The 55,511-nt window shown below is 73.4% G+C and carries 59 protein-coding genes, 1 pseudogene and 1 riboswitch (2 of these 61 running past the window's edge); of the genes and pseudogenes, 25 read left to right on the top strand and 35 right to left on the bottom strand.

Annotated elements, in window-relative coordinates; genetic code table 11:
* A protein-coding gene (locus ACQP12_RS02810; RefSeq protein WP_433284778.1) for a hypothetical protein crosses the window boundary here: on the bottom strand, positions 1-663 show its 5' portion. Its footprint begins 318 nt before the window's first position; only the first 663 of its 981 coding nucleotides appear in the window; the start codon lies at positions 661-663; its stop codon lies beyond the left edge, outside the window.
* A 34-nt stretch (positions 664-697) separates the two neighbouring features.
* Positions 698-907: a heavy-metal-associated domain-containing protein gene (locus ACQP12_RS02805; protein ID WP_433284776.1), complete on the bottom strand. Its 210-nt coding sequence runs from the start codon at positions 905-907 to the stop codon at positions 698-700.
* 104 nt (positions 908-1,011) lie between these two features.
* Between ACQP12_RS02805 and ACQP12_RS02800 the strand changes: the two genes are divergently transcribed.
* Together ACQP12_RS02800 and ACQP12_RS02795 are read left to right on the top strand one after the other, a co-directional pair.
* The gene (locus tag ACQP12_RS02800) at positions 1,012-1,311 is read left to right on the top strand and encodes a metal-sensitive transcriptional regulator (protein ID WP_046568942.1); all 300 of its coding nucleotides are present in this window, start codon (positions 1,012-1,014) and stop codon (positions 1,309-1,311) included.
* Positions 1,312-1,715: 404 nt separating this feature from the next.
* Positions 1,716-1,846, top strand: a riboswitch (cyclic di-AMP (ydaO/yuaA leader).
* Positions 1,847-1,850: 4 nt separating this feature from the next.
* Positions 1,851-2,870, top strand: a complete 1,020-nt coding sequence (locus tag ACQP12_RS02795) for a coiled-coil domain-containing protein (protein WP_357940478.1) — start codon at positions 1,851-1,853, stop codon at positions 2,868-2,870.
* A gap of 68 nt (positions 2,871-2,938) precedes the next feature.
* Here the strand turns inward: ACQP12_RS02795 and ACQP12_RS02790 are convergent, their stop codons facing one another.
* Positions 2,939-3,598 carry a carbonic anhydrase gene (locus ACQP12_RS02790; protein WP_433284773.1) on the bottom strand — a complete coding sequence of 220 codons (660 nt, stop codon included), beginning with the start codon at positions 3,596-3,598 and terminating at the stop codon, positions 2,939-2,941.
* A gap of 194 nt (positions 3,599-3,792) precedes the next feature.
* Between ACQP12_RS02790 and ACQP12_RS02785 the strand changes: the two genes are divergently transcribed.
* Together ACQP12_RS02785 and mycP are read left to right on the top strand one after the other, a co-directional pair.
* A complete protein-coding gene (locus ACQP12_RS02785; RefSeq protein WP_357940474.1) occupies positions 3,793-4,134 on the top strand; it encodes a helix-turn-helix transcriptional regulator in 342 nt (113 codons plus the stop codon).
* 58 nt (positions 4,135-4,192) lie between these two features.
* Positions 4,193-5,431, top strand: coding sequence for a type VII secretion-associated serine protease mycosin (gene mycP, locus ACQP12_RS02780; protein WP_357940472.1), 1,239 nt, complete (start codon positions 4,193-4,195; stop codon positions 5,429-5,431).
* Between the two features lie 150 nt (positions 5,432-5,581).
* Here mycP and ACQP12_RS02775 read toward each other — a convergent pair whose 3' ends face one another.
* From ACQP12_RS02775 to eccCa, 7 genes are all read right to left on the bottom strand, one after another.
* Positions 5,582-5,860 carry a WXG100 family type VII secretion target gene (locus tag ACQP12_RS02775; protein WP_355057391.1) on the bottom strand — a complete coding sequence of 93 codons (279 nt, stop codon included), beginning with the start codon at positions 5,858-5,860 and terminating at the stop codon, positions 5,582-5,584.
* Between the two features lie 28 nt (positions 5,861-5,888).
* Positions 5,889-6,197, bottom strand: coding sequence for a WXG100 family type VII secretion target (locus ACQP12_RS02770; RefSeq protein ID WP_151462501.1), 309 nt, complete (start codon positions 6,195-6,197; stop codon positions 5,889-5,891).
* 203 nt (positions 6,198-6,400) lie between these two features.
* Complete coding sequence (locus tag ACQP12_RS02765; protein ID WP_433284770.1) at positions 6,401-6,661, bottom strand: hypothetical protein; 261 nt, start codon at positions 6,659-6,661, stop codon at positions 6,401-6,403.
* A 19-nt stretch (positions 6,662-6,680) separates the two neighbouring features.
* A complete protein-coding gene (locus tag ACQP12_RS02760; RefSeq protein WP_204341671.1) occupies positions 6,681-7,406 on the bottom strand; it encodes a hypothetical protein in 726 nt (241 codons plus the stop codon).
* Positions 7,407-7,434: 28 nt separating this feature from the next.
* On the bottom strand, positions 7,435-7,728 hold the full coding sequence (locus tag ACQP12_RS02755; RefSeq protein WP_357940467.1) for a hypothetical protein: 294 nt from the start codon (positions 7,726-7,728) through the stop codon (positions 7,435-7,437).
* A gap of 16 nt (positions 7,729-7,744) precedes the next feature.
* Complete coding sequence (locus ACQP12_RS02750) at positions 7,745-8,164, bottom strand: YbaB/EbfC family nucleoid-associated protein (RefSeq protein ID WP_433284767.1); 420 nt, start codon at positions 8,162-8,164, stop codon at positions 7,745-7,747.
* Between the two features lie 69 nt (positions 8,165-8,233).
* On the bottom strand, positions 8,234-12,199 hold the full coding sequence (gene eccCa / locus ACQP12_RS02745; RefSeq protein ID WP_433284765.1) for a type VII secretion protein EccCa: 3,966 nt from the start codon (positions 12,197-12,199) through the stop codon (positions 8,234-8,236).
* A 171-nt stretch (positions 12,200-12,370) separates the two neighbouring features.
* On the opposite strand from eccCa, the gene eccD reads away from it, so the two are divergent.
* Positions 12,371-13,768, top strand: a complete 1,398-nt coding sequence (gene eccD, locus ACQP12_RS02740; protein WP_357940461.1) for a type VII secretion integral membrane protein EccD — start codon at positions 12,371-12,373, stop codon at positions 13,766-13,768.
* Here eccD and ACQP12_RS02735 read toward each other — a convergent pair.
* Entirely contained in the window at positions 13,752-14,924 is a 1,173-nt protein-coding gene (locus ACQP12_RS02735; RefSeq protein ID WP_357940459.1) for a type VII secretion protein EccE, read from the bottom strand. The genes eccD and ACQP12_RS02735 overlap by 17 nt on opposite strands.
* A gap of 162 nt (positions 14,925-15,086) precedes the next feature.
* Here ACQP12_RS02735 and eccB point away from each other — a divergent pair, with 162 nt between their 5' ends.
* The 9 genes from eccB to ACQP12_RS02690 all read left to right on the top strand — a co-directional run bounded on the left by eccB (position 15,087) and on the right by ACQP12_RS02690 (position 22,511).
* On the top strand, positions 15,087-16,553 hold the full coding sequence (gene eccB, locus ACQP12_RS02730; RefSeq protein ID WP_433284762.1) for a type VII secretion protein EccB: 1,467 nt from the start codon (positions 15,087-15,089) through the stop codon (positions 16,551-16,553).
* Positions 16,554-16,670: 117 nt separating this feature from the next.
* The gene (locus tag ACQP12_RS02725; protein WP_357940455.1) at positions 16,671-17,042 is read left to right on the top strand and encodes a hypothetical protein; all 372 of its coding nucleotides are present in this window, start codon (positions 16,671-16,673) and stop codon (positions 17,040-17,042) included.
* Positions 17,035-18,303: a WXG100 family type VII secretion target gene (locus tag ACQP12_RS02720; protein ID WP_433284760.1), complete on the top strand. Its 1,269-nt coding sequence runs from the start codon at positions 17,035-17,037 to the stop codon at positions 18,301-18,303. The genes ACQP12_RS02725 and ACQP12_RS02720 overlap by 8 nt, the downstream gene beginning before the upstream one ends.
* 207 nt (positions 18,304-18,510) lie before the next feature.
* Positions 18,511-18,987 carry a hypothetical protein gene (locus ACQP12_RS02715; RefSeq protein ID WP_433284758.1) on the top strand — a complete coding sequence of 159 codons (477 nt, stop codon included), beginning with the start codon at positions 18,511-18,513 and terminating at the stop codon, positions 18,985-18,987.
* A gap of 138 nt (positions 18,988-19,125) precedes the next feature.
* Positions 19,126-19,962, top strand: coding sequence for a hypothetical protein (locus ACQP12_RS02710; RefSeq protein WP_433284756.1), 837 nt, complete (start codon positions 19,126-19,128; stop codon positions 19,960-19,962).
* A gap of 83 nt (positions 19,963-20,045) precedes the next feature.
* On the top strand, positions 20,046-20,387 hold the full coding sequence (locus ACQP12_RS02705; protein ID WP_357940447.1) for a YkvA family protein: 342 nt from the start codon (positions 20,046-20,048) through the stop codon (positions 20,385-20,387).
* A 49-nt stretch (positions 20,388-20,436) separates the two neighbouring features.
* Positions 20,437-20,859 (top strand): pyridoxamine 5'-phosphate oxidase family protein, encoded by a 423-nt coding sequence (locus ACQP12_RS02700; RefSeq protein WP_433284754.1) that lies wholly within the window; start codon positions 20,437-20,439, stop codon positions 20,857-20,859.
* Between the two features lie 269 nt (positions 20,860-21,128).
* Positions 21,129-21,749 carry a C39 family peptidase gene (locus tag ACQP12_RS02695; protein ID WP_357940443.1) on the top strand — a complete coding sequence of 207 codons (621 nt, stop codon included), beginning with the start codon at positions 21,129-21,131 and terminating at the stop codon, positions 21,747-21,749.
* A gap of 87 nt (positions 21,750-21,836) precedes the next feature.
* Entirely contained in the window at positions 21,837-22,511 is a 675-nt protein-coding gene (locus tag ACQP12_RS02690; protein WP_433284752.1) for an HAD family hydrolase, read from the top strand.
* 51 nt (positions 22,512-22,562) lie between these two features.
* On the opposite strand, the gene ACQP12_RS02685 is transcribed toward ACQP12_RS02690, so the two are convergent.
* Positions 22,563-23,825, bottom strand: coding sequence for an alkaline phosphatase (locus ACQP12_RS02685; protein WP_433284750.1), 1,263 nt, complete (start codon positions 23,823-23,825; stop codon positions 22,563-22,565).
* A 206-nt stretch (positions 23,826-24,031) separates the two neighbouring features.
* Here ACQP12_RS02685 and ACQP12_RS02680 point away from each other — a divergent pair, with 206 nt between their 5' ends.
* Complete coding sequence (locus ACQP12_RS02680) at positions 24,032-24,625, top strand: hemerythrin domain-containing protein (RefSeq protein ID WP_433284748.1); 594 nt, start codon at positions 24,032-24,034, stop codon at positions 24,623-24,625.
* A 55-nt stretch (positions 24,626-24,680) separates the two neighbouring features.
* On the opposite strand, the gene ACQP12_RS02675 is transcribed toward ACQP12_RS02680, so the two are convergent.
* Positions 24,681-25,136, bottom strand: a complete 456-nt coding sequence (locus ACQP12_RS02675; protein ID WP_433284746.1) for an Lrp/AsnC family transcriptional regulator — start codon at positions 25,134-25,136, stop codon at positions 24,681-24,683.
* Positions 25,137-25,232: 96 nt separating this feature from the next.
* Between ACQP12_RS02675 and ACQP12_RS02670 the strand changes: the two genes are divergently transcribed.
* Positions 25,233-26,135, top strand: a complete 903-nt coding sequence (locus ACQP12_RS02670) for an SMP-30/gluconolactonase/LRE family protein (RefSeq protein WP_433284744.1) — start codon at positions 25,233-25,235, stop codon at positions 26,133-26,135.
* 4 nt (positions 26,136-26,139) lie between these two features.
* Here ACQP12_RS02670 and ACQP12_RS02665 read toward each other — a convergent pair whose 3' ends face one another.
* From ACQP12_RS02665 to ACQP12_RS02655, 3 genes are all read right to left on the bottom strand, one after another.
* Positions 26,140-26,373 carry a ferredoxin gene (locus ACQP12_RS02665; RefSeq protein WP_357940431.1) on the bottom strand — a complete coding sequence of 78 codons (234 nt, stop codon included), beginning with the start codon at positions 26,371-26,373 and terminating at the stop codon, positions 26,140-26,142.
* A 25-nt stretch (positions 26,374-26,398) separates the two neighbouring features.
* Positions 26,399-27,604: a cytochrome P450 gene (locus ACQP12_RS02660; protein ID WP_357940429.1), complete on the bottom strand. Its 1,206-nt coding sequence runs from the start codon at positions 27,602-27,604 to the stop codon at positions 26,399-26,401.
* 184 nt (positions 27,605-27,788) lie between these two features.
* Positions 27,789-27,971, bottom strand: coding sequence for an antitoxin (locus tag ACQP12_RS02655; protein WP_357940427.1), 183 nt, complete (start codon positions 27,969-27,971; stop codon positions 27,789-27,791).
* A 129-nt stretch (positions 27,972-28,100) separates the two neighbouring features.
* Between ACQP12_RS02655 and ACQP12_RS02650 the strand changes: the two genes are divergently transcribed.
* Entirely contained in the window at positions 28,101-29,204 is a 1,104-nt protein-coding gene (locus tag ACQP12_RS02650; RefSeq protein WP_433284740.1) for an AI-2E family transporter, read from the top strand.
* Between the two features lie 61 nt (positions 29,205-29,265).
* On the opposite strand, the gene ACQP12_RS02645 is transcribed toward ACQP12_RS02650, so the two are convergent.
* Entirely contained in the window at positions 29,266-29,928 is a 663-nt protein-coding gene (locus ACQP12_RS02645; RefSeq protein WP_357940423.1) for a dienelactone hydrolase family protein, read from the bottom strand.
* Between the two features lie 198 nt (positions 29,929-30,126).
* Here ACQP12_RS02645 and ACQP12_RS02640 point away from each other — a divergent pair, with 198 nt between their 5' ends.
* The 3 genes from ACQP12_RS02640 (at position 30,127) to ACQP12_RS02630 (ending at position 31,077) form a co-directional block, all read left to right on the top strand.
* Positions 30,127-30,519, top strand: a complete 393-nt coding sequence (locus tag ACQP12_RS02640) for a MerR family transcriptional regulator (RefSeq protein WP_357940421.1) — start codon at positions 30,127-30,129, stop codon at positions 30,517-30,519.
* A complete protein-coding gene (trxA, locus tag ACQP12_RS02635) occupies positions 30,489-30,836 on the top strand; it encodes a thioredoxin (protein ID WP_433284737.1) in 348 nt (115 codons plus the stop codon). The genes ACQP12_RS02640 and trxA overlap by 31 nt, the downstream gene beginning before the upstream one ends.
* Before the next feature lie 61 nt (positions 30,837-30,897).
* A complete protein-coding gene (locus ACQP12_RS02630) occupies positions 30,898-31,077 on the top strand; it encodes a hypothetical protein (protein ID WP_357940417.1) in 180 nt (59 codons plus the stop codon).
* Between the two features lie 49 nt (positions 31,078-31,126).
* Here ACQP12_RS02630 and ACQP12_RS02625 read toward each other — a convergent pair whose 3' ends face one another.
* From ACQP12_RS02625 to ACQP12_RS02605, 5 genes are read right to left on the bottom strand one after another with little or no spacing between them, the layout of a single operon-like run.
* Positions 31,127-33,499: a glycoside hydrolase family 65 protein gene (locus tag ACQP12_RS02625; protein WP_433284735.1), complete on the bottom strand. Its 2,373-nt coding sequence runs from the start codon at positions 33,497-33,499 to the stop codon at positions 31,127-31,129.
* Entirely contained in the window at positions 33,496-34,245 is a 750-nt protein-coding gene (locus ACQP12_RS02620) for a beta-phosphoglucomutase family hydrolase (RefSeq protein WP_433284733.1), read from the bottom strand. The genes ACQP12_RS02625 and ACQP12_RS02620 overlap by 4 nt, the downstream gene beginning before the upstream one ends.
* Positions 34,246-34,292: 47 nt before the next feature.
* Positions 34,293-34,760 carry a DUF4442 domain-containing protein gene (locus tag ACQP12_RS02615; protein WP_433284731.1) on the bottom strand — a complete coding sequence of 156 codons (468 nt, stop codon included), beginning with the start codon at positions 34,758-34,760 and terminating at the stop codon, positions 34,293-34,295.
* A gap of 9 nt (positions 34,761-34,769) precedes the next feature.
* Positions 34,770-34,985, bottom strand: coding sequence for a DUF397 domain-containing protein (locus tag ACQP12_RS02610; protein ID WP_357940409.1), 216 nt, complete (start codon positions 34,983-34,985; stop codon positions 34,770-34,772).
* Complete coding sequence (locus ACQP12_RS02605; RefSeq protein ID WP_433284729.1) at positions 34,976-35,776, bottom strand: helix-turn-helix domain-containing protein; 801 nt, start codon at positions 35,774-35,776, stop codon at positions 34,976-34,978. The genes ACQP12_RS02610 and ACQP12_RS02605 overlap by 10 nt, the downstream gene beginning before the upstream one ends.
* A gap of 194 nt (positions 35,777-35,970) precedes the next feature.
* Between ACQP12_RS02605 and ACQP12_RS02600 the strand changes: the two genes are divergently transcribed.
* On the top strand, positions 35,971-36,339 hold the full coding sequence (locus ACQP12_RS02600) for a hypothetical protein (protein WP_357940405.1): 369 nt from the start codon (positions 35,971-35,973) through the stop codon (positions 36,337-36,339).
* A gap of 497 nt (positions 36,340-36,836) precedes the next feature.
* Here the strand turns inward: ACQP12_RS02600 and ACQP12_RS02595 are convergent, their stop codons facing one another.
* The 6 genes and pseudogenes from ACQP12_RS02595 to ACQP12_RS02570 all read right to left on the bottom strand — a co-directional run bounded on the left by ACQP12_RS02595 (position 36,837) and on the right by ACQP12_RS02570 (position 45,475).
* A complete protein-coding gene (locus tag ACQP12_RS02595) occupies positions 36,837-38,147 on the bottom strand; it encodes an ABC transporter ATP-binding protein (RefSeq protein ID WP_357940403.1) in 1,311 nt (436 codons plus the stop codon).
* 157 nt (positions 38,148-38,304) lie between these two features.
* Complete coding sequence (locus tag ACQP12_RS02590) at positions 38,305-40,497, bottom strand: bifunctional glycosyltransferase/CDP-glycerol:glycerophosphate glycerophosphotransferase (RefSeq protein ID WP_433284726.1); 2,193 nt, start codon at positions 40,495-40,497, stop codon at positions 38,305-38,307.
* A 16-nt stretch (positions 40,498-40,513) separates the two neighbouring features.
* Positions 40,514-42,469 carry a DUF5941 domain-containing protein gene (locus tag ACQP12_RS02585; protein ID WP_433284724.1) on the bottom strand — a complete coding sequence of 652 codons (1,956 nt, stop codon included), beginning with the start codon at positions 42,467-42,469 and terminating at the stop codon, positions 40,514-40,516.
* Positions 42,466-43,071 (bottom strand): annotated as a pseudogene (locus ACQP12_RS02580) (ABC transporter ATP-binding protein); the annotation flags it as partial. The gene ACQP12_RS02585 and the pseudogene ACQP12_RS02580, both read right to left, overlap by 4 nt.
* Positions 43,072-43,209: 138 nt before the next feature.
* A complete protein-coding gene (locus ACQP12_RS02575) occupies positions 43,210-44,037 on the bottom strand; it encodes an ABC transporter permease (protein ID WP_433284722.1) in 828 nt (275 codons plus the stop codon).
* Positions 44,038-44,104: 67 nt separating this feature from the next.
* Entirely contained in the window at positions 44,105-45,475 is a 1,371-nt protein-coding gene (locus ACQP12_RS02570; protein ID WP_433284720.1) for an L-serine ammonia-lyase, read from the bottom strand.
* A 302-nt stretch (positions 45,476-45,777) separates the two neighbouring features.
* Between ACQP12_RS02570 and ACQP12_RS02565 the strand changes: the two genes are divergently transcribed.
* Positions 45,778-45,987 (top strand): PspC domain-containing protein, encoded by a 210-nt coding sequence (locus ACQP12_RS02565; RefSeq protein ID WP_355639028.1) that lies wholly within the window; start codon positions 45,778-45,780, stop codon positions 45,985-45,987.
* 46 nt (positions 45,988-46,033) lie between these two features.
* Here the strand turns inward: ACQP12_RS02565 and ACQP12_RS02560 are convergent, their stop codons facing one another.
* The 7 genes from ACQP12_RS02560 to pdxH all read right to left on the bottom strand — a co-directional run bounded on the left by ACQP12_RS02560 (position 46,034) and on the right by pdxH (position 52,119).
* Positions 46,034-46,798, bottom strand: a complete 765-nt coding sequence (locus ACQP12_RS02560) for a DUF4230 domain-containing protein (protein WP_433284718.1) — start codon at positions 46,796-46,798, stop codon at positions 46,034-46,036.
* 100 nt (positions 46,799-46,898) lie between these two features.
* Positions 46,899-48,059: an acyl-CoA dehydrogenase family protein gene (locus ACQP12_RS02555; protein ID WP_433284716.1), complete on the bottom strand. Its 1,161-nt coding sequence runs from the start codon at positions 48,057-48,059 to the stop codon at positions 46,899-46,901.
* 31 nt (positions 48,060-48,090) lie between these two features.
* On the bottom strand, positions 48,091-48,396 hold the full coding sequence (locus ACQP12_RS02550) for a type II toxin-antitoxin system VapB family antitoxin (RefSeq protein ID WP_073839113.1): 306 nt from the start codon (positions 48,394-48,396) through the stop codon (positions 48,091-48,093).
* A gap of 131 nt (positions 48,397-48,527) precedes the next feature.
* Positions 48,528-49,130 (bottom strand): nitroreductase family protein, encoded by a 603-nt coding sequence (locus ACQP12_RS02545; protein ID WP_433289100.1) that lies wholly within the window; start codon positions 49,128-49,130, stop codon positions 48,528-48,530.
* 2 nt (positions 49,131-49,132) lie between these two features.
* Positions 49,133-50,062 (bottom strand): aldose 1-epimerase family protein, encoded by a 930-nt coding sequence (locus ACQP12_RS02540; RefSeq protein ID WP_433284713.1) that lies wholly within the window; start codon positions 50,060-50,062, stop codon positions 49,133-49,135.
* A 126-nt stretch (positions 50,063-50,188) separates the two neighbouring features.
* On the bottom strand, positions 50,189-51,493 hold the full coding sequence (locus tag ACQP12_RS02535) for an MFS transporter (RefSeq protein ID WP_433284711.1): 1,305 nt from the start codon (positions 51,491-51,493) through the stop codon (positions 50,189-50,191).
* Positions 51,490-52,119: a pyridoxamine 5'-phosphate oxidase gene (pdxH, locus tag ACQP12_RS02530; protein ID WP_433284709.1), complete on the bottom strand. Its 630-nt coding sequence runs from the start codon at positions 52,117-52,119 to the stop codon at positions 51,490-51,492. The genes ACQP12_RS02535 and pdxH overlap by 4 nt, the downstream gene beginning before the upstream one ends.
* A 274-nt stretch (positions 52,120-52,393) precedes the next feature.
* On the opposite strand from pdxH, the gene ACQP12_RS02525 reads away from it, so the two are divergent.
* The 3 genes from ACQP12_RS02525 to sepH all read left to right on the top strand — a co-directional run.
* Positions 52,394-53,500, top strand: a complete 1,107-nt coding sequence (locus ACQP12_RS02525; RefSeq protein WP_357940379.1) for a citrate synthase 2 — start codon at positions 52,394-52,396, stop codon at positions 53,498-53,500.
* A gap of 248 nt (positions 53,501-53,748) precedes the next feature.
* Entirely contained in the window at positions 53,749-54,876 is a 1,128-nt protein-coding gene (gene serC, locus ACQP12_RS02520; protein ID WP_433284707.1) for a phosphoserine transaminase, read from the top strand.
* Between the two features lie 189 nt (positions 54,877-55,065).
* Positions 55,066-55,511 carry the 5' portion of a septation protein SepH gene (gene sepH, locus ACQP12_RS02515; RefSeq protein WP_357940375.1) on the top strand. 643 nt of this gene lie beyond the right edge of the window, so the window shows 446 of its 1,089 coding nt (coding positions 1-446); its start codon is at positions 55,066-55,068; the stop codon falls past the right edge of the window.

Here is a 55,511-nt window from a genome sequence, read left to right as displayed (position 1 = left end):
GTCGGTGACGGGCCGGCCGTCCCTGCTGACGGCCAGGGTGAGCCGGCTGGTCCGGCCGGGCTGCGGGGCGCCGGTGAGGGTGACCGTGTAGCCGTCGACCGTGGTGCTGGTCACCGGCGCCGGGAGCGGCCGGTGTTCCAGCGCGCCGGGGACGGTGACGTCGACCCCGAGGGTGAGCGGCTCCCCACCGGTCGGGGTGAAGTCGGCGAACGCCCGCCAGACGCCGGGCCCGGCGAGCGGCGAGGCGACCCGCCAGGTGCCGTCGGCGGCCAGTTCCGGGTGGACGTGCCGGAAGCCGGAGAGGTCGCGGCGGGCGACGATCAGGTGCATGCGCTTGTCGTGCGCCACGTCGTAGCGGGTGACGGGCCGGCCGTCGGGGCCGGTGATCCGGAAGGCGAACTCGCCCGTGGGGGCGGTCACGGGCTGGAGCGTGTAGCCGCGGTCGGAGACGAGCAGCCCGCCGGGCAGGTGGGCGGTGGCGGTGGCGGCGTGGCCCCCGTCACCGTGGTCGGTTCCGCCGGAGTCGTGGCCGGCGTCGGTGGCGTCGTGGCGGGTCTCGGCGGCCGGGGTGACGGGGCCGGCCAGGTGGCCGACCCCGTACGCCGTGCCGAACACCGCCGCGAGCCCGAGGGCGAAGCCGCTCAGCTTCGTCGCCGTGTTCATGGGGTACCTCGGTTCCTTCGGGTCCGCGGACCGGTCACGCCCCGACGAGGTCGTAACCGGCCTCGTCGACGGCGGCGCGGACGGTGTCCGTGTCCAACGGGCTCTCACTGGTGACGGTGACCCGGCCGGAGGCCAGGTCGACCTGGACGTCGGTGACGGCCGGCAGCGCGCTCACCTCGGTGCTGACCGAGTTGACGCAGTGCCCGCAGGTCATGCCCTGAACCTGGTACGTCGTGGTGACCATCGCGAATCTTCCCTTCCGCCGCTGTCGTTACCGTTACCCGGTGGGGGTATCGGCCACTGAGAGGACCGTACCATACCCCCGAGGGGTACGGTATCCTCGACGTCATGACCGCACCGACGACCCCGACCCGGGGCTACACCGCCAGCAAGGACCAGCTCCTCGCGCGGCTCCGCCGTATCGAGGGCCAGGTCCGCGGCATCGAGAAGATGGTCGAGGACGACCGCTACTGCATCGACGTGCTGACCCAGATCTCCGCCATCCAGGCCGCGCTGGACAAGGTCGGCCTCGGCCTGCTCGACGGGCACGCCCGGCACTGCATGCACGAGGGCGCCGCCGAGGGCCGCGCCGACGAGATGGCCACCGAGATGATGGCCGCCGTCGGCCGCCTCATGAAGCGCGGCTGACCGGGACGTTCGGCCCCCGCGTCGGGTCCATCGGCCCGGCGCGGCGGATCCCCCGCCGACGTACGTTCGAGGTGGCGACCGGGACCGGCGCCGGTGACGGCACCGGACCGGCCGCGGGGAGATCGACGAGGAGGAGTACCGCCGCCGTCGCGCCGGCCTGGGCTGACCGGTTCGGGCACCGGGCCGGGCCTGCGAGGGCCCGCGCCGGCGGGCGGTCCGGCGGGCCGGGAGCACGGAGGCCGCATCGTGACACTCCGCAGCGTGACGGCGGCTCTCAAACGCGATGCTGGTCACGCAGGGCGAGGACGAATTCTCGCTATTGGTCGGCTTCCGGACGTAGAACAGCGGTAGGACTCTCGGGTAACCTCGCTGCCGGTCACCGCCGAAGGCGCGCACCGGCGCCAGCGGTGCCGCCGCCCAATCGCCCGCGGGCGAACCGGGGAACCAGGTACATGGGGTGAATCCGCGCGAGCGGTAGGGACCACTTCCGTCCCGAACCCGTCAGCTAACCCGGTCGGCGGCCGACGGAAGGGAACACTGTGACGGCACCCCTGCGCCGCTGGCTCACCCCCGTGGTGGCCATGCTGGCCGCGCTCACCGTGCTGGTGGGTCCGACCCCGGCGACGGCCGCTCCGAGCACCCCCACTCCCTCGGGGCACTCCGAGGAAGAGGACGACCCCCTCATCACCGAGGCCATCGACGCCGCCAACCGGGCCTACCTTCAGGCCAAGTCGAAGCTGGACAAGTCGCGCAAGCGCCAGCTCCAGCTCGCCCTGGAGGTGAAGGCGGCACAGAGCGAACTCGACGCGCTGAGCCCGCAGGTGGCCCAGATCGCCGCGCAGTCCTACCGGACCGGCCGGATCGGCGCCATGGCCATGCTGATGGAGAGCAACACCCCGGACTCGTTCGTCCGGCGGGCGGCCGCCCTGGACGAGCTGAACCTGCTGAACTCGCAGAAGCTCGCCGCCATCAACGCCGCGAAGACCCGAGCCGAGCAGGCCAAGATCGCGCTCGACGTCGAGGTGCGCGAGCAGGAGAAGCAGAAGAACGCGATGGCCCGCGAGAAGGCCGAGACGGAGAAGGCGCTGAAGCTGGTCGGCGGGATCGGCTTCACCGGCGGCCTGGTCTCGGCCACCTCGCCGGTCGCCCGGATCGGCCCGGGCCGCACCTCCGACGGCGACTGGAAGCCGGAGTCGTGCAGCGAGAACGACCCGACCACGTCGGGCTGCGTCACCCCGCGCACCCTGCACGCGTACAAGGAGGTCAAGCGGGCCGGCTTCAACCGCTTCGTGGGCTGCCACCGGAACGGCGGACCGTTCGAGCACCCGAAGGGCCGGGCCTGCGACTGGTCGCTGCAGAAGAGCGGCTTCTCCTCGTGGCGCACCAAGGACCAGCGGATGTACGGCAACAACGTCGCCGCCTTCCTGATCCGTAACGCCGACCGGCTGGGCATCTACTACGTGATCTGGAACCGGCAGATCTGGTTCCCGGCCACCGGCTGGAAGTCCTACAGCGGGCCCTCCGACCACACCGACCACGTGCACATGTCGCTGCTCTGACGGCGTACGCCGAAAGGGGCCGGCCCGCGATGCGCGGGCCGGCCCCTTCGACGTTGTCGGGCGGTCGGTCAGCCGGCGAGCGCCGGGTCCGCGGGCGCGGCCGGAGCCGGCACCGGGGCGGCGGCCGGGGCCTGCGCCACCGTGCGCACCTCGCCGGCGCTGAGCCGGTACGACAGGCCGACCACCGTGCAGCGCCCGGCGGCCACCGCGTCGGCGAGGACGGTGGACCGGGCCAGCAGCGCCTCCACGGTCTGCGCGATGTGGACGTCGACGATCCCGTCGAGGTCCTCGACGCCCTCCCGGCCGGCCCGGAGCAGGCTGGGCGCGACGGCGTCCACCACCGCGCCGAGATGCCCGGACGGCGACGTGCCGGTGCGGACCGCCTCGCGGGCGGCCTGGACGGCGCCGCACGAGTCGTGGCCGAGCACCACCACGAGCGGGGTGCCCAGCACGGTCACCGCGTATTCGACGCTGCCGAGCACCTCGGGGCCGGCGGTGTGGCCGGCGGTGCGGACCACGAAGAGATCACCGAGGCCCCGGTCGAAGATGATCTCGGCGGCGAGCCGGGAGTCGGAGCAGCCGACGATCACGGCGAACGGGTGCTGGCCGTCGGCGACCACCGTGCGGTGCCCGGCGTCCTGATTCGGATGGCGCGGGACGCCGGTGACGAACCGGTGGTTACCGGCGTAGAGCTCGGCGAGCGCCTGCTCGGGAGTGGTCGGCGGCACTGGTCCTCACCTCGTCCTCGCGCGAAAACGCCCTGGTCAGCCGGCCGGCGACGGAGGCGGCCTCGGCACCCACGGTCACATGCAGCCAAAGGTACGTCAAGATTTACGTGATACGCATTTCATACGTTGCGCGGACCTTGACGGCGGCCCCGGGTAGCCGCCTCGACAGGACCGGGAAACGCGGGACCCATACGATGACCATCATGGCGACGACACCGGGTGCGAGAGGCAGCGGCCGGAACTGGACCTTCCTCACCAACCACGGGCACGTGCTCCTGGCCATCGCCCGCAATCCCACCGCCCGGCTCCGGGACGTGGCCGACGAGGTGGGGGTCACCGAACGGGCCGCCCAGGCGATCGTCGCCGACCTGGAAGCCGGTGGCTACCTCCGACGCACCCGGGTGGGCCGGCGCAACGAGTACACGATCAACGCGGCCGGGCACTTCCGGCACCCGGCCGAGGCCGACCAGCAGGTGGGTGCCCTGCTCGCCCTCTTCACCGCCGAGCCCCTCGCGGAGCCGGCCGCCGAGAGCTGACCGCGCCTCGCGTACGCCCGTCACCGCACGGACGGCGCGGCGACGGTAATCTCACCGCGTGCGCGACAGCTTGCGGCCGGACGGGACGACGGAGCGCGTCCGGACCGGACACCGGATCCGATCCGTCCTCTCCGGAGCGGCGGTCGCCGCCCTGCTCGGCGGAGTCCTGGCGGTGCCCGCGCCCGCCGTGGCGGCCCCGAAGTGCGGCCCGCCCGGCGGCCCCGCCCCGACCGAGGCGCCCTGGGCGCTCAACCGGCTCGACCCGGCCGCGGCCTGGCGGGTCACCAAGGGGCAGGGTGTCACCGTCGCCGTCATCGACTCCGGCGTCTCCCCCACCCACCCGCTGCTGCGCGGCCGGGTGCTCCCCGGGGAGGACTTCAACCACCTCGTCAAGCTCGGCGGCCAGTGCGACCTGGTCGGCCACGGCACCCTGATCGCGGGCATCATCGCCGGCCGGGAGGGTACGGGCACGCCGTACACCGGGATCGCGCCGGAGGCCAAGATCCTGCCGGTCCGCGTGCTGGCCGACAACCAGAAGGCCTTCGACGAGTCGATCCCCGCCGAGATCGGCAAGGCCATCCGGTGGGCGGCCGACCACGGCGCCGACGTGATCAATCTCTCCCTGGTGACGCTCGACGACCCGGCGCTGCGGCAGGCCGTCGACTACGCGCTCGGCAAGAACGTGATCCTGGTGGCCGCCGCCGGCAACCGGCAGGAGAACCAGCAGGACCAGCCGGCGTACCCGGCCTCGTATCCGGGGGTCATCGCGGTCGCCGGGGTGGACGAGAGCGGCGGGCACGTCGGCAGCTCGGTCACCGGCGACTATGTGGACATCGCGGCGCCCGGGCTGAACATCGTCGGCCCGGCCCCGCAGGGCCCCGGCTACCGGGCCGAGCCGCAGGGCGGCACCAGCTTCGCCACCGGGTACGTCTCCGGCGTCGCCGCGCTGGTGCGCGCCGCGCACCCGGACCTCAGCCCGAAGGACGTGGCGTTCCGGCTCACCCGCACCGCCGACAACCCGCCCGACGGGCACAACGCGCTGGTCGGCTACGGGGTGGTCAACCCGTACCGGGCGGTGACCAGCCTGCTGGGCACCCGCAGCGACCCGCCGCTGGGCGCGATGCCGGCGCCCGCGCCGCACGACGATCCGCTGGCCTGGCAGCGCACCGTGGCGATCTGGGCCGCCGTGATCGGCGCGGTGCTGGCCGGAGCCCTGCTGGCGCTGCGGCCGATCCTCGTGCGGGGTCGCCGGCGCGGCTGGCGGCCCGGCCGCCGGAGCGCGCCACAGGACGCCTGAACGGCTGCGTCCGGTCGACGCCGGGCCGGAGCCCGGACCTGCCGTCGGCGTCCGGTCGACGCCGGGCCAGAGCCCGGGCCACAGCCCGGAAAAGCACCACGGCCCCGACCCCGGCGTGAGCCGGAGCGGAGCCGCAGCGGATCGGTCGGGTCAGCCCCAGACCTTCGAGTTGCTCATCTCGGTGGTCATGTAGTTCTCGCGCGCGATGCCCACCGCGCCGCCGATCTCGTTCAGGACCTTGTTGATGTCCCGCACGGCGGCGTCCCACTGAGCCTGGTGCTGCTCGTAGGCCACGCGGTCCTGGCCCTCCCACTCGAGCTTGCTCAGCATCGAGCGCAGCGTGTCCAGCTTCTCGTCGATGGTCCGCGAGATGGCCTGCATCTGCTGGTTGCTGCTCTCGAGGACAGCGTAGTCAACCTTGATGCTCATCGATTCCTCCTCTGCCTGTCTTCGCGGATCACGGGTTGAGAGCAGAGTGGAACTTGTCCAGCATCTGCTGCTGCTCTTCGTCGTTGACCTGGTGCGTCGTGCCGGACTTGTCAAGCAGGTCGGCGATGTTGTCCATCGCCGTCAGCAGCTTGTTCGTGTCCTCGTTCCAACGCAGCATCAGGTTCTGGAAACCCGTGGACGCCCCGCCCTTCCAGGCCATGGCCAGGTCGTCGACGACATTCCACAGCTTCTTGAGCTCACCGTCGACGTCGCTGCGCGTGGACCGCACGTCACTCGCGGCGGTGTGCAGGCTCGCTGCACTGACCTCGAACGCCATGCTTCACACCCTTCCGTCATCTCTGTGGCGGCGGATCCGCCGCGCCCCTCCCCCGCGGCAAGGCGTACGCACCCCACCGACGGACACTTCAATCGAACCGTAGCGGACGACGTCCAATCCGCGCAGCCCTGCTTCCCCATGGCGCACAACGCCGTCCGGCGTCAGACCGTACGACGTGGATGGTCGCGGGCGCCAGCCGCCGCTCAGGACGGCCGTCGATACGACCTCACGTGCATCACCACGCCGAAAACCAGCACCACCACCAGCAGCGCCACGAACAGCCAGAGCACCGGCTTGTCGAGCGCCCGGTCGAGCAGCACCGGGATCAGCGCCGCGACCCCGGTGAGCAACACCACTTCGCCGGCCCGCTTCGCCCAGGCGGCGCGGGACAGCTGGGCGACCAGCGCCAGCCCGAGAAAGACCGGCACGGTCACCAGGAAGTACACGAAGAGCGCCAAGGTCACCGCGGACCCCCTTCCCCCGTCACTGGTAGAACTTGGAGTCCTGCACCCAGTCGATCTTGATGTCCTTGATGTCCGGGTCCTGACCGGTGGCCGCCCAGCCGGGCCGCGAGTCCGACACGAAGGCGAACCGGTCGTTGCCCTGGAAGCCGGCCATGACGGCCGAGAACACCGCGCTGATGTCACCGAAGACCAGCGCCAGGATCGCCGCGCTCGCCACCATCCCGGCCACGCCGATCGCCTCGGCGATGGGCGCGGTCGGCGGGAACGCCTGGAGGGCCACCGACGCGATCACCGCGATGAGGATCGGGATGAGCGCGTCGACCAGCGCGTTCACCGCGTCGTTGAAGGCGTCCCGGGCGGAGGTCAGGGTGTCCTTGTTGGCGTTGAACGCCTCGGCCAGCGAGTTGATCTCGGCCCCGAGCTTGCGGAGGAAGAGGTCGAACGCGTCCCGGTCGTCGAAGTCCCACTCGGCGTCCGACGGCGGGACCTGCTCCAGCGCCGCGCCGAACTGGTCGCCGCCGAGCAGCCGCGCCGCGTCGCCCCACTCCTTGATGGACTTGTTGACCTCGTCGTTGTCGAACGTCTCCAGGTAGGCGATGGCGGCGCCCAGCGCCCCGGCGAACACCAGCCACATCCAGTTGGCCCGGGCCGCCGGCAGCAGGCCGCGCACCGGCGCCGTCGCGGCGGCGACCGTGTGCGTGCCGGTCACCGTCCCGGCCGCGTTGGCGATCAGGATCTCCGACATCAGCTGCTCTCCCCGTCCACCCGGCCGGTCACTTGACCACCCAGGGCTGGTCCGACTTCTCCCAGTTCTTGGCGGTCTGCTCGAGCTGCTCGGCCGCCTTGTGCAGGTGCTCGATGCCCGTCTTGACGTTCTTGAGGTGACCGTCCACCGAGGCGTTGTGCGCCTGCACGGTCGCGCCGCCGAAGAGGGTCAGCGCGCCGTCCGGCAGCTTCACGCTCTCCAGCAGCGACTGCACGTTGCGCAGGTACTGGATCGGGCCGTCCGGAGCGTCGAGCTTCTTGCTCGCCTTGCGGATCGCGTCGACGTCGACCTTGTTCGCCACCGCGTCTCCTCCCTGGTCAGCGGCGCAGGCCGCGGGTCGGGTCGGTCAGGTCCACCCCGAACTGGCGGAACCAGTCCTCCGGGGTGAGGTTGCCCGCCTGCGCCCGACGGACCAGGTCCGAGCCGCCGAGCATCTCGGTCATCAGCTCCTGCTGCCGCTCGGCGAACGCCGCGTACGCCGCGTCGATCGCGGCCTGGAGCGACTCGGCCAGGGTGAAGCTGTCCAGCCGCATGGCCCGGGCGTTGACGTCGATGCCACCGACCTTCATGTCACCGTCGACCGTCACCCGGACCAGGCCGTCCGGGCTCTCCCCGGTCACCCGCAGTTCGGCCCGCTGCTGCTGGAACTCCGCCAGCCGGCGCTGCTGCTCCTGCGCCTGGCGCAGCAGGCTCTCCACGGCGCCACCCGCGCCGCCGTAACCCCACGAGGTGCTCACGACTGTCCTCTCCTCAGATCGACGGTCGGGCCGACGCTACCGGACCCGGTCATCCGACGTCCGCCCCCGTCAGGCGGGCTCCGTCCAGGCGGTCTGGATGAGCTGCTGGCCGTCCCGCCGGCGCACCAGGGTGCCCCGGCCCGGCGGTTGCGGGCTCGGCCGCAGGTTGCCGAAGACGGCACCCTCCTCGCGGCTGCCGGACATCAGCAGGCCCGGCGAGTCCAGCTCGCGCAGGCGTTGCAGCACCGGCTCGTAGAGGGCGCGGGCCACACCACCCACCCGGCGGGTGATGATCAGGTGCAGGCCGATGTCCCGCGCCTGCGGCAGCAGCTCGTGCAGGGCGCTGAGCGGGTTGTTGCCGCCGGACGCGACCAGGTCGTAGTCGTCCACCAGGATGTAGAGCTCCGGGCCCTTCCACCAGCTCCGGTCGCGCAGCTGCGCGGTGGTCACGTCCGGTCCCGGCAGCCGGTTCTGCAGGGCGCTGCGGATCGAGCCGAGGCCCTGGCTGAAGACCTGGTTGGACGGCGCGTAGTCGAGCAGGTGGTCGCCCTCCACGGCACCGAGCAGGCCGCGCCGGTAGTCGGCGATGACCAGCCGGGCCTGGGCCGGGGTGTACCGCTCGGCGATGCCCCGGGCGATCAGCCGCAGCAGGTTGGTCTTGCCGCACTCGGCGTCGCCGAACACGGTCAGGTGCGGCTCGCTCGTCAGGTCCAGGTGGACCGGGGCGAGCGCCGACTCGTTGACGCCGATCGGGATGCCCGGTGCCGACCGGTCGATCACCTTCGCCAGCTCGGCGACCGTCAGCTTGCGCGGCAGCAGCCGTACCTTCGGCGCCGGGCGGCCCGGCCAGTTGGCCGCGACGTGCCCGGCCAGGGCGACCGACGCCTCGGTCAGGTCCTCGATGTCGCGCTTGCCGTCGATCCGCGAGATGCCGGTGAGGAAGTGCAGCTTGTCGCGGGTCAGGCCGCGACCGGGCGTGCCGCCCGGCACGTTCTGCGCGGCCCGCCGGTCGATCTCCGACTCCGCCGGGTCGCCGAGCCGCAGCTCCAGCTTCGTGCCGAGCAGGTCCCGCATGTTGATCCGGATCTCCGCCCACCGCACGGCGGTGACCACCACGTGTACGCCGAAACCGAGCCCGCGGTTGGCCAGGTTGGTGATGGTCTGCTCCAGCTCCTCGTACTCCTGGCGCAGCGTGTTCCAGCCGTCGACCACGAGGAAGACGTCGCCGAACGGGTCGTCGGCGAACTCGCCGGCCGCCCGCCGCCGGCGGTAGCTGGCCACCGAGTCGATGCCGTGCTGGGTGAACCGGTTCTCCCGCTCGTCGATGACGGCGACCACCTCGGCCACGGTCCGGCGGACCGCCTCGACGTCGCGCCGCCCGGCCACCCCGGCCGTGTGCGGCAGCCCGTCCAGGCTGCGCAGCGCGCCACCGCCGAAGTCGAGGCAGAAGAACTGCACCTCGCGCGGCGTGTGGGTGAGCGCCAGCGAGGCGAGCATCGTGCGCAGCATGGTGCTCTTGCCGCTCAGCGAGGCGCCGACGATCACCACGTTGCCGCTGGCACCGGACAGGTCCACCATCATCGGGTCGCGGCGCTGCTCGTACGGGCGGTCGACGATGCCGACCGGCACGGTGAGGCGGCCCCGCCCCGGCCAGTTCGCGGTGGTCAGGCCGAACGTCGGGTGCACGCTCAGCGGCGGCAGCAGCTCGGCCAGGCCCGACGGCTCGGCCAGCGGCGGCAGCCAGACCTGGTGCGCCGGGCGGCCCTGCCCCTTGAGGCGGTCGATCAGCACGTCCAGCATCGCCACGGCCTTGCCGTCGCCGGTCTGCTCCGGCTCGGGCGCGGTCTCGGCCGGGCTCGGCAGGGCCGGCGCCGGCACGTAGTCGATGCCGTACGGGACGATCCGGCGCTGCACCTGCGCCCGGACCGAACGCTGCACCTGCCCCGGCGCCCGGTACGGGCCCGAGACGTAGGCGGCGCGGAACCGGAGCATCGTGGCGGTGTCGGTCTTCAGGTAGCCGTGGCCGGGCGCGCTCGGCAGCTCGTACGCGTCCGGCACGCCGAGCACGATCCGGCTCTCCACCGCCGAGAAGGTCCGCAGGCCGATCCGGTACGACAGGTGGGTGTCGAGGCCGCGCAGCTTGCCCTCCTCCAGCCGCTGGGAGGCCAGCAGCAGGTGGACGCCGAGCGACCGGCCGAGCCGGCCGATCATCACGAAGAGGTCGATGAAGTCGGGCTTCGCGGCGAGCAGCTCGGAGAACTCGTCACAGATGATGAGCAGGCTGGGCATCGGCTCCAGCGGCTCGCCCGCGGCCCGGGCCTTCTCGTAGTCGTAGCGCGAGACGTAGTTGCCGGCCGCCCGCAGCACCTCCTGGCGGCGGTTCATCTCGCCGGCCAGCGCGTCCCGCATCCGGTCGACCAGCGGCAGCTCGTCGGACAGGTTGGTGATGACCGCGCTGGTGTGCGGCAGCGCGTCCAGCGAGGCGAAGGTGGCGCCGCCCTTGAAGTCGACCAGGACGAAGTTGAGCTCCTCGGACGAGTGGGTCACGGCCAGCGCCCCGACGACCGTACGCAGGAGCTCGCTCTTGCCGGAACCGGTCGCGCCGATGACCAGGCCGTGCGGGCCCATGCCCTCGTGCGCGGACTCCTTGAAGTCCAGCTCGACCACGTTGCCGTCCGGTCCGACGCCGAGCGGGATGCGCAGCCGGTCCCGGTGGCTGCGCGGCCGCCAGGTCTGCTGGGTGTCCACCGTGGCCGCGTCGCCGATGCCGAGCAGGTCCGGCAGCTCCATGCTGCGGGCCAGCGGCTCCTCGGTGCTGGCGCCCTGCTGCTGGGAGAGCCGGTAGGGGGCGATCTGCCGGGCCAGCCCCTCGGCCGCCGCCATGGTGAGCCGGTCCGGCCGGCCCAGCCGGGAGGTGGCCGTGCCGCGGACCAGGTCGAGCCCGCTGCCGTTGCCGGTGTCCAGGCAGAGCAGCCAGCGGCCCGCGTCGCGGGGCACCGTGCCGGAGAGGTCGATCACCGTGGCGCCGAGCAGGCCCGGACCCATCAGCGCGCAGGTCGACGACACCTCGCCGCCGTCGAGCACCACCACGAGGTGCGGCGCCGTGGTGAGCGGCTTCGCCTCCGGGGCGAACCGTGGACGGCCGCCCAGCTCGTTGGCGAGCGCCGCCTCGGCCTCGGCCAGGCTGGCGAAGACCATCCGGCGGGCGCCCGCCGCGTCCGTACGCCCCGGGTGCTGGGCGTGCGGCAGCCACTTCACCCAGTCCCACACCGGCTGCCGGTCCGGCGCGGCCACCACGGCCACCAGGAGGTCGTCCGGCGCGTGGAAGGTGACCAGCTGGCCCAGCGCGGCCCGGGCCAGGTCGAGCACCGGCTCCCGGTCGCCGCGCAGCGCGATCCGGCTGAACGCGCGCAGCGACAGCGCGGTGGGCAGGTCCGGCACGCTGGAGTGGGCCCGCACGAACCGGCGCAGCGCGATAGCGCTCATCGGCTCCAGGTCCTCCACCGGCTTGGTCTCCGGCGGCACGATCTCCACGGCCAGCCGCTGCGGGCCGAGCGCGATCCGCACCTCGCCGAAGTCGTCCTCGGTGATCCGCCGCTCCCACAGCCGGCGCGAGGCGGCGACCGACCAGAGCGCGTCCGGCTCCGGGTGCCGCCACGTCATCGCGGCGCGCTGCTGCTCGGCGGCGCGCCGGGTGCGCTTGCGCATCTGGGCCAGGTAGCGCATGTAGTCGCGCCGCTGGGCGTTCAGCTCGGCCTTGTCGTTGCCGCCGTTGCCGAGCGTGCCGACCGCCATGCCCAGCATCGACACGCCGAACAGGCCGCCGGCCACGTACGTCATCATGCCGCCGCCGCGGCCGGCGTAGAGGAAGGCCATCGCGCCGACGCCACAGAGCATCGGCAGGATCATCAGCACCTGACCCATGCCCTTGGCCTGCGGCTCCGGCAGCTCGGGCGGGGACTCCAGCAGCACCTCCCCGCGCGGCAGCGCGGGCCCCGGTTGACGCGGAAGCCGGCGGAACACCACCGTGCTCACGGCTTTCTCCTCCCCAGAAGCGGCCCTGCTCGTCATCGGCCGACGCACCCGAGTCGTCGGGTGGGCAACCTGTGCGACCGCCATCGTAGGTAATCTCCCGGAGGCGCCGTGGACCCACGGGGGCGGCACGGGCGGCCGAGGTGGATCGTAGGCGAGCACGAGGAGGCCACTGTGGCGACGAAAACGGCGACCGGCGGACTGAGCCGGATCACCATCGTGGCGCCGCGGACCAGGATGGATCTGGCGTTGCCGTCCGACGTGCCGCTCGCCGACCTGCTGCCGACGCTGCTGCGTTACGCCGGCGAGGATCTCGCCGACGAGGGCGTACGGCACGGCGGCTGGAGCCTGTCCCGGCTCGGCGGGCAGCCGCTCGACGGCGGCCGCACCGCCGCGCAGCTCGGCGTCCGCGACGGCGAGGTGCTCTATTTCAACCCGCGCGCCGCCGCCGCGCCCGAGATCGTCTTCGACGACGTGGTGGACGCGGTCGCCACGTCGACCAACCAGCGGGCCGGCGCCTGGCAGGTCGGCACCACCCGGGCGTTCTCGGTGCTCCTCGCCGGAGCCGCGCTGGCGGCCGGCGCGGCGGCCACACTGTTCGCCGGGCCACCGCAGCTGCCCGGCGCGCTCGCCGCGCTGGTGGTGGCGGTCGCGCTGCTGGTCAGCGCCGCGGTGCTCTCCCGGGCGGCCGGTGACAGCCGGACCGGCGCCGTGCTGGCCATGGGCGGCCTCGGCTACGCCGCGATCGGCGGCCTGCTGGTCCTCGCCGGGGACCGGCCGCTCGCCGAGCTGGCCAGCCCCCACGTGCTGCTCGCCGCGACCGCGGTGGTGCTCTTCGGAGCGGTCGCCGCGCTGGCCGTCGGGGACCGGCTGCCGCTCTTCCTCGGCGCCGTCGGGGTGGGCGTGGCGGTCGGCTTCGGCGCGGCCCTCTGCCTGGCCTTCGACATGGGGGCGGCGGCCGCCGCCGCGGTGGTGGCCACGGTGGCGTTCGGCGCCCTGCCGGCGCTGCCCATGATCTCCTACCGGCTGGCCCGGCTGCCGGTGCCGTCGATCCCGACCGGCCCCGACGACCTGAAGAGCGACACCGAGTCGGTGGACGGCCCGCAGGTGCTGCGCAACAGCGAGCGCGCCGACGCGTTCCTCACCGGTCTGCTCTGGACGGTCTCGGTGCTGGTCCTCGGCGGCGAGGTGGTGCTCGCCGACAACGGCCGCCTGCCGGCGGTGCTGCTCTGCCTGGTGCTGGCCCTGCTGGCGCTGCTGCGGGCCCGCCCGTTCCTCGGTCGCGCCCAGCGCACCCCGGTGCTCCTCGCCGGCACCCTCGGCCTCGGGCTGGCCGCCGCGGCCACCTTCGGCGCCAACCCGCTCCCGGTCCGGCTCGGGATGATCCTGGGTGGCCTGCTGGTGGTCGCCGTGATCAGCCTGATCTACGGGCTCACCGTGGCGGGCAAGCGGATCTCGCCGGTCTGGGGCCGCACCCTCGACATCGTCGAGATCCTGCTGATCGTCGCCCTGGTGCCGCTGGCCGTCTGGGTGTGCGGCCTCTACGGCTGGATCGTCAACCTTCGACCGTGACGGTGCCCATCGCGGTGCCCACCGGCGCCGTGGCGTAGACGGCCGGGCCGTGCTGCCCGTCGAGCGGGCGGGTCGGCACGCCCGAGCGGCGGGCCACGTCCCGGACCGCCTTCACCAGCGCCTCGGCGTGACCGTCCATGGCCGCCACCCGCAGCAGCGGCGGGAGCTGCCGGCCGCCGGGGAGCACCACGGCCGCGACCGTGTGCGAGGGGGCGGAGGTGGCCGTCACCGCGTCCACCAGCGCGCCCAGCGAGCCGCCGGGACGGACCCGCAGCGCCAGGCAACGCTGGGTCCAGCCGCCGCCGCGCAGGCTGCTCCAGCTCTCCACCGGTGGCTCCGGGGCCAGGTCGAGCCCGGCGCCGGAGACCACCGCCGCGTGCAGCTCGTCCCGGCCGAGCACCCGGTGACCGAGGCCGGCGGCGTTGAGCGCCTTACCGAGCCGGCCAACGCCGGCCGCGACCGTGCGGTGCACGCCGTGCATGCCGCCGCCGCGGCTCACCGTCTCGGCCCGGGCGTCGGCGACCGACAGGCGCAGCGCCACCCAGACCGTGCGGTGCGCGGCCGGGGGCGCGCCCGGCGCCGGGTACCAGACGAGGGTGTGCGAGACGACCTGCGTCTGGGTGACCGGCCCGCTGAAGTCGGCGAGCACCGCGAGCGCCCGGTCCACCAGCGCCGCCTCGATCGACCCGGCCGGGGTGCCGGGCCGGCCGGTCAGCGCGACGGCGGCGAACCAGCCCCGGTCGTCCTGGCCGATGCCGAGCCGGGTGCCGCGCTCGGTCAACTCGACGACGGACAGCTCCGGGGCGAGCGCGGCCAGCCGGGGGTCGCCGGCCGGCGCCGCACCCCGGGCCGCGTTCCGGCGGCGGCGCAGCCGGCGGCGGAGCGTCAGGTCCTCGTACCACCAGCGGCCGCCGCGCCGGGCGAAGGCGGCCACCACGGCCAGCAGCGCCAGCGCGGCGACGGCGGCGAGCAGCCAGGACGGGCCGCCGGTGGCGAACCAGACGGCGAGAGCGGCGCACTCCAGCACCACGAGCTGGCCGACGACGACCGGGCCGAGCCGGCCGCGCCGGCGCCGGTCGGCCGGGGTGACCGGTCGGTCCGCCGGCACGGCGGAGGCGGTGGCCGTACGACCGGGTGGCGCCTGGACCTGGGTCATCGGTGAGCGTCCCTTCTGGACATCCTGGGCATCCGCCGGTGCGGTGCGTCGCCGGGGGGCGGGCGGGGTCCCGGTGAACCGTCGACGGCCCCTTATCGTAGGGAAGCCCGCGGCGGAGTTCGGACCTGATCGCCGCGGACCCACCCCTGCCGGAGGTTAGTCATGCGGACCCGCCGCGATCAGGTGCAGGCGTACCGCTTCGTCACCCGCCGGATCGTCTCGGCGCTGCTCTCCGGCGACCCGGAGACCAACGACCTGCCGATGCGGCGCCTCGGCATGGCGGTGTTCGGCAGCGTCATCGCGGCCGCCATCGTGCTCGGCGGCGCGGGGGCGTACGGGCAGTTCACCAGCAACTCCGCGCCGCTGGAGCCGAACACGCTGGTGATCGAGCGGGAGACCGGGGCGACGTACGTCTTCACCGACGACAAGGTGCTGCACCCGACGCTCAACTACGCCTCGGCGCGGCTCATCCTCAACGACGCCGGTGCGCCGGTCCGCACCATGTCCCAGGCCTCGATCAAGGACCGGCCGCGGGGCCGGGCGGTCGGCATCGTGGGCGCCCCGGACGCCGTGCCGGACCGGAAGTCGCTGGTCGGCCTCCCCTGGTCGGTGTGCGACGTGCCCGACGCGAACGACCCGGAGCGCTCCACCACCCGCCTGGTGATCGACCGGCCGCTGCCCGGCGGCACCCCGCTCACCGACCGCGCGGTCCTGGTCAAGCTGAACGACGCGCGCTACCTGCTCACCGGCGGCGCGCGGCTGCGGGTGGTCGGTGACGAGCAGGCGCTGGTGGCGTTGAAGATGGCCGGCGCGGTCACCCTGACGGTCGGGCAGCAGCTGCTCAACGCGGTGCCGGTCGGCCCGGCGCTGCGCAAGCCGACCATCGACGGGGAGGGCGGCCCGAGCGGGCTGACGGTGGGCGACCGTCCGGCCCGGGTCGGGCAGGTCTACCGGGCCGCCGGCCAGTACTACGTGCTGGCCAAGCAGGGCCTGGTGGCGATCCGGGAGGTCACCGCGCTGCTGCTGCTCGGCGGCGGCGGCCAGGTCACCGACATCACGCCGGATCAGGCCGGTCAGCTCCTCACCGACCAGCGGCTGGAGGCCGAGGGCCTGCCGGACCGGCTGCCCACCCTGCACGAGGTCCGCGCCGGGCGGACGGTGCTCTGCGCCACGTACCGCTCCGGGCCGACCGGCCAGCCGACCACCACGCTGGAGGTCTTCGACCAGCCGCCGGCCGAGCTGACCGCGGCGACCGGCGTGGCGGCGCGGCAGAGCGACCGGGACGCGGTCCGGACCGCCGAGAGCGTGCTGCTGCCCGGCGGCAAGGGTGTGCTGGTGCAGGCCACCGCCGGGGAGACCGGCAAGGCGGCGGCCGGCTCGACGGTCTACCTGATCACCGCGCAGGGCGTCCGTTACCCGCTCGGCACCGCCTCCGGCGACGCCAAGAGCGCCCTGGGGTACGGCGACGTGACACCGCTCGCGGTGCCCGCGTCCCTGCTGGCGCTGGTGCCGACCGGGCCGACCCTGGAGCGCGAGGACGCGATGAGCCAGTTCGATCCGGGTGCGGTGCCGGGGGGCGACGCGAGACCCGGACCGGGCGACGACACGGCCCCCGCGCAGGGTGGATGAGCGGGCCGGACACGGTCCGAAGTGGATAGGGGTGAATGACGGGTCGCCCCGGTTGGCCCGGGTCGACTAACCTGAACGTGGCCAACGGTTCTCGACGATGACTACGGGGATGCAGCCATGACCGGGCGCACGACAGTGGACGTACTGTCCTTGGAGGACTTCCACCAGCGGCTCGAGCGCCGGCTGAGCGAGGCGGAGTCGGTGTTGAAGAAGCTCAACACCGAGATGCAGTGCCGGCCGCCGGCACTCGGCACGTTCACCGACGCCACCGACAACTCCCGTCGCTACTCCGAGACGCACCAGAGCTACGTCAACCACGTCGAGCGGTTGCGGCGGGCGATCGTGGCCGCCCAGAAGGCCACCAAAACGATCATGACCAACTACAAGACCGCCGAGGCACGCAACGCCGCCGCCGCGGCCGACATCGCCGCCGCCCTCTCCGGGCTGACCGAGGCGATGAAGCCGAAGGGAGAGGATCCGCGTGTCTGAATACACCCAGCGCTACGAGCACGTCAGCCACAAGGAGCTCTACCAGGGCGTCAACGCCGGCGACCCGAAGCAGATCGACGGGCTGAGCGCCCAGTGGACGTCGCTGAAGGGCACCCTCGACGACCTCGGCCGCGACCTGACCGGCGACCTGGACGCGCTGCTGAAGACCTGGACGGGCGACGCCGCCCGGGAGTTCCACCGCCGGCTCAACCTGGTCGCCGACTACTCCGGCAACCTGGCCGAGGGCATGACGGGCATCCGCCAGGCGCTCGACATGATGGCCAGCGAGCTGCGCACCGCCCAGGCCAAGTCGGAGAGCCCCGAGGAGACCGACGACAACGACAAGCTGCTCTCGGGCGCCGGCAAGGGCTTCCTGGTCGGCGGCGTGCCGGGCGCGCTGGTCGGCGGCCTCGTCGGCCACGAGCAGGACAAGGCCGAGCAGGAGAAGGCGCACCAGCGGATGGTGCAGGTCGTCGCCAAGCTGGCCGAGGGCTACGACTTCTCGGCCTATGGCCGGATCGTCGTGCCGGAGCCGGCGAACACGGAGCTCCCGGGCCACAGCGACCCGACGGACCCGACGCTGCGCAGCGGCCCGTCGGTGAGCACGCCGTCGGCCGGGCCGGGCGTCGGCAGTTTCGGCCCCGCGGCGAACGCCACCGCCACCACCTCGGGCGTGCACCACACCGCACCGGGCAGCGGCACGGTCGGCGGTGGCACGCCGGGCGACGGCACGACGGGCGGCCAGCCCGGCGCGGGCAGCCCGGGCACCATCGGTGCGGGCGGCACGGTCGAGCCGACCGGCAGCTCGCTCGCCGGAGCCGGCCCGCTGACCGCCACCGGCCCGACCACCGGCCTGGCGGGCCCCGGGCTCGGCGGCGCCAACCCGACCCTGCCGTCCGGCGGGGGCGGCGGCTCGCCCTACGGCATGCCCGGCGTGCTGGGCGGCACCGGGTCGCTGGCCGGCTCGGGCGGCGGCTCGGCGACCTCCGGCCGGGTCGGCGGGATCGGCGCCGAGAACCGGTCGGCCGCCGGCACCGGCCGCCTCGCCTCCGGGCGCGGCGTGACGGTCGAGACGGAGAGCCGCTCCACCGGCAAGAGCGGCGCGACCGGGCGGCCCGCCATGGCCGGGCGCAACGGTGTGCTGGGCGCGCGCGGCGGCGAGGACGACGAGTCCGATGGCCGGCTGACCTGGCTGACCGAGGACGAGATGGTCTGGTCCGACGGCGAGGCGGCCCCGCCGCCGGTGCTCGGCGGCAACTGACCGCAGGCTCACGACGGCGCGGCGTCCCCCACCGGGGCGCCGCGCCGTTCGCGTCCACGGGGCGCGCGCCGTTCGCGTCCGGCCGGGGCGCCGCCTGTCCGCCGAACCGGCGGACAGGATCCGTCCACAGCGAATGGTGGGGCGGGTCACGTCGACCGGGAAGATCGTCGAGCTGCACGATGCCGACCTGACCGATAGGTTGAAACGGTGCTGCCCGTAGCGTTCGCCTCGTCCCTCTGGACGGCCACGCTGCGCAGGATCGCCCGCACGGCGGTGACCGCCCTGGCGCTCATCGCCGGGCTCACCGGCCCGGCCGCCGTCGCGGCCGCCGATCCCCACCCGGCCGCGACGGCCCGCCCGGCCGTCGACCTCCGGACCGACGCGCTCTCCGCCGTCGACCTCCAGATCCACGCGCTCTCCGCCGTCGACATCCGGATCGACGCGTCCGCCGCCGTCGACCTCGGCCCGGCCGACCGCCGGGTCGCGGAGGGGTCCGGCGTCCGGCCCGCCGCCGCGCCGGCCGCGGACTCGCCCGTCCGGCACCCGCTCACCGCGCCGGCTCCGGCCGGGCCGCCGCGCCGGGTCACGGCCGAGGCCGCCGCACCGGTCGCGGGCCCGGACGTCGTGGTCGCCGCCGACCCCGGCCGGGCCGCCATCGCCCGCCGCGGTCCGCCGCGCGCCTGACCCGCCGCCCCTTCGGGTTCGTTCCGGCGCCGTTCGACCGCGCCCGCCGCGCACCCCGTCGCGTTCCGGCCGCGACCCACCGCCCGCCCACCGGGCCCCGACCGTTGACTCCGACCGTTCCACCACGAGGTGCTGGTGATGCAGACCGTCTTCTCCACCGTCCTGCCCGACGTTCCCCGAGCCGCCGTAATCTGGCTGGCCCTGCTGGCCGTGGCGGCGATCGTGGTCGCCGCCCTGATCGTCCGGCCGAACCGGTTCCGGTCTGTGTTCGGCGACCGGATCAGCGAGGCCGCCCGGCCGAGCAGCATCGAGCTGGCCGCCCAGGCCCGCGAGCACGCGCGGGAGCAGTCCCGGTACGCGCAGGAGGTGGCGGTGGCCGCGTCCCGGGCCGCGGCGACCGCCGAGCGGCGCCGGGCCGAGTGGCTGGCCGCCCAGGAGGAGGTCGAGGAGGCGTGGCGGGCGTACGAGGCGGCGGAGGAGGACGTCCGCAGGCTGGCCGCCGCCGCGGCGCTGCCCCTGCCCCGGACCGCCCGGACCCCCGCCGAGTACGTGGACCGGGAGCGCTGGCTGCACCGGGCGGCGCTGGACGCCCAGTGGCGCAAGGAGATCACCGTGCAGCAGCTCAGCGACATCCTCGGCCACCGGGGCTGGGATCCGCGCCGGCACCCGGTCGAGCAGGAGCTGCTGCTGCGCCGGCTGGTCCGGGACAACCTCCGGGGACGGCAGGAGGCCGCCCGGGAGCGGGAGCAGGCCGCCTGGCGGGCCGCCGAGCTGGCCGCCGCCGCCGCGCGGAGCCTGCGCGACGAGGCGTACGCGGCGACCCGCCCGGTCACCGAGGCGCGGCCGGAGCTGTCCATCGTGGACCTGACCGGCCCGGAGGCCACCCGTGAGCTGCCGGCGTCCACGCGGGCGGCCGAGAGCACCCGTGACCTGACCCCGGTGGCCCGGGGGCGGGCGGCCGTTCCGGCGTACTGACGCGACCCGACACCCGACCGCCGTCACCGATCGACAGGTCGGCCGAGAAGGCGGAGCTGGCCCGGCTCGGTTAGCGTGACGTCGTGTCCCGTGAAGCCTGGATACTCGTCGTGCTCGCCGCCGTCGCCGCGCTGGCGACGCTGGTCGGGGCGGTGCTGCTCGCCGTCCGGGTGGTCCGCACCCGCCGCATGCTGGGCGCGCTCGGGGTCGGCGGCAAGGTCGCCTTCTACGGCGCGCTGATCTACACGATCCTGCCGGTGGACGTGCTTCCCGACCCGATCTACCTGGACGACATGGGTGTGCTGGCCGGGGCGCTGATCTACCTGGGCCGGCTGGCGGCGAAGCACCGGGCCGCGCAGCGCGCGCTGCCCGACCGGTCGGACTCCCCGCCGGGCCCGGGCCGGGAGCACCGGCCCGTGTCATGATCGGCGCGGGGCCGGCGGTCGGCCCGCACGAGGGCACCGAGGACGGCACATGGCGGGCGACCACCGGCTGGACCCACACGACGAGCGGGTCGCCCGGTTCTTCCGGGACCGGCATCTCGCCACGCTGACCACCCTGCGCGCGGACGGCACCCCGCACGTCGTACCCGTGGGGGTCACCTTCGACGCGGACACCGGCCTGGCCCGGGTGATCACCTCGGGCGCCTCGGCCAAGGCCCGGCACGTCGCCGCGGCCGGGGCGGCGGGCACGCCGGTGGCGGTCTGCCACCTCGACGGCCGCTGGTGGTTGACCGTGGAGGGCCGGGCGGTGCTGCGCCGCGACCCGGACTCGGTGGCCGAGGCCGAACGGCGGTACGCCGCCCGCTATCGCACCCCGCGTCCGAATCCGCAGCGCGTGGTCATCGAGATCGCCGTGACCCGCCTCCTCGGCAGCCTTCCCACCGGCACCAGCTGACCCGCCCGTCACCGCGCCGGCGACCCGCCCGCGCCGGGTGTCCGGTTAAACCGTGACGGCCGCCACCTGCGGAAATCGGGGCCGGCAGCGGTCCGTTGCACCTTCCGTACGAGCGATACGAGCGAGCGGGCGGCAGGCCCGCCGCCCCCGGTGAGCGAGCGGGGCCGCGCCCTGGAGCGCACCTCAGATCCCCCGAGAGCACGCCGAGCGCCACTCCCGGTGCCGCGTCTCCGTACCGCGGGACGTCAACCCCCGAATGGAGCTTCGACATGAACTCGATCTTCCGTAAGAGCATGCTGTCCGTCGCCGGCCTGGTGATGTGCGGCGGGACCGTGGTCGGTCCGGCCGTCGCGGCGCAGGCCGCCCCGTCGACCGCCCTCAAGGGCAAGGGCGAGCGCAGCGCCGGCTACGAATACGAGGCGCAGCCGAACTTCTTCTACTGCGGCCCGGCCTCGACCCGGATCGCCCTGTCGGCCGAGGGCAAGGAGGTCAGCCAGGACGAGCTGGCCACCAAGCTGGGCACCACCGAGAACGGCACCGACTCGGCCATCGACATCACCCGGGTGCTCAACGAGTACACCGGTGGCAAGTACAAGACCACCGAGATCCGGGACGACGTGGCCACCAGGGAGCAGGTCGAGCGCCTGCGGGCCGACGTCAAGGCCGCCGTCGACCAGGATCGGCCGGTCGTCGCCAACATCCTGGGCGGCGCGCTGGACATCGACGGTGTCGAGCACAGCTACCCCGGTCACTACCTGACCGTGGTGGAGTACAAGGACGACGGCAACACGGTGCTGATCGCCGACCCGGCCAGCCCGAACGAGCCGACGTACTGGATGGACGTGACCGAGCTGGCCAACTGGATCGCCGGCCGCGGTTACAGCTCCTGACCGAGCGCACAGGGCCGGTCTCCCCCGAGTGGGGAGGCCGGCCCTTTCGGCGTCCGCCGGGTCACCGGCCCCGTTAGAGTCTGGACCGTGCCGCGACCGGTGATCTTCGACCTGTTCCACACCCTGGTGCCCGGTGGGGACCCCGAGCGGGACCGGGTGGTCGGTGAGATGGCGCTGATGGTGGGGGTGGAGCCGGCCGCGCTGGTCGAGGCGTACCACGCCACCTGGCGGGACCGGATGACCGGCTGGGACGCCGCGGAGACCGTACGCGTCCTGGCCGGGCGGCTCGGCGGCGCGCCCACCGAGGAGCAGGTGGCTCGGGCGGCCGCGCACCGCCGGGACCTGGCCGGGCGGCTGCTGGCCGGCGTCCCGTCGTCGAGCGTCGCGGTGCTGGACGCGCTGCGCGCCGACGGTCACCGGATCGGGCTGGTCAGCAACGCCACGGCGGAGACCGCCGAGGCGTGGCCGGCGACCGACCTGGCCCGCCGGTTCGACGTGGCGGTCTTCTCCTGCGACGTGGGCCTGGCCAAGCCGGACCCGGCGATCTACCGGCTGGCGGCCGAACGCCTCGGCGTCGATCCGGCCGACTGCGTCTTCGTCGGCGACGGCGCCGACGGTGAGTTGGCCGGCGCCGCGGCGGTCGGCATGACGGTGGTCCGGACCACCGAACACCACGACGGCGACCCGACCTGGGCCGGCCGGGCGCTCACCGCGCTCCGCGAGCTGCCCGCCCTGCTGCACGAGCCGGCGCGGGGGCGCTGAACCGGCGGCGCCCTCCCGCCACGGGGACAGGAGGGCGCCGGGAGCCGGAGGTCAGCGGGTGAGGATCTGGGACAGCACGTCGTGCACGTGGGTGTTCGGGTGCTTGCCGGTGAACTGCTCGGCCAGCGGCCCGTACGCGGTCACCGGCACGTCCGCCCCGGTGTGGCCGCTGGTGGTCCAGTCCAGGTTGAAGCTCTGGCTGCTGCCCTTGATCGGGAACGGCCCGTCCTCGGCCGAGATGCCGTCACCGGACTCGTCGGAGGTGGCGGTGTCCTCGACGGTCAGGCCGCCGCACTCGTGGTCGCCGGTCACCACGACCAGGGTGTCCGGGTGGGTGGCCGCGAAGTTGCGGGCGACCGCCACGGCCTTCTCCAGCTCGCCGAGGGCCTGGAGCATCCGGGTGCCGTTGTTGTCGTGGGCGAACTCGTCGATGCCCTCCTCCTCGACGAGGAGGAAGAAGCCCTTCTTGTTCGTCGACAACGTCGAGAGCGCCTTCTCGGTCATCGTGGCCAGGCTGGCCGGCGGGGCGTAGACGTCGCCCTGGCCCTCGGCCCGCTGCTGGAACAGCTCCTCGTTGCCGAAGAGGCCGAGGAGCTTGCCGCCCTTGGCGGCCTGGAGCTGGGCGGCGGTGGAGACGTACCGGTAGCCCTTGGCCTTGGCCTTGGCGATCAGGTCGCCCTTGGTGCCCTTGCTGGCCTCGGACGGGTCCTCGGCCGGCTTGTCCGGGTACGCGCCGGCGTTGCCGGCCGGCAGCCACCAGTCCTCGCCGCCGCCCAGGATCACGTCCGGCCGGGTGACGTCCAGGTACTGCCGGGCGATCTCGTCCTGCGCCCCGCGGTCGGCGGTGTTGGCGAAGAACGCGGCCGGGCTGGCGTCGGTGACCTGGGCGGTGGTGACCAGGCCGGTGGACTTGCCGGCGGCCTTGGCCTGGGCGCCGAGGGTGGGCAGCGGGTTGCCGTCCACGTCGACGCTGATCGCGCCGTTGTAGGTCTTCTCGCCGGTGGCCCACGCGGTGGCCGCCGCGGCCGAGTCGGTGATCGGCGTCTTCGGGTCGTGCGGGCTGGTGGTGAGCTGGCCGGAGTAGGGCAGCTTGTCCATGTTGAGCTGGCCGTCGAGGCCGGCCAGGTAGAGGCGGGCCGCCTCGCGCTGTGCGGCGGACATGCCGTCACCGTTGATGAAGATGACGTTGCGGGCCTTGCCCTTCGCCGCGCCGGCGTCGGCGTCGGTGATCGGGTTGGCCAGGCTCAGTCCGGCGGCGGCCACCACCCCCGCGACGACGGGGGCGAGCAGCCAGCGGCTGGAACGGAAATTCACGGGTGTCCTCCTGCGGATGGAACGCGCTGGGCAGCCATCACGCAACCGCAGCCACCGGCCGGACAGTTGACCGTCAGATTAACGGAGGGCGGCCGTTGCCGGGACTCTTGTCGCCCGGGGCAACGGCACTTGCCTGGTTGGACCGTTCGGCTGGGGGTAGTGGCCAGACGAGCCGTTCCGCAACCCACCGGTAAGGGGCTGTTGAGATGACCGACGTACAGACCGAGCGGGACGTCGTGGACGTCCTGATGACGGACCACCACGAGGTCGAAGCGATCTTCGTCGAGCTGGAGAGCCGGCAGGGCACCCCGGAGCACCGTCGGCAGCTCGCCGACGTGGTGATCGCCGAGCTGGTCCGGCACGCGGTGGCCGAGGAGGCCCACGTCTACCCGGCCGCCCGCAAGGCGCTGCCCGACGGGGACCAGCTCGCCGAGCACGAGATCTCCGAGCACGCCGACGCCGAGCGGACCATGAAGGAGCTGGAGTCGGCGGACCCCTCCGACCCGCGCTTCGACGAGCTGCTGACCAAGCTCACGGCGACCATCCGGCATCACGTGCAAGACGAGGAGAACGACCTCTTCCCCCGGCTGCGCGCGGCCTGCGCCCGCGAGGAGCTGGTCGAGCTGGCCGGCAAGGTGGAGGCGGCGAAGAAGTCGGCGCCGACCCGCCCGCACCCGGCCGCGCCGGACCACCCGCCGGCGAACCGGCTGCTCGCCCCGGGCGCCGGGCTGGTCGACCGGATGCGCGACGCGCTCAGCGGCCGGCCCACCTCGATGCGGGAGCTGCGCGAGAAGTCCTGAGCACCGGCCGAGGCGGCCACGCTCCCGGCGCGGGGGGCGTGGCCGCCGCCGCGTGTCAGGGGGTCTGCGGGTACGGGTCGAGCGGGCGCTCGAAGAAGCTCTCCAGCACCACCACGGTCTGCGTGCCGGTGACGCCCTCGACCTGGAACAGCCGGCGCAGGCTGGCCTGGAGCTGCTCGGGCGTGCCGACCCGGATCTTCACGAGCAGGGAGGCGGGGCCGGCGATGACGTGCGCCTCCTCGACCTCGGGCAGCGCGGCGAGCGCCTCGCGGGTGGGCCGGTCACCCATCCAGGCGTTCGCCTCCACCAGCACGAACGCCAGCACACCCCGCCCGACCGCGGCCGGGTCGACGTCCACCGTGGTACGCCGCACGACGCCCTGCTCGCGCAGCTTGCGCACCCGCTCGTGCACCGCCCCGGTGGACAGCCCGACCGCGCCGGCCAGCGTCGCGTACGACTGGGTGGCGTCGTGTTGCAGCGCCGCGAGCAGCTTCCGGTCCACGTCGTCCACGGCCACATCTCCGTTCGGTGTTCTGCCCCACGGCTGATTCTCGTTCGGTCATGTTAGCGTCAGGCCGAACATCAGTCATCAGCGGAGGCGGTCGGCGTGGATCGGTTCAGGGCGCGGTTCGAGGTGCGGGACGAGCGGTTCCGCCGGGTCAACGGCGACGAGTGGACGGAGTGCCTCTGGACCGGGGGCCGCTGGCTGGAGGGCCCGGCCTGGTTCTCCGCCGGGCGCTACCTCGTCTTCAGCGACATCCCCAACGACCGGCTGCTGCGCTGGGACGAGACCACCGGGGTGGTCGGGGTGTTCCGCCAGCCGGCCGGCTACGCCAACGGACACACCGTCGACCGGCGCGGCCGGCTGGTGAGTTGCGAGCAGGGCGGGCGGCGGGTCACCCGGACCGAGCCCGACGGCACCGACACGGTGCTCGCCGAGCACTGGCGCGGCAAGCGGCTCAACAGCCCCAACGACGTGGTGGAGCACTCCGACGGCTCGATCTGGTTCACCGACCCGAGCTACGGCATCGACAGCGACTACGAGGGCCACCGGGCCGAGGGCGAGATCGGCGGCAACCACGTCTACCGGGTCGACCCGCACGACGGCGAGGTGCGCCGGGTCGCCGACGACTTCGGGCAGCCGAACGGGCTGGCGTTCAGCCCCGACGAGTCCCTGCTCTACGTGGTCGACACCCGGGCGAAGCACCTGCGCCGGTTCGCGGTGGCCGAGGACGGCACGCTGCGCGGCGGCGAGGTGTTCGCCACCTGCGACGCCGGCTCCTTCGACGGCGTACGCCTCGACGACGCCGGCCGGGTCTGGGTGGCCGCGCACGACGGGCTGCACTGCTTCGACCCGGACGGCACGCTGCTCGGCAAGCTGCACCTGCCGGAGGTGGTCGCCAACTTCACCTTCGGCGGCCCGAAGCGCAACCAGCTCTACATCTGCGCCTCCAGTTCCCTGTTCAGCCTGCGGGTCAACGTCAACGGGGCGCGCTACCCCGGCTGGTGACCGGTCAGCCCTCCGGGGCGATCCGGCGGAGGCCGTCCACCTCGGACACGATGATCGCCTCCAGCGGGCAGGACTCCGCCGCGTCGAGCACCGCCTCGTCGGCGGCGATCCGCTCGGCCACCGGCCGGGACAGCCCGTCGACCAGCACGAAGTGCCCCGGCGCGACCCCGGCGCAGATCCCCGACCCGATGCACCGGGTCGGGTCGACGTGCAGTCGCCACTCGCCAGCTCCGCTCACGCGCCCTCCCCCGCTCCGGCCCGGCTCACCAGGCCACCGGCATGGCCAGCAGGCCCCGCACCAGCAGGCCGCTCTTCCAGGTCAGCTCCTCCACCGGCACCGCGAGCCGGAGCCCCGGCGCCCGGTCGAGCAGGGTCTCCAGCACCACCCGCAGCTCCATCCGGGCCAGCTGGGCGCCGACGCAGTGGTGCACGCCGTGCCCGAAGCCGAGGTGCGGGTTGACCTCCCGGGTGAAATCGAGCCGGTCGGCGTCGGCGAAGACGCTGTCGTCCCGGTTGGCCGCCGCGATGTTGACCACCACCGGCTCGCCCGCCCGGACCAGCACACCGCCCAGCTCGACGTCCTCCGTGGCATAGCGGGGGAACGCCGCCGTGGCGCCGAGCGGGATGAAGCGCATCAGCTCCTCGACCGCGGCCGGCACCAGCTCCGGCCGGGCCCGCAGGGTGTCCCAGGCGCCGGGGGTGGTGAGCAGGACGTACACCATGTTGGGGATCTGGGTCACCGTGGTCTCGTGGCCGGCGGCGAGCAGCCCGGCGGCGAGGGTGATCATCTCCTCCTCGGTGAGCCGGTCGGCGTTCTCGTCGCGCGCCCGGACCATGGCGCTGAGCAGGTCGTCGGTGGGTTCCACCCGGCGCCGGGCGATCAGCCCGCCCATGTAGGCGAGCAGGTTGTCGACGTACTGCTGGGCCAGCTCCGGTTCCAGGGAGGTGGTCGAGACGATCGCCTCGGACCAGGTGTGGAACCTGTCCTGATCGGACACCGGCACGCCGAGCAGGTCGCAGATCACCCGGATCGGCAGCGGCGTGGCCAGGTACGCCACCAGGTCGGCGGGCGGCCCGGCGGCGAGCAGCCCGTCGACCAGCTCGTCGGCCACCGCGCGGGTACGCGGCCGCAGTTCCTCGACCCGGCGGGCGGTGAACGCCTTCGCCACGAGCCGGCGCAGCCGGGTGTGCTCCGGCGGGTCCATCGAAAGGATGCCGGTCTCCTGCTGGCGCGGGGTGTTCCGGGGTTCGTCACGGCCGACCGACGCCGCCCGGCTGAACCGGGGGTCGCCGAGCACCGTCTTCACGTCGGCGTGCCGGGTGGCCAGCCAGGCGGGCTCACCGTAGGGCAGTTGGACCCGGACCAGCGGCTGCTCGCGCAGCTCGGCGTAGCGGGCGTCCAGGTCGAGCCGGACAGGGGCGTTGAACGGGTAGCGCTGCGGGATGGTCGCCTGGGAAGTGTCGGTCACCGGCTGGCTCGCTCTCGTCCACGGCACCGCGGGCGGTGCGGGTCGACTCCGCACGACTCGACGCTGAGTCATGCCCCGACTGCGGATGGTAGCGAGAACGGTCGATGGAGACCAGAGGGTTGTTCCGATTTCGACACGACGATCCCGGGCCGCCCACGCGGGACGGCCCGGGATCGCACCGCGGTCAGCGGCCGGTGTCGCCCTGGCCGGTTCGCTGCTGCGCCATGTCGACGCCCTTGTCGATCTTCTCGTCGTACTTGCCCTGGGTCCGCTTGTCGGCCATGTCGCCGCCCTTCTCGATCCCCTGGTCGACCTGCTTGTCGTGCTTGTCGGCGAAGTCCTTGGCCTTGTCCATGAAGTCGCTCATGTCGGTTCTCCCTTCGATACCGTGAATGCCTTCCCTGGTGCCGGAGGCACAAACACGCCGCGTCCCCAAGGCGCCCGGGTGTCGGATTCGCGTGCGTCGGGTACCTACGGCCACGATCGAGGAGGCGACGTGGACGAGGACGCGGGGACGCCGGAACCGGCGGCGCGGAGCCGGGCGGTTGGCCCACGGCAGACCTGGGCCGGGCTGCCCTGGCCGATACGGACGGCGGTCACCTGGAGCGCCTGCCTCGTGGTGGTGGTCGCCGCCCTCTGGCTGCTCGGGAAGATCGCGGTGCTGCTGGCCCCGCTGGCCGTCGCGCTGGCCGGCACGCTCTTCCTCACCGCGCTGCTCGACCCCGTGCTGCTCGGGCTGCGCCGGCTCCGGGTGCCGCCGGCGCTGGCCGCCCTGCTCAGCCTCCTGCTGCTGCTCGGCGTCCTGGTCGGCGTCGGCGCGCTGGTGTGGAACCTGACCGCGAGCCAGTTCGGCGAGCTGAGCCAGCAACTCGACCAGGGCCTGCAACGCAGCCGGGACTTCGTGACCTCCAGCCTGCCGGTGACCGACGAGCAGCTCGACCGGCTGGTCCGGCAGGTCCGGGACGGCCTGAGCGGCAGCGCCCCCGACCCGGTCGCCGGGGCACGGACGGCCGCCGAGGTGGCCGGTTCGCTCCTGCTCGGCCTGGTGCTGCTGTTCTTCCTGCTCAAGGACGGCCGGTCGATGTGGCACTGGGTGCTGCGCCGGATGACCGGGCCGCGCCGCGACGTGACCGCCGAGGCGGGCCGGGCCGGCTGGCGCACGCTGAGCGCGTACAGCCGCGGCACGATGATCATCGCGGCGATCGACGCGATCGGCATCGGGCTGGCGCTGGTGGTGCTGCGCGTCCCGCTGGCCCTGCCGCTCGCGCTGATCACCTTCTTCGGCGGTTTCGTGCCGATCATCGGCGCCACGGTGGCCGGCGCGATCGCGGTGCTGGTCGCCCTGGCCGCCAACGGCCCCACCACCGCCCTGCTCACGCTGGCCGCGGTGATCGCCGTGCAGCAGATCGAGGGCAACCTGCTGGAGCCGCTGGTGATGAAGCGGCAGGTGCAGCTGCACCCGGCGGTCATCCTGGTGGTGGTCACCGCCGGCACGCTGATCGCCGGCATCGCGGGCGCGTTCGTCTCGGTGCCGATCGCCGCGGTCGCCTGGCGGGTCCTGGACACCGTGCAACGCCACCGCGCCGCGGTGCCCGACTGACCCGCCCGGCTGCCCGGCCCGATTGGGACCGGGTGCGGCTGCCCGCCCGGGTCCGGCCCGGTCAGGCCGGGTGGGGCTGGCGGAGGTGGGTGGTGAACCAGGTCCCGGCCTGGTCAGCCACCTGCTCCAGGGTGCCCGGCTCCTCGAAGAGGTGGGTCGCGCCGGGCACGATCCGCAGCTCCGCGACGTCGCCCAGTTCCGCCCGGGCCTGCTCGTTCAGCACGATCACCTGCTCGTCCAGGCCACCGACGATCAGCAGCGTGGGGGCGCGTACCGCCGAGAGCGAGCTGCCGGCCAGGTCCGGGCGGCCGCCACGGGAGACCACCGCGCCGACCTGATCCGGCCGGGCGGCGGCGGCGACCAGAGCGGCGGCCGCGCCGGTGCTCGCGCCGAACAACCCGATCGGCAACCGGCCCAGGGTCGGCTCGCCGGCCATCCAGTCCACGATCGCGGCCAGCCGCTCGGCCAGCATCCCGATGTCGAAGCGCAGCTCGGCGGTGACCGCGTCCCGCTCGTCCTCCTCCGGGGTGAGCAGGTCGACGAGCACGGTCCCCAACGCCCGGCCGTTGAACTCGTGCGCCACCGCCACGTTCCGCGGGCTGTGCCGCGAACTGCCGCTCCCGTGCGCGAACAACACCACCCCCACGGCCCCCGACGGCACGATCACATCGGCGACCAACCCACCGTCCACGACCGGCACGCTCACCTCACGTGCGTCCCCCATACCCCACACCTCCCACGGCCGGCATACCCACCAGCGTGGTGATCATGAAGTTGGCGGCGGGGAAACCGCTCTCCCTCGCCGCCAACTTCATGATCGACGAGGTTCGGCGCCGGGCGCGAGGGTTGCCTTGACGTCGGCGGCAAGGTTTAGCGTGACCGTGGTCAGAGGGTGAGCAGGCCGGTTTGGGGGGCGGGTGGGATGCGGATCGGGGAGTTGGCGGAGCGGGCCGGGACCAGCACCCGGACCCTGCGTTACTACGAGTCGCAGGGGCTGGTGTGCCCGGGCCGGTCGGCCAACGGCTACCGCATCTACGACGAGGCCGAGCTGCGCGTCGTGCACGAGATCCGGGCGCTGCTGGCGGTCGGCTTCGGGCTGGACGACATCCGGCCGTTCGTGGCCTGCCTGCGGGCCGGCAACAGCTCCGGCGACGTCTGCCCCGACTCGGTGGCGGTGCTGCGGCGCAAGCTCGCCGAGGTGGACGACTACCTCGACCGGCTCGGCGCGGTCCGTCACCAGCTGCACGACCAGCTCGCCCGCGCGATCGCCCATCGGGAGGAAACATGCCTCAGGACACGCAACAGGGCCGACTGACCGCGGTCACCGACGAGACCTTCGCGGCCACCGTGCTGGCCGCCGACCGGCCCGTCGTGGTCGACTTCTGGGCGGAGTGGTGCCCGCCCTGCCGCCCGGTCTCCAGGCACCTGGCGGAGCTGGCCCAGGAGTTCGGCGACGCGCTGCGCTTCGTCACCGTCAACTCGGACGAGAACCCGCAGAGCACGCGGGCGTACCAGGTGATGTCGATGCCGACGATGCTGGTGTTCCGGGACGGCCAGGTCATCGGTTCGATCGTCGGTGCCCGGCCCAAGAACCACCTGCGGATGAGCTTCGCCCGGCACCTCGACGGTTGAGCCGGCGGGGATCGGGAAGGCGCGGGGTGACCACGGACCCCGACGGATCGCGAGGCTCGTCATGGCGAAACAGGACAGGTCCCGAGAGCAGGAGCTCACCGACCAGGAACGCCGCAAACAGGAGCTGAAGGGCTCGCCGGACTGGGCGGACCGCGCCTCCGTGGCACGCACCGCCGACGACGCGCGGGCGACGGCGCCGCGCGATGCCGGCGGCCGGCCGTCCAACGGCCGCCAGTTCTGAGGTACGCCGGAAAGCCCCGGCCCGCGAGCACGCGGGCCGGGGCTTTCGCTCAGGTCATGTTCTCGGGCAGGTGCAGCAGGGGCGCTCGGCCCGGCGGCTGCTCCGGCTGCGGTCCGGACGGGTGTGCCGGCGGCACCGGCAGGGTGACCGGCTGGGCGGCGGTGACCCGGATCGGCTCGCCGTGGTGGCGCAGCTCCAGCACGGTGTGCGGCCCCCCGTTGCGCAGCGAGTATGTGGTCTGGTGCGGCCGGACGTCGACCCGTAGCCGCATCGAGCGCCACTGGAGGGAGAACTCCAGCCGGCTGAGCCGGCTGGGGAGCCGGGGCGAGAACGAGAGGGTCCCGTCGTGGTCGCGCAGGCCGCCGAAGCCGGCGACCAGGGCGATCCAGGCCCCGGCGAGCGACGCCATGTGTACGCCGTCCCGGGTGTTCTCGCTCAGGTCGTGCAGGTCCATGAGCGCGGCTTCGCGCAGGTAGCGGTGGGCCAGCTCAGGGTGGCCCACCTCGGCCGCCATCACCGCCTGGGTGCAGGCGCTCAACGAGGAGTCCCGCACGGTGCGCCGCTCGTAGTAGAGGAAGTTCCGCACCTTCTCGGCGTCGCTGAACGCGTCGCCGCGCCAGTGCATGGCGAGCACCAGGTCGGCCTGCTTGACGACCTGCTTCCGGTACAGGTCGAAGTACGGGTAGTGCAGCAGCAGCGGGTACTTCTCCGGCGGCGTGTGCTCGAAGTCCCACTCCTGCAACCGGGTGAACCCCTCCACCTGCCCGTGCACTCCGAACTCCGGGTCGTACGGGACGTGCATGGCGTTGGCCGCGTCCCGCCAGGTGGCCGCCTCCTCCTCGGTGACGCCGAGGTCCTGGGCCTGGTCGCGGTGGCGCATCGCGCAGTCGGCCGCGGTGAGCAGGTTCCGCTGCGCCATCAGGTTGGTGTAGACGTTGTCGTTCTTCACGGCGGTGTACTCGTCCGGGCCGGTCACCCCGTCGATGTGGAACCGGCCGGTGCGGTCGTGGTGGCCGAGCGATCGCCACAGCCGGGCCGTCTCGACCAGCAGTTCCAGCCCGATCTCCCGTTCGAGCGCGTCGTCGCCGGTGACCAGCACGTAGCGGCGCAGCGCGTCGGCGACATCGGCGGCGATGTGGAACGCCGCGGTCCCGGCCGGCCAGTACGCCGAGGACTCCGGCCCCTCGATGGTGCGCCAGGGGAAGGCGGCCCCGGCCAGGTTCAACGTCCGGGCCCGCTCCTGCGCGAGGCTGAGGGTCGCGTAGCGCCAGTGCAGGGCGTCCCGCACCGCGCCCGGCTGGGTGTAGGTGAGCACGGGCAGCACGAACATCTCGGTGTCCCAGAAGGCGTGCCCGTCGTACCCCGGGCCGGTGAGGCCCTTGGCGGCGATGGGCCGGCGTTCCGCGCGGGCACCGGCCTGGAGCACGTGGAAGAGGCCGAACCGGACCGCCTGCTGCACCTCCGGGTCGCCCTCCACCCGCACGTCGGCGGCGTCCCAGAACTCGTCGAGGTATTCCCGCTGCTCCCGGCGCAGCCCGTTCCAGCCGTCCAACCGGGCCGCGGCCAGCGCCGCCCCGACCTGGTCGCGCAGCGCCGGCAGCGACCGCCGGCTGGACCAGCCGTACGTCAGGTACTTGACCACCCGCAGCGTCTGGCCGGGCTTGAGCACGCAGCCGATGGTGGTGCGGACCCAGTCCTCGTAGCCCTCGGACTCGATGGTGGTGCGCTCCGGGGCCTCCACGTCGTGCGCCATGGCGGCGGCGACCCGCAGGCCGCTGACCTTGGTGCGGTGGATGAGCAGGCCGCCGTCGTCGGTGGTCAGCTCCTCCTCCGCCTGCAACGGCGATTCGAGTACGGCGGCGACGCGCGGATCCTTGCTCTGCGGCGGCAGGGTCTCGTTGGCCACCAGCTCGGACTGGACGATGAGCCGCAGCGGCCCGTCCAGCGCCTCGACCTCGTACTGGATCGCGGCCACCGCCCGCTGGGTGAACGACACCAGCCGGGTGCTACGGACCTTCACGTCCCGGCCGGCGGGCGAGCGCCAGTGCATCTCGCGGTGCAGGGTGCCGGCGCGCAGGTCGAGGACCCGCTCGTGGGAGAGGAGTTCGCCGTACCGGACGTCGAGCGGCTCGTCGTCGACCAGCAGGCGGAGCAGCTTGCCGTTGGTCACGTTGACGACGGTCTGCCCGGACTCGGGGAAGCCGAAGCCGGCCTCCGCGTAGGGCAGGGGACGCAGCTCGTAGAAGGAGTTCAGGTAGGTGCCCGGCAGGCCGTGCGGCTCGCCCTCGTCGAGGTTGCCGCGCAGCCCGACGTGGCCGTTGGAGAGGGCGAAGACCGACTCGGACTGGGCGAGCACGTCCATGTCGAGCCGGGTCTCCCGGACGTGCCAGGGCTCGACCGGGTACGCCCGTTCCCGGATCACGCGTGCGCCCCGGTGAGCAGCTCCGACAGGTCGGTGACCACCACGTCGGCGCCGTGCGCGCGCAGGTCGTCGGCCTGGCCGACCCGGTCGACGCCGACCACGTACCCGAAACCGCCGGCCTTGCCGGCGGCGACGCCGGCCAGCGCGTCCTCGAAGACGACCGCGTTCGCCGGGTCCACGCCGAGCATCTGCGCGCCGGCCAGGAAGGTGTCCGGGTGCGGCTTGCCGCGCAGGCCGCGCTCGCGGGCGACCAGCCCGTCCACCCGGGCCTCCAGCAGCGGGTCCAGCCCCGCAGCGGCGACCACGTCCCGGCAGTTGGCGCTGGCCGAGACCACCGCCCGGCGCAGCCCGGCGCGGGCGGCCGCCTCCAGGTAGCGCACCGAGCCCTCGTAGACCTCGACGCCGTCGGTGTGGATCCGCTTGAGCAGGATGACGTTCTTCCGGTTGCCCACCCCGTTGACGGTCTCCGCCTCGGGCGGGTCGTCCGGCGAACCCTCGGGCAGGATGATCCCGCGCGAGGCCAGGAAGGAGCGCACCCCGTCGGCCCGCGGCTTTCCGTCCACGTACCGGTTGTAGTCCGGGCCGGGGTCGAACGGGCGGAACGGCTCGCCGGTGGCCGCCGCGCGCGCCTGCAGGAACGCGTTGAACGTCTCGGTCCAGGCGGCGTTGTGCACCTTGGCGGTCTGCGTCAGCACACCGTCCAGATCGAAGAGACAGGCGGTCACCTGCGCGGGTAGGCCCAGCATTGCCTGAATCTATCCAGGGCACCGGCCGGGCAAACCCGATTCGGACCTCAGCGGTTCGGGCGAAGTGTCCAGATCACGGTGAGCGCCGAGGTCACGGTGCCGTCCTCGGTGCCGATCTCCACCTCGACCGGAAACTCCGGCCGCTGCCCGGCGTCCAGCTCGGCGACCACCTCGGCCGGGGTGCGCCCCAGCCGCGCGGTGGCCAGCACCGGCCCCAGGGCGACCTTCTGGTAGCGGATGGTGGCCGTCACGGCGAGCGGTACGGCCCGGTCGAGCACCTGCCCGAACGCGGCCAGCACCACCGCCCCGGAGGCCGTTTCCCCGAGCGTGAACATGGCCCCGGCGTGCGGGCCGCCGACGTGGTTGTGGTGCTCCGGGACGTCGGGGAGCCGGACCACGGCCCGGACGCCGCCCTCGGCCTCGGGGGCGACCTCGACGAATTCGATACCGAGCGTGCGGGCGAACGGCACGGCCTCCAGCAGACCGGCCGCGACCTGGCGAGAGTCGATGGACATGCCCAGACGCTACTCGTGAGTAACTTTCTGGGCAAGGGCCGATCGGCGGGCAGCAGCGACGAAGGCTGCCCAGCTCAGCGGGGTGAAGCTAAGCGCGGGGCCGCGCCGGTCCTTGCTGTCCCGCACGGCCACCACGCCGGGCAGGTTGTCCGCCACCTCCACGCAGTCGCCCTGGTTGCCGCTGCTGCGCGTGCTCTTGCGCCAGATCGCGCCGGTCAGGTCCATTGCTCCGCCGCCTCCGAGATCGCCGCCAGGGTGGCACCGTGCGGCATGGCCTCCGCCCGCACGGACTCCCAGATCTGCCGCAGGGAGTTTATGTCCACGCTCCGCTCGACGATGGTGCCCTGCAACTGGTTATCCAGGTAGCCCACGTCGTCACCATCGGGTGGGGTGGCGAGCACGAAGGCGCCGTTCAGACCCGGGTAGGCACCGGTGCCACGCGGCACCAGGTGCAGGTGGACCCGTGGTCGCCGGCCCACCTCGACGAGGTGCCGCAACTGCTCCCGCATCACCTTCGGACCGCCGACGGGACGCACCAGGACGGTGTAGTCCAGCACGGCCACGAACTGCGGGGGTCCGGGCCGGTTCAGCACCGCCTGACGAGCCAGCCGCGCGGCGAGGGGTTGCTCGATCTCCTCACCGGCGAGCTGCGCCGCTCCCTCATAGAGCGCCCGGGCATACGCCTCTGTCTGCAGCAGTCCCGGAACCACCAGCGGTTGGAAGCTGCGCAAGGTCGTCGCCTCCTGCTCGATCGACACCCACTCGCGGAACCACGGCATGAGGCTCTCGCGGATCAGGGCGTCCCGGATGCGCACCAGCAGGCCGCCCGCCCGCAGCACCTCGTCGCAGCGCTGGGCGAACTCCTCCCGGGGCGGGCGGCGGCACTGCTCGACCGCCGCCACCAGCGAGGCCGAGTAGTTGACCCGCTCGCCCAGCGCCTCCTGGGACAGCCCGGCGTCGCCGCGCAGCCGGCGCAGCTCCCCGGCGAACAGCTCCAGCATCGGCATCCGGCTCATCTGCACACCTCTGCACAACGGGGAACGGCCGGTCGGACGGCCGGGCTGGTGGGGGCGGAACGGCTTCCGACCCTAGCCCCACGGTGACCAGACTGTCACCCAGCGGAGCCGCCAACACCCGTCGAGGGCCACTCCGGGGCCCGCCCCAATTCCCCCGAATCGGGGCGGGCCCACCCACGCCTGAAGGAGACCTCATGGACGATCGACCAGATCTTGGTGGAAAAAGGCCCCCAGAGGGGCCACTTCCTACCAAGATCTCGCCGGAAACGACCACAGGGGAGCGGTTGAGGGCCTGTCCGGCGCACACGCCGTTGCGGCCGATGTGGTGCTGCCGAGCCTGCGGGCAGCCGTGGCCCTGCGCGCAGGCCCGCCTGCTGCTCAAGGCCGAGTACGCGGACGACCAGATCGGCCTGTCGCTCTACCTGTGCGGGCTGCTCCACGAGGCGGCCCGGGACCTCTACCGCCTGAACCCGGACGCCGGCCCGTCCCCCGCCGACCTGTTCCGGCGTTTCGTGGCGTGGGGCCCCTACCGCCGGCCGGTCGTGGACCCGTCGCAGCACTGAGACGGGCTCCAGTACCTCCGGCCGCCGCACCGCCCCGCCATCACCGTGCGTGCAGGACCGCCGAGTTCACTGCGAGTAACCTCCCCGGCGAACCGCCAGAACGGTCCTCCGCCCCTTTGCTCTGCAGCCATCCACGCACCACGCGATTGAGCTGCTGTTCCTCAACGGGGCCCGGCGCGTCTCCGGTCCATGGCGCTCACTCAGCGCAACCGCTGCGTCCGTGGCTGCAGAGCAAAGGCGCGGAGAGGTTCCCCCGGGTCGGCGCGGGCTGTGACACAGCGTGGTTGGCCGCAAGGCGACCAACGCGGCGGCGGACGGCATCCACGGCACGCGGAAGAAAGCGCCCCGACGGCGTGAAGGCGCTCACCAACCAACGGCCCGGGCGCCGCCGGAACAAAGCCCACCGGAGCGAAGGCGCTCCCCAACGGCCCAGAAGGCCGCCGGAACAATGCACACCGGAGCGAAGGCAGCCGAGGGGCAGGGCGCCACCGGGGGCCTCAGCGCCAGCCGACGTCGATCCGGTCGCCGCGCTCGTCGAAGAAGTGCAGTGCGTCCATCCGTACCTGAACGGCGAGCGGGTGCCCGGCCGACACCGCCGGGTACGGGGCCAGTCGCACGGCCAGTTCCGCCGGGCGGCGGTGGTGCCGGCCCGGGTCGGGAAGCACGCTGGTCCGGTTCCCCCCGCCGCCGCTCGGCTCGGCGGAGACCGGTGCGTCCGCCGCACGCCCGGCGAGCCGCTGCATGACCTGGCCGAACCGGCGCAGGCCGCGCTGGCCGGGGGCGGCGTCGTCCGGGCGGCTGCCCATCTCGTCCACGACGATGGCCGTGGCGCCGATGTCGAGGAAGGCCAGCGACTCGTGGCCGTGGTGCTCCAGGTAGCGGATCCGGCCGTGCAGCACGTCGCCGGCGGTGTCCGGGGCGACGGGGGTGAGCGCCTCGGCCCGCATACCCACCACGATCCGCTCGCCGTGGTAGTGGGCCACGGCCCGGCTGCGGATGTCGTCCCACGGCAGGTACAGCGACTGCTCGCCGAGGTTCAGCGTGACGTACCGGTCGAGGTGGACGTAGACCGACGCCTCCAGCAGGTTCATCCGCGGGCTGCCGAGGAACGCGGCGACGTAGAGGGTCGCGGGACGCCCGTACACCTGGGTGGGTGTGCCCACGTCCTGGAGCACGCCCTTGCGCATGATGGCGACCCGGTCGGCCATGGTCAGGGCCTCGGCCTGGTCGTGCGTGACGTAGATGGTGGTGACGCCCAGCTCGCGGGTCAGCCCGGAGATCTCGGCGCGCAGCTCGGCGCGGAGGCCGCTGTCCAGGTTGGAGAGGGGCTCGTCCATGAGGAACAGGCCGGGCCGGCGCACTATGGCCCGCCCCATGGCCACCCGCTGCCGCTGGCCGCCGGAGAGCTGGCTGGGCTTGCGGGCGAGCACGTCGCCGATGCCCAGCGCACTCGCCACGTCCTGGATCCGCTCGCCGCGCGGCCCGGGCTCGACGCCGGAGAGCCGGAGCGGGAAGCCGATGTTGTCGCCGACGGTCATGTGCGGGTAGAGCGCGAAGTCCTGGAAGACCATGGCGATTTTCCGCTCCCGGGGCGGCAGGTCGTTGGCCACCTCGCCGCCGAGCATCACCGCCCCCGAGGTGGGATCCTCCAGCCCGGCGACCATCCGCAGCACGGTGGACTTGCCGCAGCCCGAAGGACCGAGCAGCACCATGAACTCGCCGTCGTTGACGTCCAGATTGATGGTGTCGACCGCGATTGTCCCGTCCTGGAACACCTTGGTGACATCCTTGAGCGCGACGGTGGTCACCGTCTGCCTCCCCAGCTCTCGGCCGAACCCGGGAATGACTGTGACCAGGATCATGGCCTTCGCGCATCGGGTAAACGTGCCATGTTCGACTCGTGAAAGAACCATTAACGAGATTGGCGGTCTTCCATCAGTAAAGCGACCGCTCAGTAACGACTTTTCAGGCCGGTTCGTCCAGGAAGACCCGACGGACCACCCGCTCGGCGGCGTGCCCGTCGTCCAACGCGCAGAACCGGGCCCGGAACCGCTGCCGGGCCTGCTCGGCCGCCGCCCCGCGCACGGCGCCGCTGCGGAACAGGTCGAGCAGCCCGGGAAAGTCGACGGCGACCGCGCCCGGCGGCTCGGCCAGCAGGTCGAAGTAGACGCCCCGGGCCACCCGGTACGCGTCCCAGTCCGGCGCGTAGACCACGATCGGCCGGTCGAGCACCGCATAGTCGAACATCGCCGAGGAATAGTCGGTGACCAGCACGTCCGCGGCGAGATACAGGTCCTCCACCCGCTCGTACGCGCTCACGTCCAGCACCGCGCCGTCGGACGCGCCCCGCAACTGCCGCTCCCGGTCGTGGAAGTAGTGGCTGCGCATCAACAGCCGCCCGGCCGGCCCGAGCACGTCACGCAGCCGGTCCGGGTCGAACGGCGGCCGCCAGCCCGGCAGGTGCTCCCGGTGGGTCGGCGCGTAAAGCACCACGTACTCGTCGGGGCCGATGCCCAGCCCCGCGCGGGCCTGGCGGCGCTCCTCGGCGGTGGCCAGCGCCAGCCGGTCGTTGCGCGGATAGCCGACCTCCAGCGTGGTGTAGTCGGCCGGATAGGCCCGCTCCCACATCTGGGTGGAGAAGCTGTTCGCGCTGACGCTGTAGTCCCAGCGGTCCACCCGGCGCAGCAGGTTCGCGAAGTTCATGCCCATCGCGCCGACCGGATAGCGCTGCTGGTCCAGCCCCATCACCTTGATTGGAGTGCCGTGGTGGGTCTGGACGTGCACCGAGCCCGGTCGCTTGCGGACGAAGTCCGGGAAGTTGACGTTGTTGACCAGCCAGCGGGCCCGGGCCAGCACCCGGTAGTAGTCCGGGGTGCCGGCCACCACGTACTCCACGCCCGGCGGCAGCCCGGCCACCCGGTCCCGGCGGACGATCCACACGCCGCGCACCTGCGGGGCGAGCCGGCGGGCGGCCGTGTAGATCGCGGCGGGGTTGCAGGAGTAGCCCCGGTACCAGTACGACGCGTAGACGGCGAGCGTCGCGTCGAGCGGGCGGTGCAGCTCGGCCCGGTAGTACTCGTGCAGCGCCGCGTCCCGGGCCCTGCGGGCGTTGCGCCGGGCGACCGGCAGCACCCGCCGCTTGACCCGCCGGGCCGAGCGCCGGGCCCGCTCCTCGGCCTGGTGGGCGGCCCGGAGCGCGCTGAACGTCCGCCACCGCCCGGCCGCCACGAGCCGGTGCTTCACCCCCTCCAGCCCGGGCGGGATCGGGTAGCCCTCGGGCGGCAGGAAGCGGGCGTGGTCGGCGTGGATCTGGGCGAAGAACGGCGGCCGCAGCTCGGGGGCGATCCGCTCGCCGTTGCCGAGCACGGTCAGGTAGTGCCAGATCATCCGCTCGAAGACGGCCGGACGCAGCCCGTTCACCACGGCCGGCCCCCACCGGTCCATGAGCCGGAACACCCGGTGCCACTGGGCGAAGACCTCGAAGTGCCGGTCGCCCCGGGTCCGGGTGATCGCCCCCGTGCGGCGCTGCCGGTAGTTGAGGCAGACCCGGTCCAGCACGCCGATCCGCTCGGCGGCCATCAGCACCGGATAGCTGAACGAGACGTCCTCGTACCAGCCGGGTGCGAAGCGCAGCCCCTGCTCGGCCAGGAACTCCCGGCGGACCAGCCGGTTCCAGGCGGTGTGCAGCAGCCGCAGGGTTTCCGGCCGCTCCCGCAGCCGGAAGGTCGCCTCGCCGGGCGGCTCCGGGAACACGTCCCGCATGGCGCTGCGCGTGCCGATGTTGTTCCAGTGCGCCCGGACGTGGTCGACGATGAGCACGTCCGGGCGGGTGGCGCGGAGCCGGTCGGCCACGTGCGGCAGGCAGCCGGGGACCAGCCAGTCGTCGCCGTCGACGAACCAGACGTAGTCGCCGCTGGCCCGGTCCAGCCCGATGTTGCGGGCCGGACCGAGCCCGACGTTCTCGGTGAGCCGGACCGGGTGGACCCGGGGGTCGCGGGCCGCGTACTCGACCAGGATCTCGCCGCTGTCGTCCGGCGAGGCGTCGTCGATCCCGATCACCTCGACGTCCTCGAACGGCTGGTCGAGGATCGAGTCGAGACACTCCCGCAGGTAACCCTGCACCTTGAAGGCCGGTACGACGAAGCTGATCAGGGTCATCCCGGCCGGCCCTCCGTCAGCCCGGCGAGCGGTCACCCCCACGGGCGCGGGCCGGCAGGACCACCCAGGCGAGGACCACGCTCGCGACAAAAACCACGAGAAGGTACGCACCGAGTGTAGCTAGAGCGATGCTCGCAATTCCGGCGATTAACCCGATGGTCAGCAGCACCGAACGCCCCTCCCAGCCCAGCGTGGCGGCGTGCAGCGGCGGGGCCACCTGCCGCTTCTCCAGCCGCGCGGTCAGGTCGTAGTGGTGCAGGGTCAGCACGAAGACGTACCCGAAGATCAGCCACGGCGGCACCCGCCCGGCCACCCCGACGGCGATCGCGAACAGATACTCGCCGGCCCGCAGCGCCGCCGGAACCAGCCAGTCCAGCGGCCCGCCGTGCGCCGCCCGCGCCCCCTGCGCCGCGGTGAGCAGGCCCACCAGGGCGGGTCCGAGCGTCCACGCGGGCAGGTCGCCGCCGCGGTGCACCGCGAGCAGCGCCCAGAGCAGGAGGGCCGCCGCCACCACGGCGCCGAACGCGGCCAGCGCCAGCGGTCGCCGGGCCACCGGCAGCGTCCGGGCCAGCGGCCCGTCGTCGCGGTGCAGGCCGGTGTCGACCGTGCTCAGCACCGGCACCCGCATCCACCGCGCCCGCAGGGTGCGCAGGGCGCCGGTGTACGCGAACGCCAGCACCCCCCACACCAGCACGGCGCAGAGCGCCACCAGCGGCCCGAACAGCGCGGCGGCCACTGCCATGAGCGCCCACCGCTCGCCGATCGGGAAGACCACCGTCCGCTTCAGCCAGTAGGACACCGAGCCGGTGTCCGCCTGCACCTTGGTGGAGGCGGCGTTCAGCTTCCCGCCGATGCCGCCCGCGTCGCCGGTCGCCGCGCGCGGTCGGCGGGCCGCCTCGTCGTGCAGCACCCCGTACCAGGTGTCGGTCATGTGGCGCACGGTCTGCAGGGTCATGGCGGCGATCGCCAGCGCCCAGCCGTACCGGAAGCCGGCGTGCGTGGCGCCGTAGCCGAGACCGGCGTAGACCAGGTACTCCTTGGCCCGGTCGGCCATCGTGTCGAGCCAGCCACCCCAGGCGCTGAAGTGCCGGGTGTAGCGGGCCAACTGGCCGTCCACGCAGTCCAGCACGAAACCCAGGTAGAGCAGGATGCCACCGGCCACCAGCGCAAACCGGCCGCCGGCGCCGAAGAGCACCGCCGCGGCCACCGCGAAGGCCACCGAGATCATGGTGACCGCGGTCGGGCCCAGGCCGATCCGGGCGGCGGCCTTCGTCACATACGGGGACCAGGTGCTGACGAAGAACGTGGTGAAAAAGTCGTCCCGCTCCTTCACCGACAGCTTCAGCTCGGCCCGGTCCTCGTCGACGGCGGCCACGGCCGCCTGCGCCGCGGCCAGTTCGGCCGGATCGCCGACCCGGTGCGCCACGAGCAGGCGTACCCGGTGGGCGAAGACCAGGGCGCCGCAGCCGACGAGGCCGGCGACGGCCCGGTCCAGGGCGGACGCCGGGCCCTCCGGAGCCGGCGCCCCGCCGCCGGACGCGGGCCCGGCCACGGCGCGGGCGGCGGCGGCGAGGGCCGGCAGGTCGGCCGGGCCGACCCGCAGCGCCCCGCCGAACACCCCGGTGGCGCCCGCCGGGTCGTCCACGGCGACCACCTGGCCGCGCTCCTCGCGGACGGTCGCCTGCCCGGCGGCTGGCGGATCGGTGAGCACGAGGGCCACCGTCGGCCCCACCGGGCTGGTGGCCAGGTGCTTGAGTACGGCGGTGTGCGCCACCAGGTCGGCCCCGCTGACCAGCACCGGCCCCGTGGCGGCGGCCACCAGGTCGGCCAGCTCGGACAGGTCGCCGGCCACCCGCACCTCGTCCGCCCCGGCCCGGCGCCACTGCCCGGCGAGCCGGTCGGCCAGGCGCTCCCCGGCGTCGGTGGTCAGGCCCGCGGCCGGTCCGGCGGCGAGCACGATCGCGAGCGTCACCGCTGCGTCGCGCCGGCGTACGCCTGCAGCGCCTCGTCGATCGTCCCGTCGACGGTGAGCCGGCCGGCGTCGAGGTAGAGCCCCCGACGACAGAACCGGGAGAGGTCCTTTTCGTTGTGTGACACCAGCACCAGCGTGCGCCCTTCCGCGAGGAGTCGCTCGATGGTCGCATAGCACTTCGCACGGAACTCGGCGTCCCCGACCGCGGTCACCTCGTCCACCAGCAGCACGGGGTGCGGCAGGTGGGCGATCACCGCGAAGCCCAGCCGCACCTTCATCCCTGACGAGTAGTGCCGGACGGACGTGTCGATGGCGCGTTCCACCTGCTCACCGGCGAACGAGACGATCTCGTCGAAGTGCTTCCGCAGGTACGCCGACGACAGCCCGTGCAGCCCGCCCACCAGGTAGAGGTTCTCCCGGCCGGTCAGGTCCCCGGAGAAGCCGGCGGAGAGTTCCAGCAGCGGGGCCACCCGGCCGTGGACCCGGATCGCGCCCTCGTCGGGGATCAGCACCCCGGCGATCAGCCGCAGCAGGGTGCTCTTGCCGGTGCCGTTGCGCCCGACCACGCCGACCGTCTCACCCGGCTCGATCCGGAACGACACGTCCCGCAGCGGCCAGAACCGGCCGGCGTCCGGGTCGCGGGAGCCCCGGTGGATGAGCAGTTCCCGCAGCCGGAGCTGGCGGCGGCGGTTGCGGACGAACCGGATGCCGAGCCCGTCCGCCTCGATGATCGCCGCCATTCACAGTTCCTTGAGCACGGCCGGCTCGAGGCGGCGGAACGACCACCAGCCGACCGCGAACACCAGCACGCTGCCCGCCACGGTGACGGTGAGCAGCCGGGCGTCGGGGAACTCGTCCGGATACCAGATCGCGTGGTGCAGCTGGAAGATCCCGACCAGCGGGTTCAGCTCGTACGCGATCTTCAGCCAGCCCGGCATGCCCGAGTCCCGCACCAGGTTCAGCGGGTAGATGATCGGGGTGGCGTAGAAGAGCACCCGGATGATCAGCCGCATGAAGCGCTCGATGTCGCGCATCAGCACGTTGCCCGCCGACAGCAGCAGCGCGAGCCCCACCAGCAGGACGAACTGCACCGCCACGGCCAGCGGCAGGGCGAGCAGCGTCCAGCCGAGGCGGATCCGGCCGTGGCCCACGTAGAGGGCCGCGATGGCGGCCAGGATGGGCAGGCCGGCGAGGTACTCGGCGAACCGGCCGGTGACCCGGCCGATCGGGAAGACCTGCCGGGGCAGGTTCATGGTGGTGATCAGCCGGGCCTGCCCGGTCAGCGCGTTGGCCGCCTCGGTGAGCGCCGAGCTGGCCCACATCCAGGCGAAGATCCCGGTGATCAGGAACAGCGGGTACGACTCCGCCGCGTCGCCCAGGTGCCGCCGGGTGGCGCCGGAGTAGAGCACGCCGAAGACGAACCAGTAGATCAGGCCCATGCCGAGGGGCTCGATGAGCGACCAGAGGTAGCCCAGCACGGACTGCTGGTATTTCACCGCGAGATCACGCCGGACCAGGATGCGCAGCGAGGTGCGGGCGGACCAGAGCGCGGCGACGCCGGACGTCACCGTCCCATCCTCGCCCCGTGGGCCCGGGCCCGGCGTACGGACCCGCCAGGTCACCCCTTCGGGTTCGTCAGCACTCGATCACGTTGACCGCGAGGCCGCCCCGCGCCGTCTCCTTGTACTTGATCTTCATGTCGGCGCCGGTCTCCCGCATGGTCTTGATGACCTTGTCCAGCGACACGGCGTGCACCCCGTCGCCGCGCAGCGCCAGCCGGGCCGCGGTGATCGCCTTGATGCTGGCGACCGCGTTCCGCTCGATGCACGGGATCTGCACCAGGCCGCCGACCGGGTCGCAGGTGAGCCCGAGGTTGTGCTCCATGCCGATCTCGGCCGCGTTCTCCACCTGCTCGGGCGTGCCGCCCAGCGCCTCGGCCAGCCCCGCGGCCGCCATCGAGCAGGCCGACCCGACCTCGCCCTGGCAGCCGACCTCGGCCCCGGAGATCGACGCGTTCTCCTTGAACAGCACCCCGATGGCGCCGGCCGCGAGGAGGAAGCGGATCACGCCCTCCTCGGAGGCGTCCGGCACGAACCGGGTGTAGTAGTGCAGCACGGCCGGGATGATCCCGGCGGCGCCGTTGGTCGGCGCGGTGACCACCCGGCCGCCGGCCGCGTTCTCCTCGTTGACGGCGAGCGCGAAGAGGGTGACCCAGTCCATGGCGTGCAGCGGGTCGGTGGCGCCGGCCTCCGCCTCCAGGCTGCGGCGCAGCTCGGCCGCCCGGCGGCGCACCTTCAGCCCGCCCGGCAGCACACCGTCGTGGGCGCAGCCGTTCTCGACGCACTCCCGCATCACCCGCCAGATCTCCAGCAGCCCGGCCCGGACGTCCGCCTCGCTGCGCCAGGACAGCTCGTTGGCGAGCATCACCTCGCTGATCGAGAGCCCGGTGGCGGTGGTCACCGACAGCAGCTCCGCGCCGGTGAGGAAGGGGTGGCGGACCCGGGTGCTGTCCGGCTTGATCCGGTCCGCCCCGGCGGCCGCCTCGTCGACCACGAACCCGCCGCCGACGGAGTAGTAGGTGCGTGCCCGGACCTGCTGCCCCGCCGCGTCGAACGCCGCGAAGGTCATCCCGTTCGGGTGGTACGGCAGGGAACGGCGGCGGTGCATCACCAGGTCCCGGTCCGGGTCGAAGTCGATCTCCTGGCTGCCCATCAGGCTGAGCCGCCGCTGCGCGCGGATCCGCTCCACCCGCGGCCCGACCGAGTCGGTGTCGACCGTCTCCGGGACCTCCCCCTCCAGCCCGAGCAGCACGGCGCGGTCGCTGCCGTGACCGTGACCGGTGGCGCCCAGCGAGCCGAACAGCTCGGCCTGCACGCGCACGACGTCGGCGAGCTGGCCGTCGGCCTTGAGCCCGGCCACGAACGTCCGGGCGGCCCGCATCGGGCCCACCGTGTGGGAGCTGGACGGCCCGATACCGACGCTGAAGAGGTCGAAAACACTGATCATGGCTGCACTTTCCTCGCCGTCGTCCCCGTCGTGCGGGTCCGGCCCGGTGTGTGCCGCTCCCCGGTGCGGGAGGCGGCGGGCGGCACCCGGGGTGTGGGCGCCCGACCGGCGAGCCTACCCTCCGCGCCTGCCGTCAACCCACCGTCACCGGCTGACCGGCCGGTGAATCGATCATGGCCGGCCGGGGTAAAGCACCTACGGGTTCCCGGTCGCCGATCCTCCTCGGGACCGAGGGCGGGAGGCGCGTCCGTTCCTACCGTGGAATCAGCGCGGCGGATCGCCGCAGAAGTGGGAGTTCGACGATGAGTCGCAAACTGGTCCGGCCCCGCCAGGGGCGCATGTTCGCCGGCGTCTGCGCCGGCCTGGCCCAGCGGTTCGGCATGTCGGCCGGCATGGTCCGGCTGCTGTTCCTGCTGTCGCTGCTGCTGCCCGGCACGCAGGTGATCGTCTACCTGATCCTCTGGGTCCTCATGCCGAACGAGGACCGCTACCTGGCCACCAGCCGCCACTGACCCGTGCCGCCCGCCCCGGGACCATCCGGGGCGGGCGCCGCCGGCGTCAGGGCGCCGTGTAGGTGACGGTCACCTTCTGGTAGCCGAGGGAGCGGAGCAGCCCCTCCAGCATCTTGCGGGTGTTCTCCTCGGCCCGGGCGGTGAGGCCACTGTCGCGGGCCGCCGCCGTGATCCGGTCCTCGGCGAGTTGGTAGACCTGCTGCTGCCGGTTGGGGTCGCCGCCGACCAGGTCGTTCAGCCGGTTGATGAGGCCGCGCTGCTCGGCGAAGACGTAGCTCTTGTCCATGTCCAGGTCGGTCTCGCCGAGCTGCGGCGCGGGCAGTTTGATCTCCACGGATTTGCCGTCGTCGGAGACCACCACGGCCCCGTCGGCGATCTTCGCGAAGTCGACGTACGCCTCGATCCGGCCCGCCCCGACGAAGAGCGTGCGCTCGTTGAGCAGGAAGTCGGGCACGTTGCGCCGGTCCTTCTGCACGTCGACGACCACCTGGAAGTTGCCCTCGGCGGCCACGTAGCGGCTCAGGTCGCGGATCGACTTGAGCAGCGGCGGCTGGCTGCGGTCGGTCTGCTCCTTGGCGAACGGGTTGCGGAACTCCGGCAGCAGGCCGGTCGCCTGCACGCCGAGCAGCACCACCACGGCCAGCGCGGCCGCGCCGAGCACCCAGAGCAGGCCCCGCACCGGCCCCCCGGACGGCGCCGGGGCACCGGGCCGGGTGTCGTCCGGAACGTCCGACCGGGCCCGGAGGGACTCGCCGGTCGGGTATTCCGGGAACTCCCGGGTGGGCTCGTTGATGTCACCGTCGCGGGCCATCGCCCCTCACCGTCCTCGTCAGACACATCGACTGAGAATGACGGTACGGCCACCGTGCGACAGTCGCTCGTCGAGCGACCGGATCGGGTGAATCCGCAGCTCAGGCGAACGCGGACAGCCCGGTCAGCCGCTGCCCGATGACCAGCTGGTGGATCTCCGAGGTGCCCTCGTAGGTCAGCACGCTCTCCAGGTTGTTAGCGTGCCGCATCACCGGGTATTCGCCCGAGACGCCGTTGGCGCCCAGGATGGTCCGGCACTCCCGGGCGATGGCCAGGGCCTCCCGGACGTTGTTCAGCTTGCCCACGCTGACCTGCTCCGGGCGCAGCTTGCCGGCGTCGGCCAGGCGCCCCAGGTGCAGCGCGAGCAGCAACCCCTTGTTCCACTCGACGGCCATGTCGGCGAGCTTGGCCTGGGTGAGCTGGAAGCCGGCCAGCGGCCGGCCGAACTGGGTCCGGGTGGTCGCGTAGGACAGGGCGGTCTCCAGGCAGTCCCGGGCCGCGCCGAGCGCGCCCCAGACGATGCCGTGCCGGGCCTCGGTGAGGCAACTCAGCGGCGCCTTCAGCCCGATCGCCTCGGGCAGCCGGGCGTCCGCCGGCAGCCGCACGTCGTCGAGGGCGATCTCGCCGGTCAGCGACGCGCGCAGCGACATCTTGTGCCGGATCTCCCGCGCCGTCACCCCGGGCGTGTCCATGGGTACGGCGAAGCCGCGGACGCCCTCGTCGGTGCGCGCCCAGATCACCCCAACGTCGGCGATCGGCGCGTTGGTGATCCACAGCTTGGTGCCGCTGAGGATCCAGTCGTCGCCGTCACGGCGGGCGCGGGTGGCCATCGAGGCCGGGTCGGAGCCGTGGTCCGGCTCCGTCAGCCCGAAGCAGCCGATCGCCTCGCCGGCCGCCATGGCGGGCAGCCAGCGCTGCTTCTGCTCCTCGCTGCCGTAGCGCCAGATGGCGTACATGGCCAGGGAACCCTGCACCGACACCAGCGAGCGCAGGCCGGAGTCGCCCGCCTCCAGCTCCAGGCAGGCCAGCCCGTAGGCGACGGCCGACGCGCCGGCGCAGCCGTAGCCGGTGAGGTGCATGCCGAGCAGGCCGAGCTTGCCGAACTCGCGGGCCACCTCGCGGGCCGGGACGTGGCCGTCCTCGTACCAGCCGGCGACGTGCGGGCGGACCCGGTCGTCGACGAGCTGGCGCACGACGGCCTGGATCTGCCGCTCCTCCTCGCCCAGCGACGCGTCGATGTCCAGCAGGTCGAGAGGGGTCATGCCGTCACCTTAACGAAGACTCAGGGGCGCGTCACTCGGGCTGACCGCTGAGCACCAGCACCCGGGCGTGGATCTGGTTGCGCTGCTGGAGCGCCGCGCGCAGGGCCCGGTGCAGGCCGTCCTCCAGGTAGAGGCCGCCGTTCCACTGCACCACGTGCGGGAAGAGGTCGCCGTAGAAGGTGGAGTCCTCGGCGAGGAGCTTGTCGAGCGCCAGCTCCCGCTTGGTGGTGATGAGCTGGTCCAGCCGCAGCGGACGCGGCGGGATCTCGGCCCACTGCTTGAGCGTGAGGTTGTGTTCCGGGTAGGGACGCCCGTCCCGGACCGCCCTGAAGATCACGGCACGCTCCCCTCCCCCCGGCCGGGCCGATGATGTCGGTGCCAGCCTAGCCGCACGCGCCACACCGCGTTTTACTCCCTCATGTCGGTTTCGCTACCGCCGATACCCGGGCCGGACGCGCTGAACCACCCTCAATTCCAGCGACCCCGCCGGACCACCTCGTCCACCGGCCGGCGGCCGCGCCGCAACGACGGTGACCGGTGGTCGGGTGCCCGATAACCTACCGTGACCGCGCCGATCGGGTGGTACTCCGCCGGCACCCCGAACGCCTCCCGGTACGCCCCGATCCGCTGCGGCGGGATGCCGAAGAAACAGGCGCCCAGCCCCTCGTCCACGGCGGTGAGCAGCATCAGCAGGGCGGCGAAGCCGGTGTCGACATACCAGTAGGGCACCGGCCAGCGGTCCTCGGAGCGGTCCGCCCAGCCCTTGTCCGGCTCGGCGTACCGGTCGAGGTACGCGGACCGGTTCGCGTGCGGCACCACGATGAGCGGGGCTTTGCGCATCCCGGCCAGCCAGCGTTCCCGGCCGCCGCCGCCCGGGGTGGCCGCCGCCCAGAACCGCTCCCGGTCCGCCGGCTCCTCCAGCACCAGGAAGCCCCAGCCCTGGGCGAACCCGGCCGACGGGGCCCGGACGGCGTGGTCCAGCAGCCGGTCCACCACGTCGGGCGGGACCGGGCGGTCCGGGTCGTAGTTGCGGACCATCCGGCGACGCCGGACGACCTCGGCGAACTCCACGCTCAGGCCCCGGGCCGGATGCCCCACGTGCCCCGCCAGGTCTGCGCGGGGGCCAGCGTGATCAGGTCCCGGCCGGAGCGGAACGCGTCGGCCGGGCAGGTCATCGGCTCGACCGCCACCGAACGCCGGTGCCGCTCCCCCGTGAGGGTGTCGCCGGTGAAGACCTGCCACCAGCCGAACTCGCCGTCGGCCCAGATGTGCACCGCCGCCGAGCCGTCCGGGGCCGCCAGGGTCACCGACGAGCCGCCGTCGGCGTCCCGCACCACGTCGCCGAAGGCCACGTCGAGCACCGCGGCGCCGATCGCGCGGGGCTCGGTGTAGTCGTACTCGGAGCCGGCCACCCCGGTCGCGGCCACCGGCAGCAGCCGGTTGTCCAGCAGCACCCGGGTCCGCCCCGGCACCCGCATGGTCAGCTCGTCCACGCCGACCTTCGGCAGCTGCAGGTAGGGGTGCACCGAGAAGCCGAACGGGGCCGGCTCGCCGGACAGGTTGGTCACCTCGTGGTCGGCGCGCAGCCCGTCCGCCCCGACGCTCCACCGGCTCCGCAGCCGCAGCGCCCACGGGTAGCCGGGGCTGGGCGGCAGCTCGTAGCCGAGCGTCACGCTCTCCGGCGACTGCTCGACGAGCTGCCACCGCACCCAGTTGACCAGGCCGTGGATGGCGTTGTGCCGGGCCGGCTCGGTCAGGTCGAGCTGCAACGACCGGTCGCCGAAGGTGTAGACGCCGTCCCGGATCCGGTTCGGCCAGGGCGCCAGCACGTGACCGGCCGAACCCGGGCAGAGCTCGTCCGCCTCGTACCCGTCGAGGTAGTCGATCCCGTCGTGGCGGTAGGTCCGCAGGCCACCGCCGACCTCGACCACGACGGCCTCGTGGCCGTCGGCCGCGATGGTCCACTGTGTGCCGGACGGGGACGGGCGCGCGTCGGTCTCCATGCCGGCGACCTTAGCCCGTCGCCCCGACGCCGCGAGGGGATGCCAGCCGGCGTCCCAGCCGGCGGCCCACCCGGCTCGCCGGAGGCGACCCCGGCCACCGGGCACGGCGCCGGCCAGCGGCCGGCGTCAGGACCGCTCCCGGTGGGTGGCCTGGGCGGCGGCCCGGTAGCGGAGCAGCGCCGGGAAGATCGCGACCAGCGCGACGGCGAGGACAGCGGAGGCCAGGCCACCAGCGACCATGGCGACCCCGGTGCCGAATCCGGCGGCCATCGTGCCGGCCCGCAGGTCGCCCAGGCGCGGGCCACCGGCGACCACCACCGTGTTGACGCCCTGGAGCCGGCCGCGCATCCGGTCCGGCGCGTAGACCAGCAGCATCGACTGCCGCAGGGTCGCGCTCACCAGGTCGGCGGCGCCGGCCAGGCCGAGCAGCGCCACCACCAGCCAGAGCTGGCGGGCCAGCCCGGCGGCGGCGATCGCCACGCCCCAGCCGACCACCGCCACCGACAGCGCGAGCCCCTGCCGGCGCACCCGGCCGATCCAGCCCGAGGTGAGGCCGCCCAGCATCGCGCCGATGGCGATGGCGCTGTAGAGCCAGCCGACCGCCGCCCCACCGCCGAAGCGTTCGTGCGCCAGCTCGGGGAAGAGCGCCCGGGGCATGGCCAGGATCATCGCGATCAGGTCGATGGCGAAGGAGAGCAGCAGCACCGGCGTGGTGGCCAGGTAGCGGAGCCCGTCGACGATGCTGGCCAGCCCCGCCTTGCGCGGCGTGCCGTCGCCGTCCGGATCCGGCTCGGGCGGCATGGCGGGCAGCCGCAGGGTCGCCCAGAGCGACACGGTGAACAGCAGCCCGTCCACCCCGTACGCGATCGGCAGCCCCACGTCGGTGGGCCAGGTGGCGAAGATCAGGCCGGCGGCGAGCGGCCCGAAGACCGAGGTCGCCGTGAACGTGGTGAAGTTCAGCGTGCTGGCCGCCGGGACGAGGTCGGCCGGCACCAGGCGGGGCAGGATCGCGCTGCGGGTCGGCGACGTGATCGCGAACGCGATCGACTGCACCGCGACCAGGGTCAGCAGCAGCACGGGGCTGCCCACCCGCAGCAGCGACTGGAGCAGCAGCGCCAGGGTCGACGCCCAGAGCAGGGCGCCCCCGCCCAGCAGCACCCGCCGCCGGTCCCGGGCGTCGGCGACCGCCCCGCCCCACAGCCCGAAGACCAGCAGCGGCAGGAAGCCGGCGATCCCGAGCAGGCCGACCCAGAACGAGCCGCCGGTCAGGTCGAACATCTCCACCGGCACCGCCACGGCGGTGAACTGGAAGCCGAACATCGCCACGGCGTTGCCGAGCCACACCCGGCGGTACGCGGGCACACCCAGCGGACGCAGGTCGATCGCCCAGCGGCGCGCTCCGCGCGGCCGGGCCTCCTTCACCCCCGTCACGGGGCCAGCCGCTCGATGACCCAGGCGCCGTCCCCGGTACGCCGGAACCGCAGCCGGTCGTGCAGCCGGCCGGCCCGGCCCTGCCAGAACTCCACCGTCTCCGGCCGCACCCGGAACCCGCCCCAGTGCGGCGGCGCCGGGATCTCGTCCACGTCGGCGAAGCGCTCGGCCGCCGCCCGGTACGCCGCGTCGAGCGCCGCCCGGTCCGGGACCACCCGGGACTGGGTGCTGGCCCAGGCGCCGAGCTGGGAGCCACGCGGCCGGGCGGCGAAGTACGCCTCGGTCTCGGCCCGGTCGACCCGGGTCACCCGGCCGGTGACCGTCACCTGCCGGTGCATCGGGAACCACGGGAAGACCAGACTGGCCCACGGGTTCGCGGTCGCCTCGCCGCCCTTACGGGAGCCGTAGTTCGTGAAGAAGACGAACCCGTCCGGGTCGTACCCCTTGAGCAGCACGGTGCGGCCGCTCGGCCGCCCGTCGGCGTCGGCCGTGCCGACCACCATGGCGTTCGGTTCGGGCAGCGGATGCGCCACCGCGTCGGCGAACCAGCGGGCGAACTGGGTGTGCCAGTCCGGCGCGAGATCCGATTCGGAAAGGCCCAGGTCGGCGGCGTACTCGTTACGCATACCGGCCGGGGCAGGTGTGTCACCCGTCACTCTCGTCGTCCCTCTCCCGGGGATGCCGGCGTCCCCCGACGCTGGCCAGGCCCCACCACCCAGTCTTCTCCAGCCCGTGAGCTTGTCCACCGGCGGGGATGTCATGTGGCGCACAGTCGCTGCGGGTCGCGGAGCCGGTTACCGAGCAGGCAAGATGTTCCGAACACATCCCTGAGGGGTCGCCCAAGCCGCGGGCCCGTCCAGCCCGCGCGGCCACCACCACCGCCGGAAGCCAGGAGACGACATGTCCGACTTCAAACCGGGCCTGGAGGGCGTCGTAGCCTTCGAGACCCAGATCGCCGAACCGGACCGCGAGGGCGGCGCGCTGCGCTACCGCGGCGTGGACATCGAGGATCTGATCGGTCAGGTCTCCTTCGGCAACGTCTGGGCGCTGCTGGTCGACGGGCGCTTCGGCCCGGGCCTGCCGCCGGCCGAGCCGTTCCCGGTGCCGGTGCACTCCGGCGACATCCGCGTCGACGTGCAGTCCGCGGTCGCCATGCTCGCCCCGTACTGGGGGCTCAACCAGCTCCTCGACATCTCCGACGAGCAGGCCCGCGAGGACCTGGCCCGGGTGTCGGTCACCGCGCTGTCCTTCGTCGCCCAGTCCGCCCGCGGCCTCGGCCTGCCGGCCGTGCCGCAGAAGGAGATCGACAAGGCGGAGACGATCGTCGAGCGGTTCATGAAGCGCTGGCGGGGTGAGCCCGACCCGCGGCACGTCAAGGCCGTCGACGCCTACTTCATCTCGGCCGCCGAGCACGGCCTGAACGCCTCCACCTTCACCGCCCGGATCGTCGCCTCCACCGGCGCCGACGCCGCGGCCTGCATCTCCTCCGGCATCGGCGCGCTCTCCGGCCCGCTGCACGGCGGCGCGCCGTCCCGGGTGCTCAGCATGCTGGAGGCCGTCGAGCGCAGCGGCGACGCCGAGGGCTACGTCAAGGGCGTCCTCGACCGGGGCGAGCGGCTCATGGGCTTCGGCCACCGGGTCTACCGGGCCGAGGACCCGCGCGCCCGCGTGCTCCGCCGCACCGCCAAGGAGCTGGGCGCGCCGCGCTTCGAGATCGCCGAGGCGCTGGAGAAGGCCGCCCTGGCCGAGCTCCAGGCCCGCCGTCCGGACCGGGTGCTCGCCACCAACGTCGAGTTCTGGTCGGCCGTCGTCCTGGACTTCGCCGAGGTGCCGGCGCACATGTTCACCTCGATGTTCACCTGTGCCCGGATGGGCGGTTGGTCCGCGCACATCCTGGAGCAGAAGAAGCTCCAGCGGCTGGTCCGCCCGTCGGCCCGCTACATCGGGCCGGGCAGCCGCAAGCCGCAGCAGGTCGAGGGCTGGGACGCCATCCCGCACGGCGTCTGATCCTTCCCCGCGTACCCCTCGCCAGGGCCCGGTCCGTCGCGGACCGGGCCCTGGCGTGTGTGGCGCATCCCTCAGCTCCGGGAGTGGGACCAGCCGCCGGGCCGGGCGGCGCGGGTGCGAGGATGAAGGTCGGCAGTGCCGCCGGACCGGGCTCGGACCCGGCTCCGCCGCGCGCCCACGCGTGGCCGCCGTCGCTCCGCGCCCGCTGAAGGGCCCGCCCTCGCCCACGCGGAAGGATCGAGACAACCGTGGCTGACGCACCGACCATCCGGATTCCCGACGACATCAGGCCCGCCGACGGCCGCTTCGGCTGCGGGCCGTCCAAGGTCCGTCCCGCGGCGGTGTCCGCCCTCGCCGACGTCGCCACCAGTTACCTGGGCACCTCGCACCGGCAGAAGACGGTCCGCGACCAGGTGGCCCGGCTGCGCCGCGGCCTCGCCGAGTTCTTCGCCCTCCCCGAGGGCTACGAGGTGGTGCTCGGCAACGGCGGCACCACCGCGTTCTGGGAGGTCGCCACCTTCGGCCTGATCCGCGACCGGGCCCAGTTCGCCAGCTTCGGCGAGTTCGGCGCCAAGTTCGCCAAGTCGGTCAAGGACGCGCCGTTCCTGGGCGAGCCGACCGTGCGCAAGTCCGAGGCGGGCAGCGCGCCGACCCTGGTCGCCGAGGCGGGCGTCGACGTCTACGCCACCCCGCACAACGAGACCTCCACCGGCGTGGCGGTGCCGATCAGCCGGGTGCCGGGCGCCGACGAGGGCTCGCTGCTGCTGGTCGACGCCACCTCCGGCGCCGGCGGCCTGGAGGTCAACGTCGGCGAGACCGACGTCTACTACTTCGCCCCGCAGAAGTGCTTCGGCTCCGACGGCGGCCTCTGGCTGGCCCTCATGTCGCCGGCCGCGCTCGCCCGGGCCACCGAGATCAAGGAGTCGGGCCGCTACATCCCCGCCTTCCTCGACATGGTCACCGCGATCGACAACTCGCGGCTGGAGCAGACCTACAACACCCCGGCGCTGGCCACCATCTTCCTGGCCGCCGAGCAGACCGACTGGATGAACTCGCAGGGCGGCCTGGCCTGGGCGGCCAAGCGCACCGCCGAGAGCGCCGGCATCGTCTACGGCTGGGCCGAGCGCTCGGCGTTCGCCACCCCGTACGTGACCGACCCGGCGCTGCGCTCCAACGTGGTCGCCACCATCGACTTCGCCGACGGGGTGGACGCCTCGGCGATCGCCAAGGTGCTGCGCGCCAACGGCATCGTCGACACCGAGCCCTACCGGAAGCTCGGCCGCAACCAGCTCCGCGTCGCGCTCTTCCCGGCCGTCGAGCCGGCCGACGTGGAGGCGCTCACCGCGTCCATCGACTACGTGGTCGAGCGGCTCTGATCGTGTGGTGACGGTGGGTGGTCGTCGGGGCTCCGGCGACCACCCACCGTGATCATCGCCGCAGCTCAGTCGCAACATGCCGGGGTGTCGCATCCCCCACCTTCGGGTAGATGAGCGTACGGTGGTTCGAGACGCCCGGGTGGCCGGCTCGTGGCGTGACGGCCAGCGAAGCGGGACGGAGGCAAGCCCATGCGCCCAGTACGCTTCGTCGCCCTCTCGGAGGACGGCCAGGCTCTGGTGCTCGCCGACGAGGTCGGGCGCCTGCTCGCCCTGCCCATCGACGAGCGCATCGCCTCGGCGATGCACGCCGAGCCCGGCGCGGCCCCGCTCGCGGTGGTGCCGAGCGCCGCCGACCCGACGCCGTCGCTCTCCCCGCGGGACATCCAGGCCCGGATCCGCTCCGGCGAGTCCGCCGAGGACGTCGCCCGGATCGCCGGCGTCCCGGTCGACCGCGTCCTGCGCTACGCCGGCCCGGTCCTCCAGGAGCGGGCCATGCTCGCCCAGCACGCCCGGCGCACCCGGCTCAAGGGCGCTGAGAAGCCGACCCCGCTGGCCGAGGTCGTCAACGGCCGGCTGGCCCAGCACGGGATCGACACCGAGAAGATCTCCTGGGACGCCTACCGCCGCGACGACGG

The sequence above is a fragment of the Micromonospora sp. CA-244673 genome, assembly GCF_050948395.1.
GTDB lineage: Bacteria > Actinomycetota > Actinomycetes > Mycobacteriales > Micromonosporaceae > Micromonospora.
This window is presented reverse-complemented; position numbering and strand designations above follow the sequence as displayed.

Bases quoted from the DNA above. Each gene is read 5' to 3' on its own strand.
- ACQP12_RS02555 (WP_433284716.1), bottom strand. From the start codon at position 48,059: ATGACCCCTCTCGACCTGCTGGACATCGACGCGTCGCTGGGCGAGGAG.
- ACQP12_RS02560 (WP_433284718.1), bottom strand. From the start codon at position 46,798: ATGGCCCGCGACGGTGACATCAACGAGCCCACCCGGGAGTTCCCGGAA.
- ACQP12_RS02655 (WP_357940427.1), bottom strand. From the start codon at position 27,971: ATGAGCGACTTCATGGACAAGGCCAAGGACTTCGCCGACAAGCACGAC.
- ACQP12_RS02695 (WP_357940443.1), top strand. From the start codon at position 21,129: ATGAACTCGATCTTCCGTAAGAGCATGCTGTCCGTCGCCGGCCTGGTG.
- ACQP12_RS02800 (WP_046568942.1), top strand. From the start codon at position 1,012: ATGACCGCACCGACGACCCCGACCCGGGGCTACACCGCCAGCAAGGAC.
- ACQP12_RS02760 (WP_204341671.1), bottom strand. From the start codon at position 7,406: ATGTCGGAGATCCTGATCGCCAACGCGGCCGGGACGGTGACCGGCACG.
- ACQP12_RS02525 (WP_357940379.1), top strand. From the start codon at position 52,394: ATGTCCGACTTCAAACCGGGCCTGGAGGGCGTCGTAGCCTTCGAGACC.
- eccB (WP_433284762.1), top strand. From the start codon at position 15,087: ATGCGGACCCGCCGCGATCAGGTGCAGGCGTACCGCTTCGTCACCCGC.
- ACQP12_RS02700 (WP_433284754.1), top strand. From the start codon at position 20,437: ATGGCGGGCGACCACCGGCTGGACCCACACGACGAGCGGGTCGCCCGG.
- ACQP12_RS02565 (WP_355639028.1), top strand. From the start codon at position 45,778: ATGAGTCGCAAACTGGTCCGGCCCCGCCAGGGGCGCATGTTCGCCGGC.
- ACQP12_RS02645 (WP_357940423.1), bottom strand. From the start codon at position 29,928: ATGGGGGACGCACGTGAGGTGAGCGTGCCGGTCGTGGACGGTGGGTTG.
- ACQP12_RS02735 (WP_357940459.1), bottom strand. From the start codon at position 14,924: ATGACCCAGGTCCAGGCGCCACCCGGTCGTACGGCCACCGCCTCCGCC.
- ACQP12_RS02610 (WP_357940409.1), bottom strand. From the start codon at position 34,985: ATGGACCTGACCGGCGCGATCTGGCGCAAGAGCACGCGCAGCAGCGGC.
- ACQP12_RS02630 (WP_357940417.1), top strand. From the start codon at position 30,898: ATGGCGAAACAGGACAGGTCCCGAGAGCAGGAGCTCACCGACCAGGAA.
- ACQP12_RS02570 (WP_433284720.1), bottom strand. From the start codon at position 45,475: ATGATCAGTGTTTTCGACCTCTTCAGCGTCGGTATCGGGCCGTCCAGC.
- ACQP12_RS02775 (WP_355057391.1), bottom strand. From the start codon at position 5,860: ATGAGCATCAAGGTTGACTACGCTGTCCTCGAGAGCAGCAACCAGCAG.
- ACQP12_RS02590 (WP_433284726.1), bottom strand. From the start codon at position 40,497: ATGACCCTGATCAGCTTCGTCGTACCGGCCTTCAAGGTGCAGGGTTAC.
- ACQP12_RS02710 (WP_433284756.1), top strand. From the start codon at position 19,126: ATGCAGACCGTCTTCTCCACCGTCCTGCCCGACGTTCCCCGAGCCGCC.
- ACQP12_RS02605 (WP_433284729.1), bottom strand. From the start codon at position 35,776: ATGAGCCGGATGCCGATGCTGGAGCTGTTCGCCGGGGAGCTGCGCCGG.
- ACQP12_RS02615 (WP_433284731.1), bottom strand. From the start codon at position 34,760: ATGTCCATCGACTCTCGCCAGGTCGCGGCCGGTCTGCTGGAGGCCGTG.
- ACQP12_RS02680 (WP_433284748.1), top strand. From the start codon at position 24,032: ATGACCGACGTACAGACCGAGCGGGACGTCGTGGACGTCCTGATGACG.
- ACQP12_RS02620 (WP_433284733.1), bottom strand. From the start codon at position 34,245: ATGCTGGGCCTACCCGCGCAGGTGACCGCCTGTCTCTTCGATCTGGAC.
- ACQP12_RS02785 (WP_357940474.1), top strand. From the start codon at position 3,793: ATGACCATCATGGCGACGACACCGGGTGCGAGAGGCAGCGGCCGGAAC.
- ACQP12_RS02805 (WP_433284776.1), bottom strand. From the start codon at position 907: ATGGTCACCACGACGTACCAGGTTCAGGGCATGACCTGCGGGCACTGC.
- ACQP12_RS02725 (WP_357940455.1), top strand. From the start codon at position 16,671: ATGACCGGGCGCACGACAGTGGACGTACTGTCCTTGGAGGACTTCCAC.
- pdxH (WP_433284709.1), bottom strand. From the start codon at position 52,119: ATGCGTAACGAGTACGCCGCCGACCTGGGCCTTTCCGAATCGGATCTC.
- ACQP12_RS02770 (WP_151462501.1), bottom strand. From the start codon at position 6,197: ATGGCGTTCGAGGTCAGTGCAGCGAGCCTGCACACCGCCGCGAGTGAC.
- ACQP12_RS02640 (WP_357940421.1), top strand. From the start codon at position 30,127: ATGCGGATCGGGGAGTTGGCGGAGCGGGCCGGGACCAGCACCCGGACC.
- ACQP12_RS02600 (WP_357940405.1), top strand. From the start codon at position 35,971: ATGGACGATCGACCAGATCTTGGTGGAAAAAGGCCCCCAGAGGGGCCA.
- trxA (WP_433284737.1), top strand. From the start codon at position 30,489: ATGCCTCAGGACACGCAACAGGGCCGACTGACCGCGGTCACCGACGAG.
- ACQP12_RS02540 (WP_433284713.1), bottom strand. From the start codon at position 50,062: ATGGAGACCGACGCGCGCCCGTCCCCGTCCGGCACACAGTGGACCATC.